The sequence below is a fragment of the Oceaniglobus roseus genome (assembly GCF_002869745.1).
GTDB classification, from domain to species: Bacteria; Pseudomonadota; Alphaproteobacteria; order Rhodobacterales; family Rhodobacteraceae; genus Oceaniglobus; species Oceaniglobus roseus.
The window spans coordinates 1-42,947 of record NZ_PNOS01000042.1; the positions used below are offsets into that span (position 1 = coordinate 1).

Genomic DNA, 42,947 nt, shown 5'->3' on the forward strand with positions numbered 1-42,947 from the left:
GGCGCGGCGACGGGGATCTGCACCGGCGCGACGGGCAGCAGCGACGGGTCGGCCACCACGTCCCCCCGCCCGCCCATGGCGGCGGTCATCCGGGCGAAGCGCTCGGCGGCGCGGCCGTCCTGCAGCGTGGCGCGCAGCGCCGCCTGTCCGGCCTCCGGCGTGGCCGAGACCCCGGCGAGCGACAGCAGTTCACCGCCGAGCGCCAGCGTCACCCCGGCCAGCGGCGTGTCAGTGGCGCCGCGAAGGCAGGCGATCACCTCATGCAGTTCCAGAGCGTTGCCGAGGGCGCCGGCAAGCGGCTGGTCCATGTCGGTGATCAGCGCCAGCGTCGGGCAGCCCGCCCCGTTCGCCGTGTCCACCAGCGCCCGGGCCAGGGCGCGGGCGGCGTCGAGATCGGCCATGAAGGCGCCCGAGCCGCATTTCACGTCCAGCACCAACGCGCCGAGCCCCGCGGCGAGCTTCTTCGACAGGATCGAGGCGGTGATGAGGTCGAGGCTGTCCACCGTCCCCGTCACGTCGCGGATCGCGTAGAGCCGCCGGTCGGCCGGGGCGATGCGGGCGGTGGCCGAGACGATGGCGCAACCGACCTCGCCCACCACGGCGCGGAACCGCTCCTCGGGCAGGTCGGTCGAGAGGTCCGGGATCGCCTCGAGCTTGTCGAGGGTGCCGCCGGTGTGGCCGAGGCCGCGGCCCGAGATCATCGGGACGTAACAGCCGAGCGCCGCCAGCGCCGGGGCGAGCACCAGCGAGACCGGATCGCCGATGCCCCCCGTGGAGTGCTTGTCCACCACCGGCCCCGGCAGATCCCAGGCCAGCACGTCGCCGCTGTCGCGCATCCCTTCGGTCAGCGCGACCGCGCCGCCCTCTCCCAGCCCGTTCAGGCAGGCGGCCATGGCGAAGGCGCCCGCCTGCGCGTCGCTCACCCGCCCGTCGGCCAGCCCGGCGGCGAAGGCGCGCAGGGCCTCCGGCGCGGGAGCTTGACCGGCGCGCAGGGCGGCGAGGACGGTGCGGGGCTCCATCGGCTCAGGGCTTGTCCATGTGGGCCAGACTGAAGGCGCCGGGCAGCAGGTCGGCCACGGTCACCGTTTCGGACTTGCCGCCTGTGGTCGCCATGGTCACGGGGGTGCCCGGCGCCGCGAACTCGGCCAGCTTCTGGCGGCAGCCGCCGCAGGGAGGCACCGGCGCGGGGCTGTCGGCGACGACATAGGCCTCGGCGATCTCGTATTCGCCGGCAGCGCACATGGCGGCGATGGCCCCGGCCTCGGCGCAGGTGCCTTCGGGATAGGCCACGTTCTCGACGTTGCAGCCGGCATAGATGTTGCCCGCGGGGGTGCGGATGGCGGCCCCCACCTTGAAGCCGGAATAGGGGGCGTGGGCGTTCTCGCGCACCTGGCGCGCGGCGGTCTTCAGGGTCATGTCGCTTCCTTCCGGGCGTTCGCGCGCATGGTGCAGTGCCCCACCGGGGCGCGCAAGGGGAACCCCGCGTGCGGTGCGGCCGTTCGCTTGGGGAAGGAGGAATTCCCATGTCCAGCAACGAACATCCCGACGTCGTGGCCGCCACCGAGATCGGCGCCGTCGCCGCCCCCGAGACGGGCGAGGACGAACCGATGACCGAGAAGCAGGCCGCGGAACTGCGCCAGCTCTGCGAGGAGAAGGGCGAGGAGTACGACGCCAGCCTGACGAAGACGCAGGCCGAAGAGCGGATCGCGGCGCTGAAGGGGCAGGATGGGTGATATCACCCATCCTACGTCAGGCGCGGCGGGCTGACCGCTGCCGCGCGGTCAGGCGAGCGTCGTCCTGAAGCCCCCCGGCAGCGACACCTCCAGCAGCTCGAAATCCTCGCTCGGGGCCGCGTAGGTGGTGACCATGCCCGGCGGGATCGCGAGGGCGTCGCCGGGCGTCAGATCCACCGGATCGCGTCCCTCGCCCTCCAGCCGCATCGCGCCCTCCATGACGAATCCGAACAATATGTCGGCGTCATGGGTCGCGGCGGCGGGCAATCCTTGTCCTTTTCGAACAACCTGAACATTTGCCACGTTATTCGTATTCGTCCCGATCGTGGTGTCCCGGCAGATGAACCCCGGAACCCGGAAGTCCTGCCACTCGGCCTCTTCCGCGCGGTGATGGACGAACCTCTGGCCCTGGAACCGCCGGCCGGGGTTCACCGTGGCGTTCGGCAGGGTCATCTCGTGGTCGATGGTGGTGACGTGTTCCGCCGGAACCCCGATCTCGATCACCTCGATGCTGTCGGAGGCGTAGAGGACGCGGTGGCGGATCTCGGGCGGCTGGATCACGCAGTTGCCCGCGTGCAGTCGGAAGGGTTCGCCCTGGTCCTCGTAGACGAGGTCGACCCAGCCGCGATAGCAGAAGATCAGCTGGAAACCGACGGTGTGGTAGTGGACCATGTCCGGCACCGGCCCGCCATCGGGGATGCGGATGTGGCTGGCGATGATCGAGCCGCCCAGCCGGTCGGGCAGAAGGTCGCGGTAGTGCATCCCGGCCCGCCCGATCACCCAGGGCGCCTGGTCGGCCAGGCGGCGCACGGTGAAGGCGTGGGTCGTCGGCGGGATCGTCAGCGGCGGGTGCAGCTCGGCGATCTCGACCCGCGTACCGTTCGGGGCGGTCAGCAGGCGCTGGCCACCGGCGAAGGCATCGGGGTCGTCGGTGAGGATGCGGAGCGTGCCGGGGGCCTCAGGGGCGCCCTTTTCCAGCCGCACGCGCAGCCCGTGGCCCGAGAAGACGCCGACGGAGGGATCGTCGGCGGGATAGATCGTGTCGAGCCGCATCCCCAGCACCCTGGTGAAGAAGGGGATGTCGTCGCGCAGTTCGGCGGTGGGCAGGCGGACCTCGGCCCGGATCTCTGGCGCATGTTCTGTCATGGCGGCGAAGGTGCTGCGGCGCGCGGGCGGATGCAAGACGGGAACTTCTCCGCCACCCGGAACATTATGGGAACAAAGGAGACACACCATGGACAAGATCACCGAGACGCCCAAGGCCGACGCGCCGGGCAATGCCGAGAAGCCGGTCGAGGACTGGGTGACGGGCGACGAGCCGATGACGGGGGCGCAGGCCTCATATCTCAAGACGCTCTGCGAGGAGGCGGGAGAGGATTTCGACCCCGGCCTGAGCAAGGCCGAGGCGAGCAGGCGGATCGACGCGCTGCAGGGGGAAACCGGGCGCGGCGGCTGAAACCGGGCTGGCGGAGCGCGGCGGGCTTCGGATAGTGTGCCCGGAAAAGGACCGCGGGGGACACGGATTTGCAGAACAAGGAACGCGCCGAGGCGCTGCGCCAGGCGGCGCTGGAGTACCACCGTTTCCCGAAGCCCGGCAAGCTGGAGATCCGCGCCACGAAGCCGCTGGCCAACGGCCGCGACCTGTCCCGCGCCTATTCCCCCGGCGTCGCCGAGGCCTGCCTGGAGATCAAGGCGGACCCGGCGACGGCGCGCGACTATACCTCGCGCGGGAACCTCGTGGCGGTGGTCAGCAACGGCACGGCGGTGCTGGGTCTCGGCAACATCGGGGCGCTGGCCTCCAAGCCGGTGATGGAGGGCAAGGCGGTCCTGTTCAAGAAGTTCGCCAACATCGACTGCTTCGACGTCGAGGTGAACGAGGCCGATCCCCACAAGCTGGCCGACATCGTCTGCGCGCTGGAGCCGACCTTCGGGGCGATCAACCTGGAAGACATCAAGGCGCCGGACTGCTTCATCGTCGAGAAGCTGTGCCGCGAGCGGATGAACATTCCCGTCTTTCACGACGACCAGCACGGCACCGCCATCGTGGTCGGGGCCGCCGCCACCAATGCGCTCAGGGTCGCGGGCAAGAGCTTCGAGGACATCAAGGTGGTGTCGACGGGCGGCGGGGCGGCGGGGATCGCCTGCCTCAACATGCTGCTGAAGCTCGGGGTGAAACGCGAGAACGTGTGGCTGTGCGACCTTCAGGGGCTGGTGCATGTGGGACGAGTGGCCGACATGACCGAGCAGAAGGCGGCCTATGCGCAACCGGGCGGGCCGCGCGGCCTGGCCGACGTGATCGAGGGCGCGGACCTGTTCCTGGGGCTGTCGGGGCCGGGCGTTCTGACGCAGGAGATGGTGGCGAAGATGGCCCCTGCCCCGGTGATCTTCGCGCTGGCGAACCCAAACCCCGAGATCGACCCGGAGGATGCCCGCGAGGTCGCGCCGAAGGCACTGATCGCCACGGGTCGGAGCGACTATCCGAACCAGGTGAACAACGTCCTGTGCTTCCCGTTCATCTTCCGCGGCGCGCTGGACGTGGGCGCGACCGAGATCAACGACGCGATGAAGATCGCCTGCATCGAGGGGATCGCGGCCCTGGCCCGCGCCACCACCTCGGCCGAGGCCGCCGCGGCCTACCAGGGCGAGCAGATGACCTTCGGCCCCGACTACCTGATCCCGAAACCCTTCGATCCGCGCCTGATGGGCGTGGTCGCCGTGGCCGTGGCGAAGGCCGCGATGGAGACCGGGGTCGCGACGCGGCCGATCGAGGATCTGGCGGCCTACAAGGCGCAGCTCGACGGTTCGGTGTTCAAGTCGGCGATGATCATGCGCCCGGTGTTCGAGGCGGCCTCGGTCGCCTCCCGTCGCCTGGTCTTCGCCGAGGGCGAGGACGAGCGGGTGCTGCGCGCGGCGAGCGCGATCATGGAAGAGACGATCGACAAGCCGATCCTGATCGGCCGCCCCGACGTGATCGAGGCCCGGGCCGAGCGCGCGGGGCTGGTGATCCGGCCGGGCCGCGACTTCGAGATCGTGAACCCCGAGAGCGACTCGCGCTATCGCGACTACTGGGGCACATACCACGAGATGATGCAGCGGAAGGGCGTGACGCCCGACCTCGCGCGGGCGATCATGCGCACGAACTCCACCGCCATCGGCGCGGTGATGGTGCACCGGGGCGATGCCGACAGCATGATCTGCGGCACCTTCGGGCAGTACCTGTGGCACCTGAACTACATCCAGCAGGTGCTGGGCACGGACGAGCTGCACCCGATCGCGGCGCTGTCGCTGATGATCCTGGAAGACGGGCCGCTGTTCATCGCCGACACCCATGTGCACCCGAACCCCTCGCCGCAGCAGATCGCCGAGACGGTGATCGCCGCGGCCCGCCACGTGCGGCGTTTCGGGGTCGAACCGAAGATCGCGCTGTGTTCGCATTCGCAGTTCGGCAACCTCGACTGCGACACGGGGATCCGGATGCGCGGCGCGCTCGAGATCCTCGATTCCGAGCCGCGCAATTTCGCCTACGAGGGCGAGATGCACGCAGATGCCGCGCTCGACGGCGAGCTGCGGGCGCGGATCTTCCCGAACAGCCGTCTGGAGGGTGCGGCGAACGTGCTCGTCTTCGCCAACACCGACGCCGCCTCGGGCGTGCGCAACATCCTGAAGATGAAGGCGCGGGGGCTCGAGGTGGGGCCAATCCTGATGGGCATGGGCAACCGGGCGCATATCGTGACCTCGTCGATCACTGCCCGGGGCCTGCTCAATATCGCGGCTCTGGCTGGTACGCCGGTTGCACAGTACGGCTGACGCGTTCGGCGAGTTTGGTCTTGCTGCGCACCAGGTCCGCCTGGGAAATCGCCCGCGCCTCGTAGCTGCGCAGCACCGGGAAGGCCATCTCCATGGTGCGTCCGGCGAACAGGGCCGTCACCGTGTCGTAATCCTGCGCGCCAAGCGCCTCCATCGCCACGTCGCCGAGGAACATGCTTTCGGCGGCCATGCCGTTGGCGAGAAGCACGACGTGGCTGTCGCACAGGATGTGGTGATACTCGATCCGGCTGCGCGTGGCGTCGACGGTGATCGAGCAGCCGTTGACCAGGTTGACCGCCGGCGCCAGGCAGGCTTCGCCGAAGATGATCTGGCAATGGGCGGTCCGCAGGAGGAGACGGTGCTGCTGCGAGACGTAGGTATCGACGTAGGGCACCCCGTCGCCGAAGGTGTTGCGGGCGATGCGGACTGGGTACCACTTGCGGTAGCTGTCGTTCACCGGAACCGTCAGCCGGCGTGATCCGCTCCAGCGCACGGGATGGACCTTGCCCTCGATGTCGATCACCTGGGTGCCGACGCCGATCTCCTCGACCGGGATGTCGCCGTCCGTGGTGCGGATCAGCGTGCCGCTGCAGAAGCAGACGGGCGTGAACACCGGATAGGCGGTGGGGTCGATGTCGATGACCTCGGCGATCTGGCCAAGGGAGCTCGGCCGCCCGGCCGGGTAGTAGAAGTAGATCTGTCCACCGGCCTCGAACACCACGACGTCGACCTGCGTGCCAATACCCACCGTGATCCCGGCGACATCGACACCGGCCTGGGCCGTACCGCTGCCGATGTAGTTCAGCGGCTGCCCCTCGAAGGTGGCGATACCGTCGTCGGCGTCCGACAGGGTGCCGTCGTCGTCGGTCAGCGTTCCGCTGGTCGACCCGCCGAAATCGCCGAGGACGATGTTGACGGGATTTGAAAGAAGCTGCGCCTCCAGCAGGGCGCCGTCGTAGGGAATTACCGAAATCGTTTCCGTTGCCATGTGCACTCTCCACCACTCACCGGTGCGGCCGGACACCCAGGGCGCGACCGGCCGCAATCCGAGGTTGCAGAGTTCAAAGTGGACAAATCGACATGTTTGTTGGAAACAATGCACGCCGCGGCGCCGCCTTGTTTGTGCTCAAATATTTGATCTGTTAACGGAAATTAACCATTTGTTCCCTGTCCGGCCGTCGCGTTCCGCACGCGGAGACCAAGCCAGAACGTTACTTTTACAGGAAAGTTTTTCTCTGCCCAAAGATCGATCGGATCGGGCTGTCACGGCACGGGGAGCAGAGCCACGCACCATTGTACGACAGACTTCGCGGAGGGGGCTGAGCAACAATCCGCCCACGCCGGATTTCACATTTTCGTGAGGTTACGGGCAGCCATTCCGCGCGGGGCTAAGGCCGCGGTCGACACGTCGAGGGATACGGACCCAGTCATCCTTGCCTCGGCGCGCTGCCGCCGGATCGGCCCGGCGGCAGCGATTCGCGCTACTTCTTCGGTGCGGGCTTCTTTGCCGGAGCGGGCTTCGCGGCGGCTTCGGCCGGGGCGGCCATCTTGGCGTCGGGCTTCGATGGCTGCTTCATCTTCTTCTTCGGATTCTTGTCGCCCATGGCAACGTGACCTCTGTTGCGGGCAGGCCCTGCGCCGACCCTCCCCCCGACGCTAGTCGCCGGGCGGGAACGGGGCCGCTCCGTTTTCGACGGGAATGTCGAATCCGGCACATCGGCGCGCGCAACCCCATGCTGGCGCTCTGCTTTCGCCCGCGCTACTCCTCAAGGCGGACAGGACGTTTGGGAGGGCGGCATGGCGTATTCGGAGATCTACAGGGCCTGGCAGGACGACCCCGAGGCGTTCTGGATGGAACAGGCGAAGGCCATCGACTGGGACCGTGCCCCGACCTTCGCGCTCGACGACAGCCGGGCGCCCTTCTACGGCTGGTATCCCGATGCGATGGTCAACACCTGCTTCAACGCGGTGGACCGGCACGTGCGCGACGGACAGGGCGATCGGGCCGCGATCATCTACGACAGCCCGATCACGGGCGCGAAATCCAGGACGACCTTCGCCGAGCTGAAGGAGCAGACCGCGCGGCTGGCCGGGGCCCTCGCGGCGAAGGGCGTGGGCAAGGGCGACCGGGTCATCATCTACATGCCGATGGTGCCCGAGGCGCTGGTGGCGATGCTGGCCTGCACCCGGATCGGGGCGGTGCACTCGGTGGTCTTCGGCGGCTTCGCGGCGCACGAGCTGGCGACGCGGATCGACGACGCCGCGCCGAAGGCGGTGATCGCCGGCTCCTGCGGGATCGAGCCGGGGCGCGTGGTGGCCTACAAGCCGCTGCTCGACAACGCCATCGCGGCGGCGAAGCACAAGCCCGCGTTCTGCGTGATCTTCCAGCGCGAACAGTTGCGGGCCGAGCTGGTCGAGGGGCGCGATCACGAGTGGCACGCCTTCCAGGAGGGCGCGGAACCGGCGGACTGCCTGCCGGTCGAGGGGATGCACCCGGCCTATGTGCTCTATACCTCGGGGACGACGGGACAGCCGAAGGGGGTGGTGCGGCCCACGGCGGGGCACCTGGTGGCGCTGAACTGGACCATGAAGGCGGTCTACAACGTCGCGCCGGGCGAGGTGTTCTGGGCGGCATCGGACGTCGGCTGGGTCGTCGGCCACAGCTACATCTGCTATGCCCCGCTGATCCACGGCAACACCACGGTGGTGTTCGAGGGCAAGCCTGTGGGCACGCCGGACGCGGGCACCTTCTGGCGGGTGATCGCCGAGCATGACGTGAAGTCCTTCTTCACCGCGCCCACGGCGTTCCGCGCGATCAAGCGCGAGGATCCGAAGGCCGAGTGCCTGAAGGCGCACGACATCTCCTGCCTGCGCGCGCTGTATCTCGCCGGAGAGCGGGCGGATCCCGACACGATCGAATGGGCGCAGCGGGTGATGAACGTGCCGGTCTACGACCACTGGTGGCAGACCGAAACCGGCTGGCCCATCGTCGCCAACCCCGCCGGGATCGAGCCGCTGCCGGTGAGGATCGGCTCGCCCACCGTGGCGATGCCGGGTTACGACGTGCAGGTGCTGTCGCCCGAGGGGACGCCGGTCGCGCCGGGTACGCTCGGCGCCATCGCCATCAGGCTGCCCCTGCCCCCGGGCACCCTGCCGACGCTCTGGAATGCGGAGGAGCGGTTCAGGAAGGCGTATCTGACCACCTTCCCCGGCTATTACGAGACGGGGGATGCGGGGTACATCGACGAGGACGGCTATCTCTGGATCATGGCGCGCACCGACGACGTGATCAATGTCGCGGGGCACCGGCTGTCGACGGGGGCGATGGAGGAGATCCTGGCCTCGCACCCCGATGTCGCGGAATGCGCGGTGATCGGCGTCGCGGACCAGCTGAAGGGGCAGCTGCCCATGGGGTTCGTCTGCCTGTCGAAGGGCGTGAACAAGCCGAAGGAGACGGTGGAGGCCGAGTGCATCCAGCTGGTGCGCGACCAGATCGGCCCTGTCGCCGCCTTCCGGCTGTGCCGCGTGGTCGACCGGCTGCCGAAGACGCGCTCGGGCAAGATCCTGCGCCGCACCATGGCCAGCATCGCCGACGGGCAGGAGTTCAAGCTGCCCGCCACCATCGACGACCCCGCGATCCTCGACGAGATCCGGGAGGCGCTTTCCGGGATCGGCTATCCGAAGGCGGAGGGCTGAGGCGCGGGAGGAAGGCGGGCGCTCAGGGGTGGAAGAACACCTCTTCCATCGGCGCCCACCACTCGCCCTTGCCGACGCTGTCGAGCTGGCGCTGGCAGGGACCGCAGACTGCCCACCACTCCTGCGTCACCGGATCCTGCGCCATGGCGGCGGCGTCCCTCTCCCAGTCGTCGCCGTGGTATTCGAAGTGCGAGAACAGCAGGTTCTCGGGTTCGCGCAGGTAGATGACGTAGTTGCGGATGTGGCTGGCCGTGATCCGCTCCAGCACGGCAGGCCAGACGGCAGCGTGGAGCCTCTTGTACTCGGCGATGCGCTCGGGGCGCACCGCGATGACCGATCCCATCCTGACCATCAGGCGCCCTTTCGCAGCTCGACGTTGAACTCGGGGATCGCGCGGGCGGCCAGCGCCGCGCGGTCCCAGGCGATGCCGAGGCCCTGCGTCTCGGGCGCCTGCGCCATGCCGTTCTCGATCACGAGGCCGGTCTCCGTCACCTCGTCGAGCTGCGGGATGTATTCGACGTAACGCCCGTTCGGCACCGCGCAGACGAGGCTGACGTGAAGCTCCATCAGGAAGTGCGGGCAAACCGGCAGGTCGAAGCATTCCGCCATGTGGGCGACCTTCAGCCAGGGGGTGATGCCGCCGATCCGCCCCGCGTCCACCTGGATCACCGAGGCGGCGCCGCGCGAGATGTATTCGGCGAAGTGGCGCACGGAATAGAGGCTTTCGCCCACCGCCACGGGCATCGCCGCCGCGCGGGCCAGGTCGACGTGGCCCGCGATGTCGTCGGCGGCCAGGGGCTCCTCGATCCAGGCCAGGTCGAAGGGGCGCAGCGCCTCGGCGCGGCGGCGGGCGGTGTCGCGGCTGAACCCCTGGTTGGCGTCGGTCATGATCTCGTAGGACGGCCCCAGCGCCTCGCGCATGGCGGCGATGCGGGCCACGTCCTCGGCCGCCGTGGGCTTGCCGATCTTGACCTTCGAGCCGGTGAAGCCCTTCTCGCGCGCCGCCAGCGCATCCTCGACCAGCGCCTCGGGCGCGATGTGCAGCCAGCCGCCCTCGGTCGTGTAGCAGGGCGCGGCGGGGCGCGCGCCGCCCGCCATGCGCCAGAGCGGCAGGCCCGCCTTGCGGCAACGCAGGTCCCACAGTGCCGTGTCGATGGCGGCGAGCGCGATGGCGGTGATGGCGCCGATGGTGGTGGCGTGGGTGGCGAACTCCAGCTCGTGCCAGATCGCCTCGACCTCCGTCGCCTCGCGCCCGATCAGGCGCGGCGCCAGGTGATCGGCCAGCAGCCGCATGACCGAGGAGCCGCCGGTGCCGATGGTGTAGGAATATCCGGTGCCGGTCGCCCCGTCGCTGTCGGTGATCGTGACCAGCGGCGTCTCCTGGCTGACGAAGCTCTGGATCGCGTCGGTGCGCTTCACCTTCGGCACGAGGTCGACCATGGAGAGTTCGACGCGCTCTATGCGGGACATGGGAGGGGCCTTTCGCTTCGGCAGAGGATCAGTCGGGCAGGCCGTAGAAGCGGCGCGCGTTCCGGTGGCCGATCTTCGCGCGCTCGTCCTCGGAGAGGCCGGACAGCAGGCGGTGGGTCATCTCGATCCAGCCGGGCAGCCCGACGCCGAGGTCCACCACCGGCCAGTCGCCGCCCCAGACCAGACGGTCGGGGCCGAACAGCTCCAGCGCGGTCATCGCCACGGCATCGGTCGGCGCCTCCGGCCCGGCGTCGTCGGGGACATAGGCCGTCATGCCCGAGAACTTGACCATCAGGTTCGGCAGCTTCGCCAGCCGTTCCATGCCCGCGCGCCAGCCGTCGAAGCCACCCGCCGCCATGTCGTTGGTGCCGAAGTGGTCGAGGATGAAGGAGACATCCGGGCAGGCCGTGACAAGGTCCGCGGCAAGGTGCAGCTGCCGGGCGGCGAAGCACAGGTCCACCGGCCAGCCCGCCGCGCCGATCCGCCGGACGTTGGCGCGATAGCTGTCCGAGGTGCTGGTGTCGTCGGGCATGGTGTGCAGGATGCGGCGGAAGCCGACGACGTGCAGGTCGCGGCATTCCTCCAGCCACGCCTCGAAGCCGTCGTCGGTCTCCGGGCGGCAGGCGGCGATCTGGCCGTACATCGGCAGATCGCCCGTGCCGACCATCCCCGCGACAAGCCGCGCCTCGCGCTGGTAGTCGGCACCGTCCACGCCGGTTTCCATGAACACCGTGCCGATCACCCCCCGCCCCGCGACAAGCGCGGCATAATCGTCGCGGGTGAAGCCGCCCGAAAGCGCCGGGATGCCCTCGGTCCACGTATATCCCAAGTGGTCGCGCAGGATCAGGTGCTGGTGGGTGTCGATCAGCTGCATGGCGGCTCCTTCTGCTGCGTCTTCAGGCGGGGATTGCGATGCGGTCCATGTCCGGCCAGAGCGCCTCGGGCACCTCCCGGGCGAACAGGTCGAGGTTGCGGGTCAGGCTCGACGGTTTCGCCGTGCCGATCAGGACGCTCGCCACCACCGGATTGCGCAGCGGGAAATGCAGCGCGGCCGTGGGAAGGGCGACGTCGTGGGCGGCCGCGACGGCCTCCATCCTTTCGACCCGCTCCAGGATCTCCGCCGGGGCCTCGGCATAGTTGAAGGTCGCGCCGGGTTTTGCGCCCGTGGCGAGGATGCCGGAGTTGAAAACCCCGCCGACGACCATCGCCGTGCCGCTCTCCTCGCACATCCTCATCAGCCGCCCCTCGGCGCCCCGGTCGAGCATGGAGTAGCGCCCGGCCATCAGCAGGCAGTCGAGCTGCACCCGCTCCATCACCGCGACGCATGCCGCCACCTCGTTCACGCCAAGGCCGAAGGCGCCGATCCTGCCCGCCTGCTTCAGCTCGCGCAGCGCGTGGATGCCGTCGGTGCAGAAGGTGTCGAGGTGGCGGGCGTAATCCTCGCCCGTGAAGGTCGCGCTTTCCAGGTCGTGGACGAACAGGATATCGATGGAGGTCAGCCCCAGCCGCGCCAGGCTGTCCTCGACCGACCGCAGGATGCCCTCGCGGCTGTAGTCGTAGGAGACGGCGAAGGGCAGCGCGTCGACGAAACCGTTGTCCGGTGTGCTGCCGTCAGTGATCGGCGACAGCAGGCGGCCGACCTTGGTGGACAGCACGAAGTCGCCGCGCGGCTTGCCTTGCAGGAAGTCCCCCACCCGCCGCTCCGACAGGCCCTGCCCGTAGTAGGGCGCGGTGTCGAAGTACCGCATCCCGCCCTCCCAGGCGACCTCCATCGTCGCCATCGCGTCCTCGCGCATCACGGGGCGGTAGAGGTTGCCGATCCCCGCCGCGCCGAAGCCGAGTTCGGTCAGGTGCAGGTCGGTGCGGCCAAGGCGTCTGGTCTTCATCGTCATGTCCTGTTCAGGGAATATCGCGCGCGGGCACGTCGAAGGGGAGGTTCGCCTGCTGCTCGTCCGTCATCCGGTCGAAGATCACGAACACCATGTCGAGATGCCGCGCCAGCGCCTCTTCCGCGCCAAGGGCGTCGCCCGCGTCCAGCGCGTCGATCACCTGGCGGTGCTCGTCCAGCACGTCGAACAGCCGCTCGCGCTGCGCCCAGTAGCGGTGGAAGCGCATCAGCGGGGTCTTGGCCGCCTGGATCGCGGCCCAGACGCCCTGCCGGCCCGAGTGGCCCGCCAGCACCTGGTGGAACCGCTCGTCCTCCTGGAAGAAGCCGTCGGGATCCAGCGCCTCCACCATCTCCTCCTGCCGGGCGATGATCGCGCGCATCGTCTCGCCCATCTCCGGCGTCCAGATCGGCGCCGCCTCGCGCAGCAGCGCCAGTTCCAGGGAGCGGCGCACGAAGTGGCTGTCGCGCAGCCCTTCCAGCCGCAGGGGCGCCACGAAGCTGCCCCGCTGGGGCGAGACATCGACCAGCCCCTCCTCGGCCAGCCGCTGGATCGCGGCGCGCACGGGGGTGCGGGAGACCGAGAACTGCTTGCAGATCGAGTTCTCGCTGATCCGCTCGTTCGGGGCCAGCCGGACGTCGACGATTGCCTTGCGGAGCACCGCGTGCACCTGGTCGGAGACCGAGAGGTGACGGTCGAGATCGAGCGTCAGGGTTTCCAGCCCCGGTCGGCTGGCCCCGATCGGCGGGGCAAGCTCGGGGTGCGGCAGCGCGGTTCGGTCCCTGGCCATCTGGAGCCCTCGGCGGCAAAGCAAATGTCTTGCGACTTGGATACAAGGATACTAGTGTTCCGAACATGATTGCAAGCCGGTGCATCGACACCCGTGCAAACGCGAAGGGACGGGCGGGCCGGGAGACCCGATCCGGACTTGGCAATCGGGAAGTGGAGGAGAAAATCATGAGAAAGACGTTCAATTTCATTGCGATGGCCGGTCTCTGCAGCCTCGGCGCCGCAGCCGCGCAGGCCGCCGACGACAGCCAGCTGGCCTTGGTGCCGGGCGGCCCGCACCCCTATTTTGCGGCGTGGGAGCAGGCGGGGGCCGACGCGGTCAAGGACCTCGGCATCGCCGCCGCCGACTACAAGGTGCCGCAGAAGTGGGAGCTGACGCAGCAGAACCAGCTGCTCGAAAGCCTGCTGAGCCAGGGTTACAACGGTTTCATGATCTTCCCCGGCGATCCCGTCGGCGCCGTCTCGACGGCCGAGGAGCTGGCCGAGAACGGCGCGCAGGTGATCGCGGGCGCCGGCTGCTTCAAGGATCCCTCCCCGGCGGCCTTCTGCCTTGGCACCGACACGGGCAATTCCGCCTATCTCGGCACCAAGGAGCTTCTGAAGACCCTCGGTGACGGCGAGAAGAGGATCGCGCATTTCACCGGCTTCCTCGTCGACCCGAACACCCAGCTGCGCATCGACGCGGTGAACAAGGCGGCGGAGGAAGGCGGCGCGACGGTGGTGCAGGTCATCGCCGACATCGACGCGCCGGAACCGGCCGAGGAGAAGATCAACGCCTATCTCGCCGCCCATGCCGACGAGATTGACGGGATCATCACCACCGCCTGGGTGCCTGCCGTGGTCGCGGCGAACGCGCTCAGGAAGATGGGCGACACCGGCATCCACATGGTCGGCATCGACCACGACGAGGTGGTGCTGGCGGCGATCAAGGACGGCGTGATCGACGGCACCATGCTCCAGAACCCCTATGGCCAAGGCTATATCGGGGCCTTCGCGCTGGACAAGCTGCGCTCGGGCTGCACGGTGAAGGAGGATGCGCCCTTCGCGTCGAACGCGCTGACGAACAAGTTCATCGACTCGGGCACCGCCTATGTCGATGCCAGCAGCGTCGACGGCTACATCGACGCGATGCGGGCCGAGACGGACAAGATCCTGAAGGACTTCGAGGCGACCTACCTCACCTGCAACTGAGGTCTGCCGCCCCTCCGCCGATGCCCGCGCGGCATCGGCGGAACAGCCCGTTCGGCCCCCTGCCGCTTCCCTACTGGACCCGCTGTTGATGTCTGCACAAGATCTCGTCCCCGCCTCCGCCGGACCGCTCTCGCCCACCGGAGGCGGGCTGTCGCGCACCCGGTTCTTCCTGTCCAACGAATTCGGGCTGATCCTGCTGATCGCCGCCTTCGTGGCCGTCTTCGCCTTCACCACCCGCGGTTTCCTGTCGCCGTTCAACCTGTTCTCGCTCGGCCGCAACTCGGCCGTGAACATCATGATCGGGCTGTCGATGATGACCGTGATCGTCACCGGCGGGCTGAACCTGGCGGTCGGCGCGATCGGCGTCTGCGCGGCCATGGTCTGCGGCTGGATGATCGAGGTCCTGGCCCTGCCCTGGCCGCTGGCCGTGCTCGGCGGCCTGGCGCTTGGCGCCGCGCTCGGCTTCGTCAACGGCTGGATGGTGGTGCGCACCGGGCTTCACAGCTTCATCATCACGCTTGCCACCATGAGCATCTTCTTCGGCGCGATGATCTTCCTCACCCGGGCCGAGTCGTTCCGCGCCATGCCCGAGGTCTTCTCGGCTTTCGGCAAGATGAAGCTCGCGACCTACCTCTCGCCGCTCCTTCTGGTCACGCTGGCCTGCGCGCTGCTGCTCGCCTGGCTCTACCGCTTCACCGTCACGGGGCGCGAGATGCTGGCCGCGGGCGCCAACCCGGCGGCGGCGGAGCTTTCGGGGATCAACGTCAACCGCGCGGTGATCCTCTGCCATGTCCTGTCGGGCGTTCTCGCGGGCCTGGCGGCGCTGATGCTCGTCACCCGCAACGGCGCGGCGATCCCGTCGATGGCGGGGCAGCTCGGGCAGGACTGGCTGCTGCCCGCCTTCCTCGGCCCCGTGCTGGGAGGCACGCTGCTGAAGGGCGGCAAGGTCTCGGTGCTGGGCACCGTGCTGGGCGCCTTCCTCGTCACCATGCTGACGAGCGGGCTGCTGATGCTCCAGGTCGGCGCCTTCTGGGTGCAGACCTTCCTCGGGCTGATGCTGCTGGTCGCCGTGCTGCTGGACAAGGCGCGCCGCTCCTACCTCGCCCGCCGCAATCTGGCGTGAAGGGACCGACATGCTGCACCTCTCCCGCCTCTCCCGCGCCGACTGGTTCGGCCCGCTGCTCGCCACGATCCTCGCGATCCTGCTGATCCAGAGCTTCAGCGCGTCGTTCCTGTCGGCCTACAACATCGAGATCCTGCTGCTGGCCATCGCCGTGAACGCGCTGGTCGCCTACAGCCAGATGGTCATCATCGCCATCGGCCAGATGAACTTGTCGGTCGGCGCCATCGGCGGGCTTGCCGCGATCTCCTTCGCCGGCGTGATGGAGGTCTGGGGCCTGCCCGCGCCTCTGGCGCTGCTCCTCGCCCTGGCGATCGGGGCGCTCGCTGGGGCGGTCAACGGCATCCTGATCCGCATCACCGGCATCTCGGCCTTCGTCATCACCCTGGCGACGCTGTCGATCTTCAAGGGCATCAACCTCGGCATCACCGAGGCGCAGCCGTTCTACGGCATCCCCGAAAGCGTCAAGAGCTTCGGCGCCTCGATCCTGTTCGGCCCAGTCCCCCTGCTGGTCCTGCCGACCGCCATCGTCACGCTGCTGCTCTGGCTCATGCTGCGCCGCCTGCCCATGGGGCGGTTCATCCTGGCCGTGGGCAGCAACGAACACGCCGCGGCGCTCTCGGGCATCTCGGTCGGCACCACCGTCGTCGCCGCCCACGCGATCTCGGGCCTGCTCGCGGCGCTGGCGGGCGTGCTGGTGGTCGCGCGGCTCCAGATCGGCCAGCCCTCGATCGGGGACGACTGGCTGATCCTGTCCTTCGCCGCCCCGGTGATCGGCGGCGCGATCCTCGCGGGCGGACACGTCAGCACCATGGCGACGCTGCTCGGCGTCGTGATCGTCGCCATCATCACCCAGGCGCTGGTGCTGTTCTCGATCGACCCGTTCCTGGTGCAGGTGGTGCTGGGCGCGATGATCCTGGCCGCGGTCGGGCTGAACCGGCTGCGCGCCCGCACGCCCTTGAAGGGGAGCCACTGAGAATGACCGCGACCCCGATCTTCCGTGCCGAGGGCATCCAGAAGGCCTTTCCGGGCGTCCTCGCCCTGAAGGGCGTCGACATCTCGCTCCACCCCGGCTCGATCCACGCGCTCCTGGGCGAGAACGGGGCGGGCAAGTCGACGCTGATCAAGGTCATCACCGGGGTGCACGCGCCCACCGCCGGGAAGATGTACCTCGACGGCGCCGAGACGGGCTTCGCCAGCCCCCGCGACGCCATCGCCAAGGGGATCGGCGTCGTCCACCAGGAGAGAAACCTGTTCCCCCGCTTCTCGGTGGCCGAGAACATCTTCCTCGAACAGCTCGCCGACTCCTGGGTCCGCCCCGTGGACTATGCCCGGCTGAACCGCGAGGCGCGGCCCTGGCTCGAGTCGCTCGAGCTCGACATCGACCCGGCCACGCCGGTGTCCGAGCTGTCGGTGGCGCGGATGCAGCTGGTGGAGATCGCCAAGGCGCTTTCGCTGAAAAGCCGGGTGCTGCTGCTGGACGAACCCACCGCCTCGCTCACGTCGAGCGAGACCGACCGGCTGTTTACCATCCTGCGGCGGCTGCGCGACGACGGCACCAGCCTGGTCTTCGTGTCCCACAAGCTGGAGGAGGTGCAGGAGATCTGCGACCGCGTCACCGTGCTGCGCGACGGCGAGAACGCCTGCGACAGCCGCCCGATGCAGGGGGTGGACCGCAACGACCTGGTGCAGATGATGATCGGGCGCGCGGAAAGCGGCGGCGCCTGGCGCCACCGCGACACCGAGGCGCAGCCCGAGGTGCTGGGCCTCACCGGCGTCGCCACCGCGCTTGGCCACCGCGACATCGACCTGACCGTGAGGAAGGGCGAGATCGTCGGACTCTACGGGCTGATCGGCGTCGGACGGACGGAGCTGGCGAAATGCATCATGGGCCAGTTCGCCGTCACCGGGGGCGAGCTCAGGGTCGACGGCAGCGCGGTCCGGATCGGCTCGGTCGCCGAGGCGATCCACCGCCACGGCATCGGCTACATCAGCGAGGACCGGAAGGGCGAGGGCCTGATCCTCCAGCACACGGTGCTGGAGAACGCGGGCGTGCCGATCTGGCGCAAGCTGGCGCGCGCCTTCGGCAGCCTCTCGGACCGGCGGGTCGAGGGCGTGGTCACGCCGTTCCTGAGGAAGCTCGAGGTGAAGACGCCGAGCCTGGCGCAGACCGCGGGCAACCTGTCGGGCGGCAACCAGCAGAAGATCAGCGTGGCGAAATGGCTGGCGGCGGGGGTGTCGCTGCTGATCGTCGACGAGCCCTCGGTCGGCATCGACATCAAGACCAAGGCCTATCTGCACGACCTCCTGCGCGAACTCGCGGACAACGGCACGGCGATCCTGCTGATCTCCAGCGACATGCCCGAGATGATCGCGCTGGCCGACCGAATCGCGGTGATGGACGGCTACCGCATCCGCGGCGAGGTGGCGAACACCGGCGTCTACCGCGACATCAGCCGCCGGATCATGGACCTGATCCACGGCGAAAGCGCCGCCCGGGCGGGATAGCCAGGGGTCGACGACACGCCAGGCCCGGGCGGCACCTTACAGCGATGTAACGCGGCGGAAAGCGCCCGGGCAGGTTCGGCCCCCAGGTGGAGTGGTGACAGAACAACTGCCCGAAAGGAGCAATGTCATGAAACCCCTCTCGAAACTGGCCGCCGCCGCGACCGTCGCCACCAGCCTTCTTGCCCTCGGCGCGCCGCTCGCCATGGCCCAGCAGGCGCAGTCCGAAGCCGGTCTTCGCGCCTCCGTCGTGTCGGAAGCCAGGGCCAACGGGATCACCATCGCCGACCCCCAGGCCCTGACGATGGCGCAGCTGACCGAGCTTTCCGACGTGCTGAACTCCGGCGATCGCCAGAAGGCCTCCGAGGTCGAGACGATCCTGAACGCCCGTCACGAGACGGCGCTGCTGGACCGCTCCGCCGCCGCGGATCCGGGCCTGCGCGACAGCTTGGTGTCCGAAGCCGCGGCCAACGGTCTCGACATCGCCAATCCCGACCAGCTGACCGTCGCCGAGCTGATCCGGATGAGCGACATCCTGAACTCGGACAGCCAGGACAAGGCCGCCGCCCTGCGCGCGGTGCTCGGAAGGACCGACATGGACCGGGCGAGCGATCCCTCGACCGCGGGACTGCGTGACAGCGTGGTGTCCGAGGCGGCGGCCAACGGCGTGACCATCGCCAATCCGGGAAGCCTGACGGACGAGCAGCTGGCCGAACTCGGCAACATCCTGAACTCCGGCAACCGCGACAAGCCGGCGGCGATCCGCGCGGTCATCGGCCGCGGCTGACCTCCGCTTTTTCCCCGCGTCGATGACACCCCCCTGCGTCGGCGCGGGGAAGCGCGGCCGGGCCCCATCGGTCCGGCCGTTGCGGGCGATACAATGCCATCGGTCGGGCGCCTCGCCGCATCCGGTTACTTCGAAGAAACCGGATCATTTTCCTCGATGAGAATGGGCCCGCCACGAAACAAGCGTCCGGATCCGGGCCCGGTTTTCTCAAGAAAACCGGGCCATTTTCCTTGAGGAAAATGGCTTCCCCCCAAGCGCCGACGTCTGGGCCCTTTCCCGGTTTTCTCAAGAAAACCGGGCCATTTTCCTTCAGGAAAATGGCTGGCTTCCCCAACGTCGCGCAAGTCCGTTCCGGACCGCACGCCGCGGCTTCTGTTTCCCACCGGCTCTGCTAGGCTTTGCCACGGGGGAGCAGCCTGGCTCCCCGGCAGACACGGCGAGGGGTCGATGAACGATTACACCCACCCGACGGAGCACCACGTCTTCGAGATCGCGAACCTCCGCCTCCAGCGCGGCTTCACCCTGCCGACGGCGCGGCTGGTCTACCAGACCTACGGGCGGCTCAACGGCGACAGGTCGAACGCGATCCTCTACCCGACCTCCTACGGCGCGCAGCACACCGACATCCAGTGGCTGATCGGCCCCGGCCGCGTGCTGGACCCGACCGAATGGTTCATCGTCATCCCGAACATGTTCGGCAACGGCCTCTCCTCCTCGCCCGGCAATCTCGAACCGCCGTTCGGCCCCGAGCGGATGCCGCTCTTCACCCACTGGGACAACGTCCACGCCCAGCGGCGGATGCTGGCCGAGGTGTTCGGGATCGAGAGGCTGGCGATGATCTACGGCTGGTCCATGGGCGGGCAGCAGGCGCTGCACTGGGGTGCGATCTTCCCCGACCGGGTCGAACGGATCTGCGCCACCTGCACCTCGGCCCGCACCTCGGTGCACAACCGGGTGTTCCTCGAGGGGGTGCGCGCCGCGCTGACGGGGGATCCAAGCTGGCAGGGGACGCATTTCACCGCCCATCCCACGCGGGGCCTGCGGGCCATGGGGCGGGTCTATGCCGGCTGGGCGATGTCGCAGGCGTGGTATCGCCAGAGGCTCTACGAGAAGGACGGATACGCATCGCTCGAGGATTACCTCGTGCGCTTCTGGGAGGCGAACTTCCTGCGCCGCAATCCCCACGACCTCCTGGCCAGCATCGAGACCTGGATGGCCTCCGACATCTCCGACAACCCGCTGTTCGGCGGCGATCTCGACAGGGCGCTTGGCGCGATCACGGCGAAATCCATCGTGATGCCCTCGCGCACCGACCTCTACTTCACGCCCGAGGACAGCGAGGAACAGACGGCGCGGATGCCGAATGCCGAGTTCAGGGTGATCGAATCGATCTGGGGTCACCGGGCGGGCAATCCCGCGACCCACCCCGAGGACGAGGCGGTGCTGCGGCAGGCCGCGGAAGACCTGCTGGCGTCATAGGACCGGGGCGCCGCAATTGCGGCGCCCCGCCGGCGATCAGTCCATCGCCTTGAAGTTGAACTCGCCGCCTTCCTTGATGCCCGAGAACCAGCGCGCCGTGACCGTCTTGGTCTTGGTGTAGAAGCGGAAGGCGTCGGGGCCGTACTGGTTCAGGTCGCCGAAGGCCGATTTCTTCCAGCCGCCGAAGGTGTGATAGGACAGGGGCACGGGGATCGGGAAGTTGATCCCGACCATGCCCACGTTGACCCGGTGGGCGAAGTCCCGCGCCGTGTCGCCGTCGGCGGTGTAGATCGCGGTGCCGTTGCCATAGGGGTTGTCCATGGTCAGCTTCAGCGCCTCCTCGTAGCTCTCGGTGCGCACGGTGCTGAGGACCGGGCCGAAGATCTCCTCCCTGTAGATTTCCATGTCCGGCGTCACGTCGTCGAACAGCGAGGGGCCGACGAAGAAGCCGTTCTCGTAGCCCTGGAGCTTGAAGCCGCGCCCGTCGACCACCAGCTTCGCGCCCGCGTCCACGCCGCTGTCGATCAGCTTCTCGATCCTGGCCTTCGAGGCGGCGGTGATGACGGGGCCGTAATCCACCTCCTCGCCCGAGGTGTAGGGGCCGACCTTCAGCTTCTCGACCCGCGGCACCAGCTTCTCGATCAGCGCGTCGGCCGTCTCCTTGCCGACCGGCACCGCGACCGAGATCGCCATGCAGCGTTCGCCCGCCGCGCCGTAGCCGGCACCGACCAGCGCGTCGGCCGCCTTGTCGATGTCGGCGTCGGGCATGATGATCATGTGGTTCTTCGCCCCGCCGAAGCACTGGGCGCGCTTGCCGTTGTTCGCCGCGCGGCCATAGATGTACTGCGCGATCGGGGTCGAGCCGACGAAGCCCACGCCTTGGATCGTCTCGTTGTCGAGGATGGCGTCCACCGCCTCCTTGTCGCCGTTCACCACCTGCAGCACGCCGTCGGGCAGGCCCGCCTCCTGCAACAGTTCCGCGAGGCGCAGCGCGGTGGAGGGGCAGCGCTCGGACGGCTTCAGCACCATCGCGTTGCCGCAGGTCAGGGCCGGGGCCATCTTCCAGAGCGGGATCATCGCCGGGAAGTTGAAGGGCGTGATGCCCGCGACCACGCCGAGCGGCTGGCGCATGGAGTAGAGGTCGATGCCCGGGCCGCCGTCGTCGGTGAACTCGCCCTTCAGCAGCGACGGGCCGCCCATGCAGACCTCGACCACTTCCAGACCGCGCTGCACGTCGCCGCGCCCGTCGGGCAGGGTCTTGCCGTGCTCCTTCGACACCAGCTCGGCCAGCTCGTCCATGTGCTCGTTGATCAGCTGGCCGAACTTCATCATCACCCGCGCCCTACGCTGCGGGTTGGTGGCGCCCCAGGCGACCTGCGCCTCGGCGGCCTTGGCCACGGCCTCGTCCAGCTCGGCCTTGCTGGCCAGCGGCACCTGCGCCTGCACCTCGCCGGTAGCGGGGTTGTAGACGTCGGCCATCCGGCCCGAGCCCTTGACGCGGGCGCCGTTGATCCAGTGGTGCAGGGTTTCCATCGCATCCTCCATGTTCCGGTTGGCCGCAGTCTAGGGTTGCCGGGACGCCGCGGAAAGCGGCAGTTTGGCAAAGAGGTCTTGCAGGAATGAGGCTACGATGGCGGAACCAAGCTGGGACGATCTGCGCATATTCCTGTCCGTCGCCCGGCAGGACAGCCTGTCGGCCGCGGGGCGGGCGCTTCGGCTGGACCCGGCTACCGTGGGTAGGCGCGTCGCGCGGCTGGAACGGGCGGTGGGCGCGGCGCTGTTCGTCAAGTCGCCACAGGGCTATGCGCTGAACGAGGCCGGGCTGCGCCTGCTGGTCCATGCCGAACGGGCCGAGCAGGCGATGAGCGCCGCCACCGAGGAACTGGCGGGGCGGGACGCGGGCCTCGGCGGCTCGGTGCGGCTCGGGGCGCCGGACGGCTGCGCGAACTTCCTGCTGCCGCAGGTCTGCGCCGACATCGCGGCCCGCAATCCCGGGCTGGAGGTGCAGATCGTCGCCCTGCCCCGGATCCTCAACCTGTCGCGGCGCGAGGCGGACATGGCCATCGGCGTCTCCCCGCCCACGGGCGGGCGGCTCGCCGTGCAGAAGATCGCCGACTACCGGCTGCACCTTGCCGCCCATCCCCGCTATCTCGAGGGCGCGCCGCCGCTGGAGCGGCCCGAGGACCTGCGCCACCACCGGATCGTCGGCTATATTCCCGACATGATCTTCGACAGCGAACTCGACTATCTCGGCGGGATCGGGGTCACCCGCGTGGACCTCGCCTCGAACTCGGTCGCGGTGCAGATGCGCTGGCTCGCCGCGGGGGCCGGGGTTGGCATCGTGCACGATTTCGCCCTGCCCTCCGCCCCCGGCATGGTGCGGCTGCTGACCGGGGCGGTGTCGCTCGAGCGGACGTTCTGGCTGATCCGCCAGCAGGAGGACCGCCGCTCGGACCGGCTGAACCGGTTCGCCGCGGCGCTGACCGAGGGCCTGCGGGCCGAGATCCGGCGGCTGGAGGCGCTGTGCGCCACGGCGGCGGCGGCCGGAAGCGCGACCAATGGTGGCTTGACAGACGCGGGGGCGAAGTTGGACGCTGATCCCAGGCGGCCCCGCGCCGGGTCTGCCGGTTGAACGGTCCTAGGGAGGAGCACTCCATGCTGGTGCAGCAGATTCTCAACGGCAAGTCCGGCGGCGAGGTCTATACCCTGCCCTCCGGCACCTCGGTTTCGGACGCGGCCAGGCTGCTGTCCGAGAAGCGGATCGGCGCGGTGATCATCTCGGACGACGGGACCACGCCCCTCGGCATCCTGTCCGAGCGCGACATCGTGCGCGAACTCGGCAAGCGCGGCGCGGGCTGCATGGACGACCGGGTGGAGCGGCTGATGACCCACAAGCTGGTCGGCTGCGCCCCCGAGGACGAGGCCCATTCGGTGCTGATGAAGATGACCGAGGGGCGGTTCCGCCACATGCCGGTGATGCAGGGCGAGACGATGGTCGGCCTGATCTCGATCGGCGACGTGGTGAAGGCGCGGCTGGCCGAACTCGCGATGGAGCGCGATGCGCTGGAAGGCATGGTGATGGGCTACTGACGCCCCGGGCGCGGAGTGCCTTGCATTCCCGCGCGCAATAATGTTGCGTGCGCCCATTGCGGCAGCGAGGACTCCATGCGCATCGGACTTTACCCCGGCACCTTCGACCCCATCACCCTGGGCCATCTCGACATCATCCGCCGGGCCTGCCGCCTGGTGGACCGGCTGGTGGTGGGCGTGGCGATCAACGACGACAAGGGGCCGATGTTCTCGCTCGACGAGCGGGTGGCGATGGTCGAGGCCGAGTTCGGCGGGCTGACCGAGAAGACGGGTTGCGAACTGGTCGCCCATCCATTCGACAACCTGCTGATCGACTGCGCCCGTGACGTGGGCGCCACGCTGATCGTGCGGGGACTGCGGGCGGTCGCCGATTTCGAGTACGAGTACCAGATGGTAGGCATGAACCGCGTGCTCGACGATTCGGTCGAGACGGTGTTCCTTATGGCCGAGGCGCGCCACCAGGCTATCGCCAGCAAGCTGGTGAAGGAGATCGCTCGCCTTGGCGGCGACGTGTCGAGCTTCGTCAGCCCGGCCGTGCGCGACGCGCTCAGCGGCAAGCTCGACCGGGTCTGAGCGGCGCCGCCGATGGATGCCGCGCCACCCTGGCTGCACCGCGCCCTGCCCCACGACCCGAGGCCGCGCCGCCTGCCCGGCGTCCAGCCGCTGGACCCGGCCGACTGGCTGAGGGTGGACGAGGCCTTCGGAGCGCAGATGGCGCTGCGGGACCGGCTGGTGGCCGAACGCCCCGAGGCGGTGCTGGCGCTGCTGCCCGAGGCGCGGGAGGCGGCGCTGGAAGCCATGGAGGAAACGGCGTCGGCCCTCGCGCGCCTTCCGGGATACGAGCGGCGCGCAGATGTGCTGAACCGTCCCGACGGCGTGGCCGTCGCGCTCGACCCGTCGGATCCCATGGCGGCGCTGGCGCGCATGGGCCAGGCCGACATCTGCCTGATGCTGCCGGGCGCCGACGAATATGTCCTGGCCGCGGGCGCGCTGTGCTTTCCGGCCAGCTGGACCCTGTCACAGAAGCTGGGCCGCCCGCTGACCGGCGTGCACCGTCCCGTCGCGTCCTACGACGCCGACCTCGCGCGGCGGGTGGACCGTCTGTTCCGCGGGATCGCGGCGGGGCGGCCGCTCTGGCGGAGCAACGCGCTGGTCTACACCGATCCCGCCCTGTTCCTGCCGCGCAGTGAGGGCGAAGGGCGGGCCCGCGGCGAGGGCACCCGCCGCTACCTGCGCAGCGAGCGTCAGTGCCTTCTGCGCCTGCCCCGCAGCGGCGCGGTGGCCTTCACCATCCACACCTACCTGGTGGCCGTCGAGGATCTGCCGACGGCGTGGCGGTCGGCCTTCGACCCCGAGCCGGACGGCGCGGCGAAGCGCACCGCCTGAGCGGCCTCAGAACAGGTGCGCGAGGGTCAGCGCCACGGGCAGCAGCCCGCCGAGGTCCGACCCCGAGGCCAGGCCCTGCGTCGCCGTCAGGGTCGTCAGGCCGCAGGCCGTCCCGGTCAGCGCCAGGGCACGGGAGGTGCCCGCGATGGTGCCGCCGCGGATCAGGTTGTAGGTCATCAGCCCGGCGCCGATCGGCAGGCTCAGCACCATCACCGTGGTGTTCAGCGCATAGAGCGTGACGGTCTCGCAGACATTGTGCTGCTCGCGCTCGGACGCTTCCGGCAGAACCGCCTCGACCGTCGCGTCCAGTCGGGCGCGAAGCTCGGCACGGGCCTTGTCGAAGAAGTCCGGATCGAGCGTGTCGAGCTTGCCGGCCGGCGCCGCGGCTCGCGGGGCAGCCGACAGGCTGGTGCCGACAGTGGCCAGCGTCGCCGGCTCGGGACGGGCCGAGGGCACGGCATAGGTCTTGTCCTCGTGCCGCCACAGCACCCGGTGCGGCGTGATCTGGCCGAAGATCTGGAGCGTCGCCGCGGTGAGCGCGCGGAACCGCCGGTCGGCAACGCCGTCCCCGCAGGAGCCGTCGCGGGGCGTTTCGGCGCTGATCTGGATCTGCGACGGCCGGTCGGTATCGCAGGCGACGGTGACGATCAGCTTGGCGCTGATGTACTGAAGCTCGCAATCCTCGGACATGCCGACGACGTCGAACACGAACCCCCGCCGCTCCAACGCCTTCGTCAGCGGCGCGGCCATCGCCTCGAGGTTGAACGCAACCTTGCCGTCGTAATGCAGGACCGCCAGGCTCTCATCGTACCTTCTGGACATCTCTTGCTCCACGTTCATGGATCTGTTCAACCTGAGATTGCCGAGCAAAAGAGAAAAGAATGAGGCGGGAAACGCGCCTTTTCGGCATCCGGAACGGTTTTCGCGGGGCGGGAGGGCGGTTTCGGCAATCATCCGCCGACAACAGGCGGAAAAGCGCAAGGGGCGCCCCGAAGGACGCCCCCGCACCGCTGTCGCACAAGGGAGGTGTCAGCAGCTGTAGTACATCTTGAACTCGATCGGGTGCGGGCAATGCTCGTAGGCATAGATCTCGTCCCACTTCAGGTCCATGTAGCCCTCGATCTGGTCCATGGTGAAGACGTCGCCCGCCAGCAGGAACTCGCAGTCCTTCTCCAGCTCTTCCATCGCCTCGCGCAGCGAGGCGCAGACGGTCGGGATGCCGGCCAGCTCTTCGGCGGGCAGGTCGTAGAGGTCCTTGTCCATCGCCTCGCCCGGGTGGATCTTGTTCTTGATCCCGTCGATGCCCGCCATCAGCAGGGCCGAGAAGGCGAGGTAGGGGTTCGCGGACGGATCGGGGAAGCGGGCCTCGACGCGCTTGGCCTTCGGCGATTCGGCCCACGGGATCCGGATGCAGCCCGACCGGTTCGAGGCCGAGTAGGCGCGCAGCACCGGGGCCTCGAAGCCCGGGATCAGGCGCTTGTAGGAGTTGGTCGAGGGGTTGGTGAAGGCGTTCAGCGCCTTCGCGTGCTTCAGGATGCCGCCGATGTAGTAGAGCGCGTTGTCGCTGAGGTCGGCGTACTTGTCACCCGCGAAGGTCGGCTTGCCGTCCTTCCAGATCGACATGTTGACGTGCATCCCCGTGCCGTTGTCGCCCGCGATGGGCTTCGGCATGAAGGTCGCCGACTTGCCGTAGGCGTGGGCGACGTTCTGGATGATGTACTTGTACTTCTGAAGCTCGTCGGCCTGCTTGGTCAGGGTGCTGAAGATCAGGCCCAGCTCGTGCTGGCAGGACGCCACCTCGTGGTGGTGCTTGTCGACCTTCATGCCGATCCGCTTCATCGTCGACAGCATTTCAGAGCGCAGGTCCTGCGCGTCGTCCACCGGGTTCACCGGGAAGTAGCCGCCCTTGATGCCGGGCCGGTGGCCCATGTTGCCCATCTCGAACTCGGTGTCGGTGTTCCACGCGGCGTCGATGGCGTCGACCTCGTAGGAGACCTTGTTCATGCCCACCTGGTAGCGGACGTTGTCGAAGATGAAGAACTCGGCCTCGGGGCCCATGTAGGCGGTGTCGCCGACGCCGCTGGCCTTCAGGTATTCCTCGGCGTTGCGCGCGGTGCCGCGGGGGTCACGCTCGTAACGCTCCATCGTGTCGGGCTCGTACACGGTGCAGTGCACGGCCATCGTCTTTTCGGCATAGAAGGGGTCGATGTAGACGCTCTCGGGGTCCAGCATCAGCTTCATGTCGGACTTGTCGATCGTCTTCCAGCCCGCGATGGACGAGCCGTCGAACATGAAGCCGCTCTCGATGAAGTCCTCGTCGACCTGATCGGCCATCACCGTGACGTGCTGCAGCTTGCCGCGCGGGTCGGTGAAGCGGATGTCGACGTATTCGACGTCGTCATCCTTGATGGTCTTCAGCATGTCTGATGCGCTCATGTGACTTTTCTTCCCTTGAAGTTTCGTTGGTATCAGGCGCCGGGCCGCGGCGCGGATCGGGACGCGGCGGAAACCGCCCGCGCGTCAGAGGGCGTCGCTGCCGGATTCACCGGTGCGAATTCGGATCGCCTGCTCGACGGTCGACACGAAGATCTTGCCGTCGCCGATCTTGTCGGTCTTGGCGGCGGCGACGATAGCCGAGATCGCGGCATCCACCTGCTCGTCGTCCAGAACCACCTCGATCTTCACCTTCGGCAGGAAGTCGACGACGTATTCGGCCCCGCGATAGAGCTCGGTATGACCCTTCTGGCGGCCGAAGCCCTTGACCTCGAGCACGCTCAGACCCTGGACGCCGATCTCCTGAAGCGCTTCCTTCACTTCGTCGAGCTTGAAGGGCTTGATGATCGCTTCAACTTTTTTCATTCGCCGACTCCCCCGGGCTTGCTACATCGGGTCAGACCACTTCCGCCCGCCGGTCACAATTCGGCAGGCCGACGGGGCGCCGTGGCGGCGGGGGAAATCTCGAAGGAGCGCCTAAAAATGCAGCACATGGATCAATTCACGGGCGGTTTTGAAACCCGCCGCGACGCGGCATGAGCGCGCTGCTGACCTCGGCCGAGATGCGCGCCCTGGAACAGGCCGCGATCACCGGAGGCAGCGTCACCGGGCTGGAGCTGATGGAGCGTGCGGGGCGCGGCGCGGTCGAGGCGATGCTGGCGGAATGGCCCGCGCTGGCGTCCGGCGGACACCGGGCCGCGGTGTTGTGCGGCCCCGGCAACAACGGCGGCGACGGCTTCGTGGTGGCGCGGCTGCTGCACGACCGGGGCTGGGAGATCACGCTGTACCTGTTCGGCGATCCGGCGAAGTTGCCCCCCGATGCGCGGACCAACCACGACCGCTGGTGTCAGCTCGGAAAGGTTCTGCCCTGGCCCGGTCCGGACACGCCCCATGATCCCCGGAACAGCGATCTGATCGTCGATGCCCTGTTCGGTACGGGGCTGACCCGGGGCCTGTCCTTCGACAGCGGCTTCGGGTCGATGCTGCCCGGGCGGGACCTGCGAAACCAACCGGGGTCGCCGCGCGTCGTCGCGCTCGACGTGCCTTCCGGGCTTTGCAGCGACAGCGGGCGGCTGCTGGAAGGCGACGCGCTCCGGGCCGACCTGACCGTCAGCTTTCACAGCCTGAAGGCGGGTCACGTGCTGGCCGAGGGGCCTCATCTGTGCGGGAAGGTTGCGGTCTGCGACATCGGCCTGTCGGGGCCGGGGGGCCGCGTGGCACGGCTGGTCGGCCCCCCGCACCGCCAGGTCGGCACCCGCGCCGACCCCTTCGGGCGGCCGCAGCACAAGTTCGACCACGGCCACGCCCTGGTGCTGTCGGGCGGCGTCGGCCACGGCGGCGCGGCGCGGATGGCGGCGCGCGGGGCGCTCCGGATCGGGGCGGGGCTGGTGACGGTGGGCTGCCCTCCCGCGGCGCTGATCGAGAACGCGGCGCAGCTGACCGCGATCATGCTGAAAAGCGTCAAGGACGCCGATGCGCTGGCCGACATGCTGGAGGACAGCCGGCTCAACGCGCTCTGCGCCGGGCCGGGGCTGGGGCTGGATCCGCGGGCGGCGGCGCTGGTGGGGTGCGTGCTGAAGGCGCGGCGGCCCACGGTGCTGGACGGCGACGCGCTGACCCTCGTGGCGCGCGACCCGGAGCTGTTCGCCGTGCTACACCGGGACTGCGTGCTGACGCCCCACGGCGGCGAGTTCGCGCGCCTGTTCCCCGACATCGCCGACCGGCTGGCCGAACCGGAGGTGCACGGCCCGGCCTATTCCAGGCTCGACGCGGCGCGCGCCGCGGCGGCGCGGGCGGGAGCCTGCGTGCTGCTGAAGGGGCCGGACACGGTGATCGCGGCGCCCGACGGCAGCGCCGCGGTGCATGCCGCCGCCTACGGGCGCGAGGCGCCCTGGCTGGCCACGGCGGGGGCGGGCGACGTGCTGGCCGGGTTCATCGCGGGACTCCTGGCGCGCGGACTGCCGCCGCTGGAGGCGGCGGAAAATGCGGCGTGGCTGCATGTCGAATGCGCGCTGGACTTCGGCCCCGGCCTGATCGCCGAGGACCTGCCCGAGCGCCTGCCCGCAGTGCTGCGGCGGCTCTCAGACTGACAGCGCGTCGAGCGCGTCGATCACCGCGCTAGCCCCGGTCTCGGCCAGCTTCCGCCCGTGTTCGGCGCGGATCCCGGCCAGATGCGCGCCGCCGGTGAAGCCGACCGACCGGATGCCCGCCGCCTTCGCCGCCATGATGCCGAAGGGCGAATCCTCGATCACGAGGCAGTCCCTTGGCGCGACGCCCATCGCCGCGGCGGCGTACAGGAACAGGTCCGGCGCCGGCTTGCCCCGCACCACCATCTCGGCGCTGAAGACATGGGGAAAGCGGTGGGTCAGGTCCATCGCGCCAAGCGCGACGCTGATCCGCTCGAAGGTGCCGCTGGAGGCGATGCAGTAGGGCAGCCCGCGCGCGTCCAGCCGGTCGAGCAGCGCCGGCAGGCCCTGCACCGGCGCCAGCTCGGCGCGGAAGCGGTCGTAGAGGACGGAATGCCAGGCGGCCTCGAACCCCTCGGCCGGGCCATGGGGCGAGCGCGCGGCGACATCGGCGGCGATGGTGGCAAGCGAGGCGCCGAGGTAGCGGTGGCGCACGTCCTCCTCGCTGCCCGCGATGCCAAACTTTTCCAGCACGTCGCGCAGGGAGGTGAGCGAGATGATCTCGCTGTCCGCCACCACCCCGTCGAAATCGAAGATGACGAGCGACGGGGCGCCGAAGGGATCGCTGCCTCCAGGCGGGGCCGCGGCGGGTTCATCCTGGGCCATGACCGCCCCCTAGCGCAGCGCGTGGCCGGCCGAATCGAACTGGTGCAGCCGCGCCTCGGGGATCGCGAGGCCGATCTCGGACCCGACCGGCGTCTCGTCGTCGCCGTTCACGCGCACCACCAGCTCTCCGGCGCCGCCCTCCCGCGCGGTGTAGAGCAGCGTCTCGCCACCCAGCCGCTCCTTCACCGTCACCGTGGCGTCGAGGTTGCCCTGCCCCTTCGCCACCGGCGCGAAATGCTCGGGACGGCAGCCGATGAAAGCCGTCTCGCCCTTCAGGTCCAGGCCGCGCACCCCCGCCTTGTCGAAGACGTTCATCGCGGGCGAGCCGATGAACTCGGCCACGAATCGCGAGACGGGCCGGTGGTACAGCTCCATGGGCGAGCCCACCTGCTCGACCCGGCCGCGGTTCAGCACCACGATCTTGTCGGCCATGGTCATCGCCTCGACCTGGTCGTGGGTGACGTAGATCATCGTCGCCTTCAGCTGCTTGTGCAGGCTCTCCAGTTCCACCCGCATCTGCACCCGGAGCTTGGCGTCGAGGTTCGACAGCGGCTCGTCGAACAGGAACACCTTGGGGTTCTTCACGATCGCCCGCCCGATCGCGACCCGCTGGCGCTGGCCGCCCGAAAGCTGGCCGGGCTTCCTGTCGAGATAGTCCTCAAGTTGCAGCACCCGCGCCGCCTCGGCGATCCGCTCTTCCCGGAGCTTCGGGTCGAACCTGTTGACCTTCATCCCGAAATCCATATTCTCGCGCACCGTCATGTGCGGGTAGAGCGCGTAGGACTGGAACACCATCGCGATGTCGCGGGCGGAGGGCTCGGCGAAGGTCACGTCGTTGCCGTCGATGGTGACGCGGCCCGAATCGATGCCCTCCAGCCCCGCCAGCGTCCTCAGCAGCGTGGACTTGCCGCAGCCTGAGGGGCCGACGAAGACCACGAACTCGCCCTCGGCGATGTCGAGGCTGACATCGAACAGCGCCTGCATTCCCCCGTAGGACTTGTTGATCCCCTTGATCTCGATCCCGGCCATGGCCGCGCCCTCCTCCGCTTCCGTCGCGCCGCGGGGCGGGCGACCAGATGTTGCCGTTGCGTTACTTTTGTATTGACATCGGCCCGAGATCAATACTTTTGTATCTCCACCAGTACAAATGAATGTTTGCACAGTCTGCATTTGTCAGGGAGGACACCAATGACACTGAAGAAGCTGCTCTGTTCGGCCGCCATCGCGACCGCACTGGCCACCGGCGCCCATGCGCAAAGCGACGGCTGGAGCCTCGCCAAGGCCGCCGAACCCTACAAGGGAACGACCGTCGACGTCGTGTTCCTGCTGCGCCCCGGCTACGAGGCCATAGAGGCCATGCTGCCGGAGTTCGAGAAGGAAACCGGCATCAAGATCAACATCATCAAGCACCCCTACGAGAACGCGCTCGGCGAGCAGGTGCGCGACTTCGTGGCCGGGGGCGACCTGGACATCGCGCTGATCGACCTCGTCTGGATCGGCAGCTTCGCCGAGAACGGCTGGATCGTCCCGGTCGACAAGATCAGGGAGCAGTATCCCGACATCATCGACCCCGATCTCGACATGGCCGACTTCTTCCCGCTGACGCTGGACGCCTTCGGCACCTGGGACGGCACCGTCTACGGCCTGCCCTTCGACAACTACTCGGGGCTGATGTTCTACAACGCCTGCATGCTGAAGGACGCGGGCTTCGACGGGCCGCCCGAGACTTGGGAAGAGCTGAAGGACACCTATGGCCCGGCCCTGACGAAGGACGGCAAGTACGCCTTCGCGCTTCAGTCCAAGCGCAACGAGACCCAGTCGGCCGACAGCTTCGCCCGGGTGATCTGGCCCTTCGGCGGCTCGTTCCTGGACGACAACTTCAAGTCGAACCTGATGTCCGAGGGCTCGCAGGCCGGTCTGAAGTTCCGTCAGGACCTGATGCAGTACATGCCCGACGGCATCGTCGCCTATGACCACGCCGAGACCGTCAACGCCTTCGCCCAGGGCGACGTGGCGATGATCACCGAGTGGTCGGCCTTCTACTCCTCAGTCGTGTCGCCCGACACCTCGGCGGTGGCCGACTGCGTCGAGATCGCGCCCGAGCCGAAGGGCCCCGCGGGCCGCAAGCCCGCGCTCGGCGGCTTCTCCCTTGCCGTGGCCGAGCAGGCCGACGAGGCCGAGAAGGCGGCCGCCTGGCTGTTCATCCAGTGGGCGACCTCGAAGGCCAACGCGAAGGAATACGTCGAGCGCGGCGGCGTCTCGGCCCGGCAGTCGGTGTACAACGACGAGGAGCTCGCGAAGAGCAAGAAGTTCATCCCGGCGCTGGTGGAAAGCTGGCAGGAGGGCGTGCCGGAGTTCCGCCCGCGCTTCGCCGAATGGCCCGAGATCACCGAGATCGTGCAGGAGTGGGGCACGAAGATGATGCTCGGCGAAGTCTCGACCGAGGACGGCGCCAAGGAGATCGGCACCCGCATGGAAGAAGTGCTGGACGCCGCCGGCTACTACGACGGCAAGAAGCCGCTCGTCCAGTAAGGCCATCGCCCCCGACAACCGGCCGGGCGCCCGTCGCGGCGCCCGGCCCCTTCGCTCCGGTCATGGGAGGACACGGCATGCGCGGCCAGGTTTCACGGCGCACGACCCTCGGCTTCATCGGCCCGGCCGTCTTCGGCCTCGCCATCGTCGGCATCGCGCCGCTGCTCTATGCCGTCTGGACCTCACTCCACTTCTTCAACCTGACCAAGCTGGCCCGGGTCGAGTTCATCGGGCTCGAGAATTACTGGACGGTGCTGACCGACGGCGTGTTCTGGCAGGCCATGGGGCGCACCTTCTTCCTGCTCGCCACCGCCCTGCCCCTGCAGATCGCGCTCGGCCTCGGGATCGCGCTGCTCCTGCACCAGCCGGGGCTGACGCTGGTCAAGACGCTGGCGCGGCTGTCGCTGGTGCTGCCGATGGCGACGACCTATGCCGTGGTCGGCCTCCTGGGCCAGGTGATGTTCAACCAGAAGTTCGGGGTGGTGAACCAGCTTCTGGGGGGCGCCAACATCAACTGGATCGGCGATCCGACCAACGCCTTCGCCATGATCATCTTCTGGGACGTCTGGCAGTGGACGCCCTTCGTCGCCCTCGTCCTGCTCGCCGGCCTGACCATGGTGCCGGGCGAGGTGGAAGAGGCCGCGCGGCTGGAGACGAACAGCTGGTGGACGATCCTGCGCCACGTCCAGCTGCCGTTCCTGCTTCCGGGGCTGACCGCGGTGCTGATCCTGAGGACCGCCGACACGCTGAAGCTGTTCGACATGGTCTTCACCCTGACCCGGGGCGGCCCGGGTGCGGCGACCGAGTTCATCTCGCTGATGATCCAGCGGGTCGGCTTCCGCGGCTTCGACCAGGGGCTGGCCTCGGCCCAGGCGGTGATCCTGCTGATCATCACCATCATCCTCGCCCGGATCTACATCCGCGTCTTCTACAAGGAGGTCTGAGTCATGCGCCGCCAACGCTCCACCCTCTGGCAGCTCGTGCTTCTGGCCGGGGTGATCCTGCTCTGCGTCTTCCCGTTCTACTGGATGGTCACGACCTCGCTGAAGACGCAGATCGTGGCGCTCGAGGCGCCGCCGGTCTGGATCTTCGAGCCGACGCTCGATAACTACCGCGAGGCGCTGTTCGAGGACGGGGTGCTGCGGACGCTGGTCAACTCGCTGATCATCGCCGTCTGCACGACGCTGCTGGCGCTGCTGCTGGGGGTGCCTGCCGCCTTCGCGCTCGCCCGGTTCGAGTTCCGCGGCAAGAAGGACCTGTGGTTCTGGTTCATCACCAACCGCATGGTGTCGCCCATCGTGCTGGCGCTGCCGTTCTTCCTGATCGCGCGCAACCTCGACCTGCTCGACAAGCACATCACGCTGATCCTGATCTACCTGACCTTCAACCTGCCGATCGTCATCTGGATCGTCACCGACCAGTTCCGCGGCATCCCCTACGACCTCGACGAGGCGGCGCGGCTGGAAGGCGCCTCGCAGTTCACCATCATGCGCAAGATCTGCCTGCCGCTGGCGATGCCCGGCGTGGCGGTGTCGGCGATCTTCTCCTTCATCTTCTCGTGGAACGAGCTGATGTTCGGCCTGATCCTGACCCGCTCGGACGCCAAGACCGCGCCGGCCATGGCGGTGTCGTTCATGGAGGGCTACGACCTGCCCTATGGCAAGATCATGGCGACCTCGACGCTGATCGTGATCCCGGTGCTGATCTTCGCGCTGATCGCCTCGAAACAGCTGGTGCGCGGGCTGACCATGGGGGCGGTGAAGTGAGGGGGGTGGCCTCCAGTGGCGTCGCCTTCGCTCCGGGCATCGCCGCAGTCTCCGAAGTCTCCGCTCTGCGCAAAGGGCAGCCCCCGGCCGCCGGGCGGGGGAAAAGCCCCCGCCCGGGGGGGCGGTCGGGGGCTGCCCGGCGTGCCGCCGGGCGGGACATCTGCGGCGGTGTGCCAAACGGCAAACGGGTAACCCGTTCTGCCCTATCACGCGCCGCCGCCCCCTCCCCGCGGGACATCCCCGCCCTCCCGCATTACATCTCCGCTCCAAGGCCATAGCCCCAAGGAGACCGGAGCCATGTCGCGCTACATCAAGATCGGCCAGATCGACCCGGACGAGCAGCTTCTCGTCCGCCTCGCCTGGGCCTGCGAGGTCGAGGGGCTGACCCAGAGCGACGCGGCCGAGCGCTTCGGCATCACCCGCCTGCGCGTCAACAAGGCGCTGAGCGAGGCGAAGCGCCGTGGCATCCTGAGGATCAGCATCGAGTCGATCTACCGCGCCGCCGCCGATCTCGAATGGCAGCTCGAACGCCGCTTCGGGCTGAAGGGCGTCTGCGTCGTCCCCTCGCCCGAGGACGCCGAGACGGTGACGACGCTGGTCAGCGCGGGCCTCGGCGCCTATCTTGGCAAGCTGCTGGCCGACACGAGGATCACGACCTTCGGCATGTCCTGGGGCAACACGCTGAACCTCGCCACCCGCTACATGCAGCCGGTGAACCGGCCCGACCTCGAAATCGTGTCGATCATGGGCGGAGTCGCCCGCGGCTCGGACGTCAACGGCTACGAGATCACGACCCGCCTCGCCGACATCTGCAATGCCGAGCACAGCTTCTTCACCGCGCCGCTCTTCGCGGGCAGCGCCGAGAGCCGCCGGATCATCATGGAGCAGGACGTCATCGCCTCGATGATCGCCCGGATTCGCGAATGCGAGGCGGTGGCGCTGGCCACCGGCGACCTGACCAGCTCGCTCCTCGTGAAGGACGCCCTGCCCCGCGACATCGACCCGGCCGAACTGCGCGCCCGGGGCGGCGTCGGCGACATCATCGGCCATGTCCTGAACGCCGAGGGCGAGCTGATCGACCACGAGGTGAACCGGCGGGTCATCGGCATCTCGCTCGACGACCTTGCGCGGATCGACAACGTGATCCTCGCCGCCGGCGGCCTGCACAAGGTCCCCGTGATCCTCGCCGCGCTCCGCCGCGGCTTCGTCGACACGCTGGTGACGGACGAGAACACGGCGCAGAAACTGCTCGAGACCGCGGACGCGCGGATCGCCGAGACCACCTGAGGAGAAAGAACCATGGCCGAAGCCCTCGTCCTGGAAGAGAAGAACAAGCTCGCCCTGCGCGACATCGACCTGCCCGACACGCTGGGCGCGGGCGACGTGCGCATCGCCATCGACACCGTCGGCGTCTGCGGCAGCGACGTGCACTACTATACCCACGGCAAGATCGGCCCCTTCGTGGTGAAGGAACCGATGGTGCTGGGCCACGAGGCGGCGGGAACCGTCACCGAGGTCGGGCCCGAGGTCACGCACCTGAAGGTCGGCGACCGGGTGTGCATGGAGCCGGGCATCCCCGACATGCGCTCGAAGGCCAGCAAGCTCGGCGTCTACAACGTGGACCCCGCGGTGCGGTTCTGGGCCACGCCCCCGGTCCACGGCTGCCTCACGCCCTCGGTCGTCCATCCCGCCGCCTTCACCTACCGCCTGCCCGACAACGTCAGCTTTGCCGAAGGCGCCATGGCCGAACCCTTCGCCATCGGCATGCAGGCGGCGCTGCGCGCGAAGATCAAGCCGGGGGACATCGCCCTTGTCACCGGCTGCGGGCCCATCGGGATCATGGTGGCGCTGGCGGCGCTCGCCGGGGGCTGCGCGAAGGTCTTCATCGCCGACCTCGTGGACGAGAAGCTGGGCGTCGCCGCGCAGTACGACGGGATCGAACCGGTCAACGTCACGCGGGAGAACCCGGCCGAGGTGGTGCGCGAGGCCACGGGTGGCTGGGGCGCCGACGTGGTGTTCGAATGCGCGGGCGCGGCCAAGTCGGTGCAGACGGCGCTGGAGGCGGTGGCGCCCGCCGGCTGCGTCGTCTGGGTGGGCATGCCAGTGGATCCGGTGCCCTTCGACCTGGTGCTGGCGCAGTCCAAGGAGATCCGGATGGAGACGGTGTTCCGCTACGCCAACATCTACGATCGCGCCATCGCCCTGATTGCCTCGGGCAAGGTGGATCTGAAGCCGCTGGTCTCTCAGACCTTCGCGTTCAAGGACAGCATCGCCGCCTTCGACCGGGCAGTCGAGGCCCGGCCCACAGACGTGAAGATCCAGATCCGGCTCGGACAGGACTGATGACCCTTCCGGACGATATCGCGACCCGCGTGCTGGACGAGCTTCGACCCGGCCTTGCGCCGGAGGTGCTGGCGCAGATTCCCGCCCTATCCGAAACGCTGGCGGGGGCGGGCCCCATCGTCTGTTACGGCGTCGGGCGCGAAGGGCTGATGATGCGCGCGCTGGCCATGCGGCTGTTCCATCTCGGCCTCGACGCGCATGTGGTCGGCGACATGACGGCCCCCGCCCTCGGGCGGGGCGGCGTGCTGCTGGTCAGCGCGGGGCCCGGGCAGTTTTCCACCGTCGCGGCGCTGGCGGGGGTGGCGAAGGAGGCCGGCGCGAAGGTCGTCTGCTTCACCGCCACGCCCTCGGGCGCGGTACCGCGGGGCGCGGACATGGCGGTGCACCTCCCCGCGCAGACCATGGCCAACGACCGGGGCGCGGCGCCGTCGGTCCTGCCCATGGGCTCGCTCTACGAGGCGCTGATGTTTCTGTTCTTCGAGCTTGTCATCCTCGAACTGCGCGACCGCATCGGCGTCACGCCCGAGGCCATGCGCGCCCGCCACACGAACCTGGAGTGACCCGATGCGCCGCTGGCAGGACCGCTTCTCTCTGACAGGCCGCCGGGCGCTGATCACCGGCGCCTCTTCCGGCATCGGTTGGGCGATCGCCGAGGTCTTCGCCGATGCAGGCGCCGACATCGTCGCGCACGGGCGGGACAGCGACCGGCTGGCAACCCTGGCCGAAACCGTCCGCGCGACGGGCCGCCGCTTCGACGCCGTGACAGGCGACCTCGCCTCGGCGGAGGAAACGGTGCGGGTCGCGGAGGATGCGCTGGCGGGCGGCGCAATCGACATCCTCGTGAACTCGGCGGGCATCGCCCTCACCGGCCCCGCGACGGAATACAGCCTGGAGGACTGGAACCGCACGCTGGCCGTGAACCTCACCGCGCCGTTCCTCCTTTCGAAGGCCCTGCTGCCCGCGATGATGGCGCGTCGGCGCGGCAAGATCGTCAACATCTCGTCCCAGACCGGGGTGATCGCGCTGGCCGACCATGCGGCCTATGCCACGTCGAAGGGCGGGCTCAACGCGCTGACCAAGTCGCTGATGACCGAGGCCGCGCCACACAATGTGCAGGTGAACGCGATCTGCCCGACCGTGGTGCTGACCGAGATGGGCAAACAGCTCTGGTCGGCGCCCGAGAAGAAGGATCCGTTCATCGCGCGCACCCCGCTCGGCCGGTTCGGGGAGCCGGTCGAGATCGCGGACCTCGCCCTCTATCTCGCCTCGCCAGCATCGGACCTCGTCAACGGCGAGATCGTGATGATCGAAGGCGGCTATTCCAGCATCTAGGGAGGATTTCGATGACCGACGGACTGCAGGGAAAGGTCGCCGCCATCACCGGCGCGGCCTCGGGAATCGGGCTGGAGTGCGCGCGCCAGTGCCTTGCGGCCGGGGCGCAGGTGGCGCTGGTGGACCGCAACGCCGAGGCGCTGGAGAAGGCCTGCGCCGACCTGGGCGACGGCGCCTTCGCCGTAGAGACCGACCTGATGGACCGCGACAGCGTCGCCCGGATGCTGCCGCAGATCCTGAAGGAGGCGGGGCAGCTCGACATCTTCCACGCCAACGCAGGCGCCTATGTCGGCGGAGACATCCTGGAGGGCGATCCGGACCAGTGGGACCGGATGCTGAACCTCAACATCAACGCCGCCTTCCGCTCGATCCACGCGGTGCTGCCGCATATGGCGGAGCGCAAGACCGGCGACGTGATCCTGACCAGCTCGGTCGCGGGCGTCATCCCCGTGGTGTGGGAGCCGATCTATACCGCCTCGAAACACGCCGTGCAGGCCTTCACCCACACCGTCCGCCGCCAGATGGCGCGCCACGGGGTGCGGGTCGGGGCGATCTTGCCGGGCCCCGTGGTGACGGCGCTGCTCGACGACTGGCCGAAGGCGAAGCTCGACCAGGCGCTGGAGGAAGGCAGCCTGATGCAGCCGAAGGAGGTGGCCGACTGCGTGGTGTTCATGCTGACGCGGCCGCGCAACGTGACGATCCGCGACCTCGTCCTGCTGCCGAACGCGGTGGACCTGTGATGGCGGGACCGTATTTCATCGGCGCCGACGTCGGCACCGGCAGCGCCCGGGCGGGGATCTTCGACGCCGCAGGCACGCTGCTCGCCAGCCACAAGCACGACATCCGCACCTGGCGCGAGGACGGCGGCATCGCCGAACAGTCCTCGGACGACATCTGGTCCGCCGTCGCCACCTGCATCCGCGCGGTCGTGGCCGAGGCGCAGGTCGTGCCGGAGCAGGTGGCCGGGGTCGGCTTCGACGCCGCCTGCTCGCTCGTCGTGCTGGACCGCGACATGCAGCCGCTGACGGTCTCCGCCTCGGGCGAGGCCGAGCGCAACGTCATCGTCTGGATGGACCACCGCGCGACCGAACAGGCGGAACGCATCAACGCCACCGGCCACCGGGTGCTCGACTACGTCGGCGGGCGGATCTCGCCCGAGATGCAGACGCCGAAACTCCTGTGGCTGAAGGACCGGATGCCCGAGACCTTCGCGGCGGCGGGCCAGTTCCTCGACCTGCCCGACTTCCTGACCTGGAAGGCGACGGGATCGCTGGCCCGTTCCGCCTGCACGGTGACCTGCAAGTGGACCTACCTCGCCCACGAGGAACGGTGGGACGACAGCTATTTCCACGCCGTCGGGCTGGGCGAGCTGGCGGACGAGGGCTTTGCCCGGATCGGGCAGGAGATCCTGCCGCCCGCCGCCCCTCTCGCCGGTGGGCTGAGCGAAGAAGCCGCCGCCGACCTCGGGCTGTCCCCCGGCACGGCCGTCGGCGCGGGGCTGATCGACGCCCACGCGGGCGGCATCGGCACCGTGGGCGCCGACCCCGGGGCGGGGCCGCAGCAGGTCATGGCCTATGTGTTCGGCACCTCCGCCTGCACCATGGCCTCGTCGGACGAAGCCCATTTCGTGCCCGGCGTCTGGGGCCCCTACTACTCCGCCATGGTGCCGGGGCTCTGGCTCTCCGAGGGCGGGCAGTCGGCGGCGGGCGAGGCCATCGCGCATCTCATCGCCACCCACCCGGCAGGGGCCGAGGCGGCGGCGCGGGCGAAGGCGGCGGGACAGTCGGTGCAGGCGCTGCTGCTGGACGAGGCCGAACGGCGCGCAGGCAGCGCCAGCGCCATGGCCGAACTTGCGGGCAACCGCCTTGTGGTGCCCGACTTCCTCGGCAACCGCGCGCCCCACGCCGATCCCCACGCGACGGCCACGGTGTCGGGTCTGACGCTGGCCCGCGGCTTCGACGACCTGCTCGCGACCTACGTGGCGGGCGTGCTGGGCGTCGGCTACGGGCTGCGCCAGATCCTCGCGGCGCAGCGCGACCGGGGCGTGGCGCCCGGGGCGGTGGTGATCAGCGGCGGCGCGGGAGAAAGCCCGGCGATCCAGCAGCTCCTGGCGGACGCCGGGGGGCTGCCGGTCCTGTCGACGACCTGCCCCGAGCCGGTGCTGCTCGGCGCCGCGATGCTCGGGGCGGTGGCGGCGGGGCAATACGACTCGGTACGCGACTGCATGGGCGCGATGTCCCACATCGGGAAACGGCACGATCCCGCGGGCGGCGCGGTGGCCGAGCGTCACGCGGCGCGGTTCGCGGCCTACATCGCGATGCAGGAGGCCGAGCGTGCGCTCAGGGCGCGGCTCGCGGAGATCGGCGCCGGGCAACCCTAGACTCCGATACCGACCGGCTTTCCACGCCGCGCGGCTACCGGCGCCACCCGGTCTTCATCGGGGTTACGGGACCCGGAGCAGAACCGGCCATCGTCCCGCGAAGGCCGACAGGCACACTGCCGGCCATTCCCGGCCACCGCTCCGCACGAAGAGCAGCCTCCGACCGCGGGCGGGGGCTGCCCGGGATTCCCCCGGGCGGGAGATCTCCGCAAAGCGCGCGGAGTTCCCCGAACTCCGCTCCCCCGGCGCCGCTCGGCACTCCCCCTTCCGCGGGTGTGCCCCGGAGTTCCCCGAACTCCGGCCGCGCGCCGCCGCCCTAAGCCGCGCTCGTCACCTTCGCCAGCGCCTCGACCTTCCCCTTCGCCGCGCCCGAATCGATGCTCGTCCGCGCCATCTCGACCCCCTCGGGAAGAGAAGACGCGCGCCCCGCCACCACAAGCGCCGCGGCAGCGTTGAACAGCACCGCGTCGCGATAGGCCGAGTCCGCACCGTCCAGCAGCGCCCGGAACGCCTTCCCGTTCTCCTCGGGGGTGCCGCCCAGGATCGCCTCGAAGGGGTGCATCGGAAGCCCGGCGTCCTCCGGCGCGATCTCGGTCTCGCTGACGACGCCGCCCTCCAGCTTCGCCACCCGCGTCGGCGCGGCGATGGAGATCTCGTCGGTCCCGTCGCCGCCATGCACCAGCCAGGCCACCTCGGACCCGAGCGCGGCCAGCGTCTCGGCCATGGGCCGGATCACCTCGGCGGAGAACGCGCCCGTCAGCTGCCGCTTCACCCCGGCCGGATTGGTGAGCGGGCCGAGGATGTTGAAGATCGTCCGCGTCCCGAGCTCGCTGCGCGCGGGCATCACGTGGGCCGTCGCCGGATGGTGCATCGGCGCCATCATGAAGCCGATCCCCGCCTCGGCCAGCGCCCGCTCCACCACCTCCGGGCCGACCATCACCTGGATGCCCATCTGGGTCAGCGCATCCGCCGCCCCGGATTTCGAGCTGAGGTTGCGGTTGCCGTGCTTGGCCACCACCACCCCCGCCCCGGCCACCACGAAGGCCGTCGCGGTCGAGATGTTCAGCGTCCCCTTGCCGTCGCCGCCGGTGCCGACGATGTCGATCGCCCCCTCGGGCGCCTTCACCTTGCGGCACTTCGCGCGCATCACCGCGGCGGCGGCGGCGTATTCGTCCACCGACTCGCCCCGCGTCCGAAGCGTCATCAGGAAGCCGCCGATCTGCGAGGGCGTCGCCTCGCCCTCGAACAGCAGGCGGAAGGCGGTCTCGGCCTCGGGGCGGGTCAGCGGGCGGGACACGGCGGCGGCGATGAGAGGCTTCAGATCCTGGGTCATGCCGGAACCTTCGCGCTCTCGAGGAAGGTCTTCAGCATCCTGTGCCCGTGTTCCGAGCGGATGGATTCGGGGTGGAACTGCACCCCCTCGATCGGCAGGTTCCGGTGGCGCAGCCCCATGATGGTGCCGTCCTCCAGCGCCGCCGTGACCTCCAGCGCGTCGGGCAGGCTCTCCCGCTCGACCACCAGCGAGTGATAGCGCGTCGCCGACAGCGGCGAGGGCAGACCGGCGAACACGCCCTTGCCCTCGTGCAGGATCCGCCCGGCCTTGCCGTGCACGATCTCGTGGCAGCGCACCACCTTGCCGCCGAAGGCCTGCCCGATGGTCTGGTGGCCAAGGCAGACGCCCAGAAGCGGCGTCCCCGTCTCGGCCGCGGCGGCGGTCAGCGCCAGGCAGATCCCCGCGCGGTCGGGATCGCAGGGGCCGGGCGACAGGACGATGGCCGACGGGTTCAGCGCCATCGCCTGCCGCACGTCCATCGCGTCGTTGCGGTGCACCCGCACGTCGGCGCCGAGTTCGCCCAGATAATGAACGAGATTGTAGGTGAAGCTGTCGTAGTTATCTATGAGAAGCAGCACGTTGGGCGTCCTTCGGCTGGGTCGGTGGCGGCGGGGCGCCGTGGCGTCGGCACGGCGCGGTTAAGGGGTGAACCCGGCCGTCAGCCGGGCTATACATGGCCGGACTGGCGGCCGGGGGTCAAGCGCCCTCGGGCAGGACCGTGACAGCGGCGGCGGACGGCAGGGCAACAGGCAGGAGACGGAGAGATGGCATCGTGACAGGCGGCAAGGTTTCGGGTGTGATCGGCGGTCTGTTCTGGGGGCTTGTGCTGTGCTGCGTCTTCCTCGCCTTTGCCTCGCAGCAGGCCCGCCGCTATGCCGTGGCGCCGCCGCCAGCCGTGGTGCCCGAAACCGCGCCGGAACCGGCGCCGGACGCGGAGTCCCCTCCGGCGGCGCGCACGGAAGGACCGGCGGTGGATACGACGTCCGATGCCGGAACCGGAACCGTCACCGATCCGGAGACACCCGACGCCGGGGCGC

Annotated in this window: 41 protein-coding genes and 2 pseudogenes; 25 read left to right on the plus strand and 18 right to left on the minus strand. The window is 69.1% G+C overall.

The genetic code is table 11. The features are described 5' to 3' along the window. Both A7B20_RS17685 and A7B20_RS17690 read right to left on the minus strand, forming a co-directional pair. Positions 1 to 1,019 (minus strand): thymidine phosphorylase (locus A7B20_RS17685; RefSeq protein WP_102109913.1); only part of this gene is annotated, 1,019 nt, incomplete at its 3' end. Between the two features lie 4 nt (positions 1,020 to 1,023). Next, entirely contained in the window at positions 1,024 to 1,416 is a 393-nt protein-coding gene (locus tag A7B20_RS17690; protein ID WP_102109914.1) for a cytidine deaminase, read from the minus strand. Positions 1,417 to 1,523: 107 nt separating this feature from the next. On the opposite strand from A7B20_RS17690, the gene A7B20_RS17695 reads away from it, so the two are divergent. After that, complete coding sequence (locus A7B20_RS17695; RefSeq protein ID WP_102109915.1) at positions 1,524 to 1,733, plus strand: DUF3072 domain-containing protein; 210 nt, start codon at positions 1,524 to 1,526, stop codon at positions 1,731 to 1,733. Positions 1,734 to 1,781: 48 nt separating this feature from the next. Here A7B20_RS17695 and A7B20_RS17700 read toward each other — a convergent pair whose 3' ends face one another. Beyond that, positions 1,782 to 2,879, minus strand: a complete 1,098-nt coding sequence (locus A7B20_RS17700; protein ID WP_102109953.1) for a cupin domain-containing protein — start codon at positions 2,877 to 2,879, stop codon at positions 1,782 to 1,784. A gap of 88 nt (positions 2,880 to 2,967) precedes the next feature. On the opposite strand from A7B20_RS17700, the gene A7B20_RS17705 reads away from it, so the two are divergent. Beyond that, the gene (locus tag A7B20_RS17705) at positions 2,968 to 3,189 is read left to right on the plus strand and encodes a DUF3072 domain-containing protein (RefSeq protein WP_102109916.1); all 222 of its coding nucleotides are present in this window, start codon (positions 2,968 to 2,970) and stop codon (positions 3,187 to 3,189) included. A gap of 62 nt (positions 3,190 to 3,251) precedes the next feature. Further along, positions 3,252 to 5,540 (plus strand): annotated as a pseudogene (locus A7B20_RS17710) (NADP-dependent malic enzyme); the annotation flags it as partial. Here the strand turns inward: A7B20_RS17710 and A7B20_RS17715 are convergent. Further along, positions 5,494 to 6,528 carry a Hint domain-containing protein gene (locus tag A7B20_RS17715; RefSeq protein WP_102109918.1) on the minus strand — a complete coding sequence of 345 codons (1,035 nt, stop codon included), beginning with the start codon at positions 6,526 to 6,528 and terminating at the stop codon, positions 5,494 to 5,496. The pseudogene A7B20_RS17710 and the gene A7B20_RS17715 sit on opposite strands and share 47 nt — an antisense overlap. A 493-nt stretch (positions 6,529 to 7,021) precedes the next feature. Continuing rightward, positions 7,022 to 7,144, minus strand: coding sequence for a hypothetical protein (locus A7B20_RS21745; RefSeq protein WP_281260114.1), 123 nt, complete (start codon positions 7,142 to 7,144; stop codon positions 7,022 to 7,024). A 193-nt stretch (positions 7,145 to 7,337) separates the two neighbouring features. Between A7B20_RS21745 and A7B20_RS17725 the strand changes: the two genes are divergently transcribed. Then, positions 7,338 to 9,236, plus strand: coding sequence for a propionyl-CoA synthetase (locus A7B20_RS17725; protein WP_102109919.1), 1,899 nt, complete (start codon positions 7,338 to 7,340; stop codon positions 9,234 to 9,236). 22 nt (positions 9,237 to 9,258) lie between these two features. Here the strand turns inward: A7B20_RS17725 and A7B20_RS17730 are convergent, their stop codons facing one another. The 5 genes from A7B20_RS17730 to A7B20_RS17750 are packed head-to-tail and all read right to left on the minus strand — an operon-like array spanning position 9,259 to position 13,382. Continuing rightward, a complete protein-coding gene (locus tag A7B20_RS17730; protein WP_102109920.1) occupies positions 9,259 to 9,588 on the minus strand; it encodes an L-rhamnose mutarotase in 330 nt (109 codons plus the stop codon). Continuing rightward, entirely contained in the window at positions 9,588 to 10,706 is a 1,119-nt protein-coding gene (locus tag A7B20_RS17735; RefSeq protein ID WP_102109921.1) for a mandelate racemase/muconate lactonizing enzyme family protein, read from the minus strand. Before A7B20_RS17735 ends, A7B20_RS17730 begins: the two co-directional genes overlap by 1 nt. 28 nt (positions 10,707 to 10,734) lie before the next feature. Then, the gene (locus A7B20_RS17740) at positions 10,735 to 11,580 is read right to left on the minus strand and encodes an amidohydrolase family protein (RefSeq protein ID WP_102109922.1); all 846 of its coding nucleotides are present in this window, start codon (positions 11,578 to 11,580) and stop codon (positions 10,735 to 10,737) included. 22 nt (positions 11,581 to 11,602) lie between these two features. Then, positions 11,603 to 12,592: an aldo/keto reductase gene (locus A7B20_RS17745; protein ID WP_102109923.1), complete on the minus strand. Its 990-nt coding sequence runs from the start codon at positions 12,590 to 12,592 to the stop codon at positions 11,603 to 11,605. Positions 12,593 to 12,605: 13 nt separating this feature from the next. Continuing rightward, entirely contained in the window at positions 12,606 to 13,382 is a 777-nt protein-coding gene (locus A7B20_RS17750; RefSeq protein WP_102109924.1) for a GntR family transcriptional regulator, read from the minus strand. A gap of 167 nt (positions 13,383 to 13,549) precedes the next feature. On the opposite strand from A7B20_RS17750, the gene A7B20_RS17755 reads away from it, so the two are divergent. The 6 genes from A7B20_RS17755 to A7B20_RS17780 all read left to right on the plus strand — a co-directional run bounded on the left by A7B20_RS17755 (position 13,550) and on the right by A7B20_RS17780 (position 20,463). Beyond that, on the plus strand, positions 13,550 to 14,572 hold the full coding sequence (locus tag A7B20_RS17755; RefSeq protein ID WP_102109925.1) for a sugar ABC transporter substrate-binding protein: 1,023 nt from the start codon (positions 13,550 to 13,552) through the stop codon (positions 14,570 to 14,572). Between the two features lie 88 nt (positions 14,573 to 14,660). Continuing rightward, positions 14,661 to 15,695, plus strand: coding sequence for an ABC transporter permease (locus A7B20_RS17760; RefSeq protein ID WP_102109926.1), 1,035 nt, complete (start codon positions 14,661 to 14,663; stop codon positions 15,693 to 15,695). 10 nt (positions 15,696 to 15,705) lie between these two features. Beyond that, complete coding sequence (locus A7B20_RS17765) at positions 15,706 to 16,668, plus strand: ABC transporter permease (RefSeq protein ID WP_102109927.1); 963 nt, start codon at positions 15,706 to 15,708, stop codon at positions 16,666 to 16,668. A 2-nt stretch (positions 16,669 to 16,670) separates the two neighbouring features. Further along, on the plus strand, positions 16,671 to 18,200 hold the full coding sequence (locus A7B20_RS17770; protein ID WP_102109928.1) for a sugar ABC transporter ATP-binding protein: 1,530 nt from the start codon (positions 16,671 to 16,673) through the stop codon (positions 18,198 to 18,200). A gap of 127 nt (positions 18,201 to 18,327) precedes the next feature. Further along, positions 18,328 to 18,984 carry a hypothetical protein gene (locus A7B20_RS17775; RefSeq protein WP_102109929.1) on the plus strand — a complete coding sequence of 219 codons (657 nt, stop codon included), beginning with the start codon at positions 18,328 to 18,330 and terminating at the stop codon, positions 18,982 to 18,984. Positions 18,985 to 19,431: 447 nt separating this feature from the next. Next, entirely contained in the window at positions 19,432 to 20,463 is a 1,032-nt protein-coding gene (locus tag A7B20_RS17780; protein ID WP_102109930.1) for an alpha/beta fold hydrolase, read from the plus strand. 36 nt (positions 20,464 to 20,499) lie between these two features. Here A7B20_RS17780 and A7B20_RS17785 read toward each other — a convergent pair whose 3' ends face one another. Then, on the minus strand, positions 20,500 to 21,996 hold the full coding sequence (locus A7B20_RS17785) for a CoA-acylating methylmalonate-semialdehyde dehydrogenase (RefSeq protein ID WP_102109954.1): 1,497 nt from the start codon (positions 21,994 to 21,996) through the stop codon (positions 20,500 to 20,502). 97 nt (positions 21,997 to 22,093) lie between these two features. On the opposite strand from A7B20_RS17785, the gene A7B20_RS17790 reads away from it, so the two are divergent. From A7B20_RS17790 to A7B20_RS17805, 4 genes are all read left to right on the plus strand, one after another. Further along, the gene (locus tag A7B20_RS17790; RefSeq protein ID WP_102109931.1) at positions 22,094 to 23,095 is read left to right on the plus strand and encodes a LysR family transcriptional regulator; all 1,002 of its coding nucleotides are present in this window, start codon (positions 22,094 to 22,096) and stop codon (positions 23,093 to 23,095) included. Positions 23,096 to 23,118: 23 nt separating this feature from the next. Then, a complete protein-coding gene (locus A7B20_RS17795; RefSeq protein ID WP_102109932.1) occupies positions 23,119 to 23,553 on the plus strand; it encodes a CBS domain-containing protein in 435 nt (144 codons plus the stop codon). Positions 23,554 to 23,628: 75 nt separating this feature from the next. Continuing rightward, positions 23,629 to 24,126, plus strand: coding sequence for a pantetheine-phosphate adenylyltransferase (gene coaD / locus A7B20_RS17800; protein ID WP_102109933.1), 498 nt, complete (start codon positions 23,629 to 23,631; stop codon positions 24,124 to 24,126). 12 nt (positions 24,127 to 24,138) lie between these two features. Beyond that, entirely contained in the window at positions 24,139 to 24,939 is an 801-nt protein-coding gene (locus A7B20_RS17805) for a heme-dependent oxidative N-demethylase family protein (RefSeq protein WP_102109934.1), read from the plus strand. Between the two features lie 6 nt (positions 24,940 to 24,945). Here A7B20_RS17805 and A7B20_RS17810 read toward each other — a convergent pair whose 3' ends face one another. The 3 genes from A7B20_RS17810 to A7B20_RS17820 all read right to left on the minus strand — a co-directional run bounded on the left by A7B20_RS17810 (position 24,946) and on the right by A7B20_RS17820 (position 27,798). Then, positions 24,946 to 25,761 (minus strand): hypothetical protein, encoded by an 816-nt coding sequence (locus tag A7B20_RS17810; RefSeq protein ID WP_172961053.1) that lies wholly within the window; start codon positions 25,759 to 25,761, stop codon positions 24,946 to 24,948. Between the two features lie 207 nt (positions 25,762 to 25,968). Next, entirely contained in the window at positions 25,969 to 27,375 is a 1,407-nt protein-coding gene (gene glnA / locus A7B20_RS17815; protein WP_102109936.1) for a type I glutamate--ammonia ligase, read from the minus strand. 84 nt (positions 27,376 to 27,459) lie between these two features. Further along, positions 27,460 to 27,798 carry a P-II family nitrogen regulator gene (locus A7B20_RS17820; RefSeq protein ID WP_102109937.1) on the minus strand — a complete coding sequence of 113 codons (339 nt, stop codon included), beginning with the start codon at positions 27,796 to 27,798 and terminating at the stop codon, positions 27,460 to 27,462. A gap of 170 nt (positions 27,799 to 27,968) precedes the next feature. Between A7B20_RS17820 and A7B20_RS17825 the strand changes: the two genes are divergently transcribed. Then, positions 27,969 to 29,522 (plus strand): NAD(P)H-hydrate dehydratase, encoded by a 1,554-nt coding sequence (locus A7B20_RS17825; RefSeq protein WP_102109938.1) that lies wholly within the window; start codon positions 27,969 to 27,971, stop codon positions 29,520 to 29,522. On the opposite strand, the gene A7B20_RS17830 is transcribed toward A7B20_RS17825, so the two are convergent. Next, the gene (locus A7B20_RS17830) at positions 29,514 to 30,224 is read right to left on the minus strand and encodes an HAD family hydrolase (protein ID WP_102109939.1); all 711 of its coding nucleotides are present in this window, start codon (positions 30,222 to 30,224) and stop codon (positions 29,514 to 29,516) included. The two genes, A7B20_RS17825 and A7B20_RS17830, sit on opposite strands and share 9 nt — an antisense overlap. A 9-nt stretch (positions 30,225 to 30,233) precedes the next feature. Further along, positions 30,234 to 31,253, minus strand: a complete 1,020-nt coding sequence (locus A7B20_RS17835; protein ID WP_102109940.1) for an ABC transporter ATP-binding protein — start codon at positions 31,251 to 31,253, stop codon at positions 30,234 to 30,236. A 159-nt stretch (positions 31,254 to 31,412) separates the two neighbouring features. Here A7B20_RS17835 and A7B20_RS17840 point away from each other — a divergent pair, with 159 nt between their 5' ends. The 9 genes from A7B20_RS17840 (at position 31,413) to A7B20_RS17880 (ending at position 40,577) form a co-directional block, all read left to right on the plus strand. Continuing rightward, on the plus strand, positions 31,413 to 32,756 hold the full coding sequence (locus A7B20_RS17840; protein ID WP_102109941.1) for an ABC transporter substrate-binding protein: 1,344 nt from the start codon (positions 31,413 to 31,415) through the stop codon (positions 32,754 to 32,756). Positions 32,757 to 32,833: 77 nt separating this feature from the next. Further along, positions 32,834 to 33,700: a carbohydrate ABC transporter permease gene (locus tag A7B20_RS17845; protein WP_102109942.1), complete on the plus strand. Its 867-nt coding sequence runs from the start codon at positions 32,834 to 32,836 to the stop codon at positions 33,698 to 33,700. A 3-nt stretch (positions 33,701 to 33,703) separates the two neighbouring features. Continuing rightward, complete coding sequence (locus A7B20_RS17850; RefSeq protein WP_102109943.1) at positions 33,704 to 34,522, plus strand: carbohydrate ABC transporter permease; 819 nt, start codon at positions 33,704 to 33,706, stop codon at positions 34,520 to 34,522. A gap of 297 nt (positions 34,523 to 34,819) precedes the next feature. Beyond that, the gene (locus tag A7B20_RS17855; RefSeq protein WP_102109944.1) at positions 34,820 to 35,809 is read left to right on the plus strand and encodes a sugar-binding transcriptional regulator; all 990 of its coding nucleotides are present in this window, start codon (positions 34,820 to 34,822) and stop codon (positions 35,807 to 35,809) included. A 12-nt stretch (positions 35,810 to 35,821) separates the two neighbouring features. Beyond that, the gene (locus A7B20_RS17860) at positions 35,822 to 36,865 is read left to right on the plus strand and encodes an NAD(P)-dependent alcohol dehydrogenase (RefSeq protein ID WP_102109945.1); all 1,044 of its coding nucleotides are present in this window, start codon (positions 35,822 to 35,824) and stop codon (positions 36,863 to 36,865) included. Next, positions 36,865 to 37,425: an SIS domain-containing protein gene (locus A7B20_RS17865; RefSeq protein ID WP_102109946.1), complete on the plus strand. Its 561-nt coding sequence runs from the start codon at positions 36,865 to 36,867 to the stop codon at positions 37,423 to 37,425. Before A7B20_RS17860 ends, A7B20_RS17865 begins: the two co-directional genes overlap by 1 nt. A 4-nt stretch (positions 37,426 to 37,429) precedes the next feature. Then, positions 37,430 to 38,197 (plus strand): SDR family NAD(P)-dependent oxidoreductase, encoded by a 768-nt coding sequence (locus tag A7B20_RS17870; RefSeq protein WP_102109947.1) that lies wholly within the window; start codon positions 37,430 to 37,432, stop codon positions 38,195 to 38,197. 11 nt (positions 38,198 to 38,208) lie between these two features. Next, positions 38,209 to 38,937: an SDR family oxidoreductase gene (locus A7B20_RS17875; protein WP_102109948.1), complete on the plus strand. Its 729-nt coding sequence runs from the start codon at positions 38,209 to 38,211 to the stop codon at positions 38,935 to 38,937. Beyond that, positions 38,937 to 40,577, plus strand: a complete 1,641-nt coding sequence (locus A7B20_RS17880) for an FGGY-family carbohydrate kinase (RefSeq protein ID WP_102109949.1) — start codon at positions 38,937 to 38,939, stop codon at positions 40,575 to 40,577. Before A7B20_RS17875 ends, A7B20_RS17880 begins: the two co-directional genes overlap by 1 nt. Positions 40,578 to 40,893: 316 nt before the next feature. Here the strand turns inward: A7B20_RS17880 and trpD are convergent, their stop codons facing one another. Both trpD and A7B20_RS17890 read right to left on the minus strand, forming a co-directional pair. After that, positions 40,894 to 41,910: an anthranilate phosphoribosyltransferase gene (gene trpD / locus A7B20_RS17885; protein WP_102109950.1), complete on the minus strand. Its 1,017-nt coding sequence runs from the start codon at positions 41,908 to 41,910 to the stop codon at positions 40,894 to 40,896. After that, the gene (locus A7B20_RS17890; RefSeq protein WP_102109951.1) at positions 41,907 to 42,488 is read right to left on the minus strand and encodes an anthranilate synthase component II; all 582 of its coding nucleotides are present in this window, start codon (positions 42,486 to 42,488) and stop codon (positions 41,907 to 41,909) included. The genes trpD and A7B20_RS17890 overlap by 4 nt, the downstream gene beginning before the upstream one ends. 218 nt (positions 42,489 to 42,706) lie before the next feature. Here A7B20_RS17890 and A7B20_RS21500 point away from each other — a divergent pair. Beyond that, positions 42,707 to 42,947 (plus strand): annotated as a pseudogene (locus A7B20_RS21500) (hypothetical protein); the annotation flags it as partial.

What these genes read in the sequence shown, in the direction of transcription:
- A7B20_RS17690 (WP_102109914.1), bottom strand. Translation starts at nt 1,416, where the DNA reads ATGACCCTGAAGACCGCCGCGCGCCAGGTGCGCGAGAACGCCCACGCC.
- A7B20_RS17695 (WP_102109915.1), top strand. Translation starts at nt 1,524, where the DNA reads ATGTCCAGCAACGAACATCCCGACGTCGTGGCCGCCACCGAGATCGGC.
- A7B20_RS17700 (WP_102109953.1), bottom strand. Translation starts at nt 2,879, where the DNA reads ATGACAGAACATGCGCCAGAGATCCGGGCCGAGGTCCGCCTGCCCACC.
- A7B20_RS17705 (WP_102109916.1), top strand. Translation starts at nt 2,968, where the DNA reads ATGGACAAGATCACCGAGACGCCCAAGGCCGACGCGCCGGGCAATGCC.
- A7B20_RS17715 (WP_102109918.1), bottom strand. Translation starts at nt 6,528, where the DNA reads ATGGCAACGGAAACGATTTCGGTAATTCCCTACGACGGCGCCCTGCTG.
- A7B20_RS21745 (WP_281260114.1), bottom strand. Translation starts at nt 7,144, where the DNA reads ATGGGCGACAAGAATCCGAAGAAGAAGATGAAGCAGCCATCGAAGCCC.
- A7B20_RS17725 (WP_102109919.1), top strand. Translation starts at nt 7,338, where the DNA reads ATGGCGTATTCGGAGATCTACAGGGCCTGGCAGGACGACCCCGAGGCG.
- A7B20_RS17730 (WP_102109920.1), bottom strand. Translation starts at nt 9,588, where the DNA reads ATGGTCAGGATGGGATCGGTCATCGCGGTGCGCCCCGAGCGCATCGCC.
- A7B20_RS17735 (WP_102109921.1), bottom strand. Translation starts at nt 10,706, where the DNA reads ATGTCCCGCATAGAGCGCGTCGAACTCTCCATGGTCGACCTCGTGCCG.
- A7B20_RS17740 (WP_102109922.1), bottom strand. Translation starts at nt 11,580, where the DNA reads ATGCAGCTGATCGACACCCACCAGCACCTGATCCTGCGCGACCACTTG.
- A7B20_RS17745 (WP_102109923.1), bottom strand. Translation starts at nt 12,592, where the DNA reads ATGAAGACCAGACGCCTTGGCCGCACCGACCTGCACCTGACCGAACTC.
- A7B20_RS17750 (WP_102109924.1), bottom strand. Translation starts at nt 13,382, where the DNA reads ATGGCCAGGGACCGAACCGCGCTGCCGCACCCCGAGCTTGCCCCGCCG.
- A7B20_RS17755 (WP_102109925.1), top strand. Translation starts at nt 13,550, where the DNA reads ATGAGAAAGACGTTCAATTTCATTGCGATGGCCGGTCTCTGCAGCCTC.
- A7B20_RS17760 (WP_102109926.1), top strand. Translation starts at nt 14,661, where the DNA reads ATGTCTGCACAAGATCTCGTCCCCGCCTCCGCCGGACCGCTCTCGCCC.
- A7B20_RS17765 (WP_102109927.1), top strand. Translation starts at nt 15,706, where the DNA reads ATGCTGCACCTCTCCCGCCTCTCCCGCGCCGACTGGTTCGGCCCGCTG.
- A7B20_RS17770 (WP_102109928.1), top strand. Translation starts at nt 16,671, where the DNA reads ATGACCGCGACCCCGATCTTCCGTGCCGAGGGCATCCAGAAGGCCTTT.
- A7B20_RS17775 (WP_102109929.1), top strand. Translation starts at nt 18,328, where the DNA reads ATGAAACCCCTCTCGAAACTGGCCGCCGCCGCGACCGTCGCCACCAGC.
- A7B20_RS17780 (WP_102109930.1), top strand. Translation starts at nt 19,432, where the DNA reads ATGAACGATTACACCCACCCGACGGAGCACCACGTCTTCGAGATCGCG.
- A7B20_RS17785 (WP_102109954.1), bottom strand. Translation starts at nt 21,996, where the DNA reads ATGGAAACCCTGCACCACTGGATCAACGGCGCCCGCGTCAAGGGCTCG.
- A7B20_RS17790 (WP_102109931.1), top strand. Translation starts at nt 22,094, where the DNA reads ATGGCGGAACCAAGCTGGGACGATCTGCGCATATTCCTGTCCGTCGCC.
- A7B20_RS17795 (WP_102109932.1), top strand. Translation starts at nt 23,119, where the DNA reads ATGCTGGTGCAGCAGATTCTCAACGGCAAGTCCGGCGGCGAGGTCTAT.
- coaD (WP_102109933.1), top strand. Translation starts at nt 23,629, where the DNA reads ATGCGCATCGGACTTTACCCCGGCACCTTCGACCCCATCACCCTGGGC.
- A7B20_RS17805 (WP_102109934.1), top strand. Translation starts at nt 24,139, where the DNA reads ATGGATGCCGCGCCACCCTGGCTGCACCGCGCCCTGCCCCACGACCCG.
- A7B20_RS17810 (WP_172961053.1), bottom strand. Translation starts at nt 25,761, where the DNA reads ATGTCCAGAAGGTACGATGAGAGCCTGGCGGTCCTGCATTACGACGGC.
- glnA (WP_102109936.1), bottom strand. Translation starts at nt 27,375, where the DNA reads ATGAGCGCATCAGACATGCTGAAGACCATCAAGGATGACGACGTCGAA.
- A7B20_RS17820 (WP_102109937.1), bottom strand. Translation starts at nt 27,798, where the DNA reads ATGAAAAAAGTTGAAGCGATCATCAAGCCCTTCAAGCTCGACGAAGTG.
- A7B20_RS17825 (WP_102109938.1), top strand. Translation starts at nt 27,969, where the DNA reads ATGAGCGCGCTGCTGACCTCGGCCGAGATGCGCGCCCTGGAACAGGCC.
- A7B20_RS17830 (WP_102109939.1), bottom strand. Translation starts at nt 30,224, where the DNA reads ATGGCCCAGGATGAACCCGCCGCGGCCCCGCCTGGAGGCAGCGATCCC.
- A7B20_RS17835 (WP_102109940.1), bottom strand. Translation starts at nt 31,253, where the DNA reads ATGGCCGGGATCGAGATCAAGGGGATCAACAAGTCCTACGGGGGAATG.
- A7B20_RS17840 (WP_102109941.1), top strand. Translation starts at nt 31,413, where the DNA reads ATGACACTGAAGAAGCTGCTCTGTTCGGCCGCCATCGCGACCGCACTG.
- A7B20_RS17845 (WP_102109942.1), top strand. Translation starts at nt 32,834, where the DNA reads ATGCGCGGCCAGGTTTCACGGCGCACGACCCTCGGCTTCATCGGCCCG.
- A7B20_RS17850 (WP_102109943.1), top strand. Translation starts at nt 33,704, where the DNA reads ATGCGCCGCCAACGCTCCACCCTCTGGCAGCTCGTGCTTCTGGCCGGG.
- A7B20_RS17855 (WP_102109944.1), top strand. Translation starts at nt 34,820, where the DNA reads ATGTCGCGCTACATCAAGATCGGCCAGATCGACCCGGACGAGCAGCTT.
- A7B20_RS17860 (WP_102109945.1), top strand. Translation starts at nt 35,822, where the DNA reads ATGGCCGAAGCCCTCGTCCTGGAAGAGAAGAACAAGCTCGCCCTGCGC.
- A7B20_RS17865 (WP_102109946.1), top strand. Translation starts at nt 36,865, where the DNA reads ATGACCCTTCCGGACGATATCGCGACCCGCGTGCTGGACGAGCTTCGA.
- A7B20_RS17870 (WP_102109947.1), top strand. Translation starts at nt 37,430, where the DNA reads ATGCGCCGCTGGCAGGACCGCTTCTCTCTGACAGGCCGCCGGGCGCTG.
- A7B20_RS17875 (WP_102109948.1), top strand. Translation starts at nt 38,209, where the DNA reads ATGACCGACGGACTGCAGGGAAAGGTCGCCGCCATCACCGGCGCGGCC.
- A7B20_RS17880 (WP_102109949.1), top strand. Translation starts at nt 38,937, where the DNA reads ATGGCGGGACCGTATTTCATCGGCGCCGACGTCGGCACCGGCAGCGCC.
- trpD (WP_102109950.1), bottom strand. Translation starts at nt 41,910, where the DNA reads ATGACCCAGGATCTGAAGCCTCTCATCGCCGCCGCCGTGTCCCGCCCG.